This is a genomic window from Streptomyces sp. NPDC017936 (assembly GCF_044328485.1).
In the GTDB taxonomy this organism is placed as follows: Bacteria; Actinomycetota; Actinomycetes; order Streptomycetales; family Streptomycetaceae; genus Streptomyces.
Window position 1 is genome coordinate 1 of sequence record NZ_JBIRHK010000022.1, and the last position, 56681, is coordinate 56681.

53 protein-coding genes and 1 riboswitch (1 of these 54 running past the window's edge) are annotated in these 56681 nt (G+C 73.4%); of the genes, 35 read left to right on the forward strand and 18 right to left on the reverse strand.

Features of this window, described 5'->3' with window-relative positions; translation table 11 throughout:
* The first annotated feature begins 415 nt into the window (after positions 1-415).
* From ACH4F6_RS34695 to ACH4F6_RS34720, 6 genes are all read left to right on the forward strand, one after another.
* Positions 416-1171: a metallophosphoesterase gene (locus ACH4F6_RS34695; protein WP_397964462.1), complete on the forward strand. Its 756-nt coding sequence runs from the start codon at positions 416-418 to the stop codon at positions 1169-1171.
* 129 nt (positions 1172-1300) lie between these two features.
* Positions 1301-1741, forward strand: coding sequence for an SRPBCC family protein (locus ACH4F6_RS34700; protein WP_397964355.1), 441 nt, complete (start codon positions 1301-1303; stop codon positions 1739-1741).
* A 161-nt stretch (positions 1742-1902) separates the two neighbouring features.
* Positions 1903-3066: an ArsA family ATPase gene (locus tag ACH4F6_RS34705; RefSeq protein WP_397964356.1), complete on the forward strand. Its 1164-nt coding sequence runs from the start codon at positions 1903-1905 to the stop codon at positions 3064-3066.
* 57 nt (positions 3067-3123) lie between these two features.
* A complete protein-coding gene (locus tag ACH4F6_RS34710) occupies positions 3124-3651 on the forward strand; it encodes a DUF5304 domain-containing protein (protein ID WP_397964357.1) in 528 nt (175 codons plus the stop codon).
* A gap of 125 nt (positions 3652-3776) precedes the next feature.
* Positions 3777-4730, forward strand: coding sequence for an ROK family glucokinase (locus tag ACH4F6_RS34715; protein ID WP_397964358.1), 954 nt, complete (start codon positions 3777-3779; stop codon positions 4728-4730).
* Positions 4731-4860: 130 nt separating this feature from the next.
* Complete coding sequence (locus ACH4F6_RS34720) at positions 4861-5616, forward strand: endonuclease/exonuclease/phosphatase family protein (protein ID WP_397964359.1); 756 nt, start codon at positions 4861-4863, stop codon at positions 5614-5616.
* A gap of 91 nt (positions 5617-5707) precedes the next feature.
* On the opposite strand, the gene ACH4F6_RS34725 is transcribed toward ACH4F6_RS34720, so the two are convergent.
* Together ACH4F6_RS34725 and ACH4F6_RS34730 are read right to left on the reverse strand one after the other, a co-directional pair.
* The gene (locus tag ACH4F6_RS34725; protein ID WP_397964360.1) at positions 5708-6373 is read right to left on the reverse strand and encodes a hypothetical protein; all 666 of its coding nucleotides are present in this window, start codon (positions 6371-6373) and stop codon (positions 5708-5710) included.
* The gene (locus ACH4F6_RS34730) at positions 6366-7145 is read right to left on the reverse strand and encodes an alpha/beta hydrolase (RefSeq protein ID WP_397964361.1); all 780 of its coding nucleotides are present in this window, start codon (positions 7143-7145) and stop codon (positions 6366-6368) included. The genes ACH4F6_RS34725 and ACH4F6_RS34730 overlap by 8 nt, the downstream gene beginning before the upstream one ends.
* 160 nt (positions 7146-7305) lie before the next feature.
* Here ACH4F6_RS34730 and ACH4F6_RS34735 point away from each other — a divergent pair, with 160 nt between their 5' ends.
* From ACH4F6_RS34735 to ACH4F6_RS34745, 3 genes are all read left to right on the forward strand, one after another.
* A complete protein-coding gene (locus ACH4F6_RS34735) occupies positions 7306-8076 on the forward strand; it encodes a lysophospholipid acyltransferase family protein (protein ID WP_397964362.1) in 771 nt (256 codons plus the stop codon).
* A gap of 73 nt (positions 8077-8149) precedes the next feature.
* On the forward strand, positions 8150-9397 hold the full coding sequence (macS, locus tag ACH4F6_RS34740; protein ID WP_397964363.1) for a MacS family sensor histidine kinase: 1248 nt from the start codon (positions 8150-8152) through the stop codon (positions 9395-9397).
* The gene (locus ACH4F6_RS34745; RefSeq protein WP_397964364.1) at positions 9394-10089 is read left to right on the forward strand and encodes a response regulator; all 696 of its coding nucleotides are present in this window, start codon (positions 9394-9396) and stop codon (positions 10087-10089) included. Before macS ends, ACH4F6_RS34745 begins: the two co-directional genes overlap by 4 nt.
* A 142-nt stretch (positions 10090-10231) precedes the next feature.
* Here ACH4F6_RS34745 and ACH4F6_RS34750 read toward each other — a convergent pair whose 3' ends face one another.
* Both ACH4F6_RS34750 and ACH4F6_RS34755 read right to left on the reverse strand, forming a co-directional pair.
* Positions 10232-12112, reverse strand: a complete 1881-nt coding sequence (locus tag ACH4F6_RS34750) for an anthranilate synthase family protein (RefSeq protein ID WP_397964365.1) — start codon at positions 12110-12112, stop codon at positions 10232-10234.
* Between the two features lie 106 nt (positions 12113-12218).
* A complete protein-coding gene (locus tag ACH4F6_RS34755; protein ID WP_107062014.1) occupies positions 12219-12275 on the reverse strand; it encodes a trp operon leader peptide in 57 nt (18 codons plus the stop codon).
* Positions 12276-12420: 145 nt separating this feature from the next.
* On the opposite strand from ACH4F6_RS34755, the gene ACH4F6_RS34760 reads away from it, so the two are divergent.
* Positions 12421-13776, forward strand: a complete 1356-nt coding sequence (locus ACH4F6_RS34760; RefSeq protein WP_397964366.1) for a class II 3-deoxy-7-phosphoheptulonate synthase — start codon at positions 12421-12423, stop codon at positions 13774-13776.
* Positions 13777-13938: 162 nt separating this feature from the next.
* Positions 13939-14190 carry a bacterioferritin-associated ferredoxin gene (locus tag ACH4F6_RS34765; protein ID WP_397964367.1) on the forward strand — a complete coding sequence of 84 codons (252 nt, stop codon included), beginning with the start codon at positions 13939-13941 and terminating at the stop codon, positions 14188-14190.
* 43 nt (positions 14191-14233) lie between these two features.
* Here ACH4F6_RS34765 and bfr read toward each other — a convergent pair whose 3' ends face one another.
* Positions 14234-14713 carry a bacterioferritin gene (gene bfr / locus ACH4F6_RS34770; RefSeq protein WP_397964368.1) on the reverse strand — a complete coding sequence of 160 codons (480 nt, stop codon included), beginning with the start codon at positions 14711-14713 and terminating at the stop codon, positions 14234-14236.
* A gap of 175 nt (positions 14714-14888) precedes the next feature.
* On the opposite strand from bfr, the gene ACH4F6_RS34775 reads away from it, so the two are divergent.
* Complete coding sequence (locus ACH4F6_RS34775) at positions 14889-15521, forward strand: sulfite oxidase-like oxidoreductase (RefSeq protein ID WP_397964369.1); 633 nt, start codon at positions 14889-14891, stop codon at positions 15519-15521.
* Between the two features lie 40 nt (positions 15522-15561).
* Here the strand turns inward: ACH4F6_RS34775 and ACH4F6_RS34780 are convergent, their stop codons facing one another.
* From ACH4F6_RS34780 to thiO, 5 genes are all read right to left on the reverse strand, one after another.
* A complete protein-coding gene (locus ACH4F6_RS34780) occupies positions 15562-16440 on the reverse strand; it encodes a deoxyribonuclease IV (protein WP_397964370.1) in 879 nt (292 codons plus the stop codon).
* Positions 16441-16538: 98 nt separating this feature from the next.
* Entirely contained in the window at positions 16539-18476 is a 1938-nt protein-coding gene (gene pknB / locus ACH4F6_RS34785) for a Stk1 family PASTA domain-containing Ser/Thr kinase (RefSeq protein WP_397964371.1), read from the reverse strand.
* A gap of 143 nt (positions 18477-18619) precedes the next feature.
* Complete coding sequence (locus tag ACH4F6_RS34790) at positions 18620-19414, reverse strand: thiazole synthase (RefSeq protein ID WP_397964372.1); 795 nt, start codon at positions 19412-19414, stop codon at positions 18620-18622.
* Positions 19415-19417: 3 nt separating this feature from the next.
* Complete coding sequence (gene thiS, locus ACH4F6_RS34795) at positions 19418-19618, reverse strand: sulfur carrier protein ThiS (protein ID WP_397964373.1); 201 nt, start codon at positions 19616-19618, stop codon at positions 19418-19420.
* On the reverse strand, positions 19615-20778 hold the full coding sequence (gene thiO / locus ACH4F6_RS34800) for a glycine oxidase ThiO (RefSeq protein WP_397964374.1): 1164 nt from the start codon (positions 20776-20778) through the stop codon (positions 19615-19617). Before thiO ends, thiS begins: the two co-directional genes overlap by 4 nt.
* Positions 20776-20887, reverse strand: a riboswitch (TPP riboswitch). (Overlaps the previous gene by 3 nt.)
* Before the next feature lie 103 nt (positions 20888-20990).
* Here thiO and ACH4F6_RS34805 point away from each other — a divergent pair.
* From ACH4F6_RS34805 to ACH4F6_RS34830, 6 genes are all read left to right on the forward strand, one after another.
* The gene (locus tag ACH4F6_RS34805; RefSeq protein WP_397964375.1) at positions 20991-21344 is read left to right on the forward strand and encodes a hypothetical protein; all 354 of its coding nucleotides are present in this window, start codon (positions 20991-20993) and stop codon (positions 21342-21344) included.
* 32 nt (positions 21345-21376) lie between these two features.
* Positions 21377-22618 carry an NAD(P)/FAD-dependent oxidoreductase gene (locus ACH4F6_RS34810; protein ID WP_397964376.1) on the forward strand — a complete coding sequence of 414 codons (1242 nt, stop codon included), beginning with the start codon at positions 21377-21379 and terminating at the stop codon, positions 22616-22618.
* A gap of 80 nt (positions 22619-22698) precedes the next feature.
* Positions 22699-23064 (forward strand): Rv2175c family DNA-binding protein, encoded by a 366-nt coding sequence (locus ACH4F6_RS34815; RefSeq protein ID WP_397964377.1) that lies wholly within the window; start codon positions 22699-22701, stop codon positions 23062-23064.
* A gap of 85 nt (positions 23065-23149) precedes the next feature.
* Positions 23150-23797, forward strand: coding sequence for a thiamine phosphate synthase (gene thiE, locus ACH4F6_RS34820; protein ID WP_397964378.1), 648 nt, complete (start codon positions 23150-23152; stop codon positions 23795-23797).
* Positions 23798-23952: 155 nt separating this feature from the next.
* Positions 23953-24876, forward strand: coding sequence for a methylenetetrahydrofolate reductase [NAD(P)H] (gene metF / locus ACH4F6_RS34825; RefSeq protein ID WP_397964379.1), 924 nt, complete (start codon positions 23953-23955; stop codon positions 24874-24876).
* Positions 24877-24932: 56 nt separating this feature from the next.
* Complete coding sequence (locus ACH4F6_RS34830) at positions 24933-25895, forward strand: hypothetical protein (protein ID WP_397964380.1); 963 nt, start codon at positions 24933-24935, stop codon at positions 25893-25895.
* 141 nt (positions 25896-26036) lie between these two features.
* On the opposite strand, the gene ACH4F6_RS34835 is transcribed toward ACH4F6_RS34830, so the two are convergent.
* The 4 genes from ACH4F6_RS34835 to ACH4F6_RS34850 all read right to left on the reverse strand — a co-directional run bounded on the left by ACH4F6_RS34835 (position 26037) and on the right by ACH4F6_RS34850 (position 31766).
* Complete coding sequence (locus ACH4F6_RS34835; protein WP_397964381.1) at positions 26037-27551, reverse strand: phytoene desaturase family protein; 1515 nt, start codon at positions 27549-27551, stop codon at positions 26037-26039.
* 468 nt (positions 27552-28019) lie between these two features.
* On the reverse strand, positions 28020-28664 hold the full coding sequence (locus tag ACH4F6_RS34840; protein WP_397964382.1) for a TetR/AcrR family transcriptional regulator: 645 nt from the start codon (positions 28662-28664) through the stop codon (positions 28020-28022).
* Between the two features lie 44 nt (positions 28665-28708).
* Positions 28709-30793 (reverse strand): YhgE/Pip family protein, encoded by a 2085-nt coding sequence (locus ACH4F6_RS34845; protein WP_397964383.1) that lies wholly within the window; start codon positions 30791-30793, stop codon positions 28709-28711.
* On the reverse strand, positions 30765-31766 hold the full coding sequence (locus ACH4F6_RS34850) for an ATP-binding cassette domain-containing protein (protein WP_397964384.1): 1002 nt from the start codon (positions 31764-31766) through the stop codon (positions 30765-30767). The genes ACH4F6_RS34845 and ACH4F6_RS34850 overlap by 29 nt, the downstream gene beginning before the upstream one ends.
* 183 nt (positions 31767-31949) lie before the next feature.
* Between ACH4F6_RS34850 and ACH4F6_RS34855 the strand changes: the two genes are divergently transcribed.
* From ACH4F6_RS34855 to ACH4F6_RS34865, 3 genes are all read left to right on the forward strand, one after another.
* A complete protein-coding gene (locus tag ACH4F6_RS34855; protein ID WP_397964385.1) occupies positions 31950-32513 on the forward strand; it encodes an SAV_6107 family HEPN domain-containing protein in 564 nt (187 codons plus the stop codon).
* Positions 32514-32714: 201 nt separating this feature from the next.
* On the forward strand, positions 32715-33542 hold the full coding sequence (locus tag ACH4F6_RS34860; protein WP_397964386.1) for a methyltransferase: 828 nt from the start codon (positions 32715-32717) through the stop codon (positions 33540-33542).
* 277 nt (positions 33543-33819) lie between these two features.
* Positions 33820-34224 (forward strand): DUF3040 domain-containing protein, encoded by a 405-nt coding sequence (locus ACH4F6_RS34865; RefSeq protein WP_397964387.1) that lies wholly within the window; start codon positions 33820-33822, stop codon positions 34222-34224.
* A gap of 531 nt (positions 34225-34755) precedes the next feature.
* Here ACH4F6_RS34865 and ACH4F6_RS34870 read toward each other — a convergent pair.
* The 4 genes from ACH4F6_RS34870 to ACH4F6_RS34885 form a co-directional block, all read right to left on the reverse strand.
* Entirely contained in the window at positions 34756-37260 is a 2505-nt protein-coding gene (locus ACH4F6_RS34870; protein WP_397964388.1) for a transglutaminaseTgpA domain-containing protein, read from the reverse strand.
* A complete protein-coding gene (locus ACH4F6_RS34875) occupies positions 37257-38630 on the reverse strand; it encodes a DUF58 domain-containing protein (RefSeq protein WP_397964389.1) in 1374 nt (457 codons plus the stop codon). Before ACH4F6_RS34875 ends, ACH4F6_RS34870 begins: the two co-directional genes overlap by 4 nt.
* Positions 38630-39664, reverse strand: a complete 1035-nt coding sequence (locus ACH4F6_RS34880) for an AAA family ATPase (RefSeq protein ID WP_397964390.1) — start codon at positions 39662-39664, stop codon at positions 38630-38632. Before ACH4F6_RS34880 ends, ACH4F6_RS34875 begins: the two co-directional genes overlap by 1 nt.
* 180 nt (positions 39665-39844) lie before the next feature.
* Positions 39845-40390 carry a beta-class carbonic anhydrase gene (locus tag ACH4F6_RS34885; protein WP_397964391.1) on the reverse strand — a complete coding sequence of 182 codons (546 nt, stop codon included), beginning with the start codon at positions 40388-40390 and terminating at the stop codon, positions 39845-39847.
* 444 nt (positions 40391-40834) lie between these two features.
* Between ACH4F6_RS34885 and rsmH the strand changes: the two genes are divergently transcribed.
* The 14 genes from rsmH to sepF all read left to right on the forward strand — a co-directional run.
* A complete protein-coding gene (rsmH, locus tag ACH4F6_RS34890; protein ID WP_397964392.1) occupies positions 40835-41839 on the forward strand; it encodes a 16S rRNA (cytosine(1402)-N(4))-methyltransferase RsmH in 1005 nt (334 codons plus the stop codon).
* Between the two features lie 61 nt (positions 41840-41900).
* Complete coding sequence (locus ACH4F6_RS34895; protein WP_397964393.1) at positions 41901-42452, forward strand: septum formation initiator family protein; 552 nt, start codon at positions 41901-41903, stop codon at positions 42450-42452.
* Positions 42453-42457: 5 nt separating this feature from the next.
* Complete coding sequence (locus ACH4F6_RS34900) at positions 42458-44434, forward strand: peptidoglycan D,D-transpeptidase FtsI family protein (RefSeq protein WP_397964394.1); 1977 nt, start codon at positions 42458-42460, stop codon at positions 44432-44434.
* Positions 44435-44516: 82 nt separating this feature from the next.
* A complete protein-coding gene (locus ACH4F6_RS34905) occupies positions 44517-46211 on the forward strand; it encodes a UDP-N-acetylmuramoyl-L-alanyl-D-glutamate--2,6-diaminopimelate ligase (protein ID WP_397964395.1) in 1695 nt (564 codons plus the stop codon).
* Between the two features lie 4 nt (positions 46212-46215).
* Entirely contained in the window at positions 46216-47631 is a 1416-nt protein-coding gene (gene murF, locus ACH4F6_RS34910; RefSeq protein ID WP_397964396.1) for a UDP-N-acetylmuramoyl-tripeptide--D-alanyl-D-alanine ligase, read from the forward strand.
* Complete coding sequence (mraY, locus tag ACH4F6_RS34915; protein WP_397964397.1) at positions 47628-48701, forward strand: phospho-N-acetylmuramoyl-pentapeptide-transferase; 1074 nt, start codon at positions 47628-47630, stop codon at positions 48699-48701. The genes murF and mraY overlap by 4 nt, the downstream gene beginning before the upstream one ends.
* Entirely contained in the window at positions 48683-50101 is a 1419-nt protein-coding gene (murD, locus tag ACH4F6_RS34920; RefSeq protein ID WP_397964398.1) for a UDP-N-acetylmuramoyl-L-alanine--D-glutamate ligase, read from the forward strand. The genes mraY and murD overlap by 19 nt, the downstream gene beginning before the upstream one ends.
* Before the next feature lie 76 nt (positions 50102-50177).
* Entirely contained in the window at positions 50178-51542 is a 1365-nt protein-coding gene (gene ftsW, locus ACH4F6_RS34925) for a putative lipid II flippase FtsW (protein WP_397964399.1), read from the forward strand.
* Positions 51543-51548: 6 nt separating this feature from the next.
* The gene (gene murG, locus ACH4F6_RS34930) at positions 51549-52637 is read left to right on the forward strand and encodes an undecaprenyldiphospho-muramoylpentapeptide beta-N-acetylglucosaminyltransferase (protein ID WP_397964400.1); all 1089 of its coding nucleotides are present in this window, start codon (positions 51549-51551) and stop codon (positions 52635-52637) included.
* A 60-nt stretch (positions 52638-52697) separates the two neighbouring features.
* The gene (locus tag ACH4F6_RS34935; RefSeq protein ID WP_397964401.1) at positions 52698-53492 is read left to right on the forward strand and encodes a cell division protein FtsQ/DivIB; all 795 of its coding nucleotides are present in this window, start codon (positions 52698-52700) and stop codon (positions 53490-53492) included.
* Between the two features lie 287 nt (positions 53493-53779).
* Positions 53780-54988, forward strand: coding sequence for a cell division protein FtsZ (ftsZ, locus tag ACH4F6_RS34940; RefSeq protein ID WP_397964402.1), 1209 nt, complete (start codon positions 53780-53782; stop codon positions 54986-54988).
* Positions 54985-55713: a peptidoglycan editing factor PgeF gene (pgeF, locus tag ACH4F6_RS34945; RefSeq protein WP_397964403.1), complete on the forward strand. Its 729-nt coding sequence runs from the start codon at positions 54985-54987 to the stop codon at positions 55711-55713. Before ftsZ ends, pgeF begins: the two co-directional genes overlap by 4 nt.
* Positions 55714-55719: 6 nt before the next feature.
* Complete coding sequence (locus ACH4F6_RS34950; protein ID WP_397964404.1) at positions 55720-56454, forward strand: YggS family pyridoxal phosphate-dependent enzyme; 735 nt, start codon at positions 55720-55722, stop codon at positions 56452-56454.
* Between the two features lie 127 nt (positions 56455-56581).
* Positions 56582-56681, forward strand: partial view of a cell division protein SepF gene (sepF, locus tag ACH4F6_RS34955; protein ID WP_397964405.1) — the 5' portion only. It continues 542 nt past the right edge of the window; only the first 100 of its 642 coding nucleotides appear in the window; it begins with the start codon at positions 56582-56584; its stop codon lies off the right edge, out of view.

Here is a 56681-nt window from a genome sequence, read left to right on the forward strand (position 1 = left end):
CGGCGTTTCTGCGGACGATGTCGGTCAGATTGCCGTCCGCAGGGACCTCGTACAAAGCCGGAAGGCTGAACTCGCGCAAGACTGCTGCTCCTCATAGGGCGCCGGCGCCACGACGTTGTGTGATGCGACGGTGCGGTCCAAGGCTCGGGAGGGCACTCAGGTATTCGGTGGTTGAAATCCTGAGCACGACTGGACTGGCCGGACGTTACCCGCCGGTATGGCTTCTTCGACAGGGGTCCCCGCGAGATGTTCGCTGCGTCACACAGATTGCTTCTTCTCGCGCACAGTAGTTCATCCGCTTACTGACTGGCCAGTAACCGTATGGCCGGTCGGCACTGTCCACCCGGGCCGCACCCGCCTACCCTTCACCGCCATGGCACCCACACCGTCCGGTAACCGCAGGACACGCATCCACGTGGTCAGCGACGTGCACGGCAACGCGCACGGCCTGGCCCGGGCCGGTGAGGGCGCGGACGCCTTGATCTGTCTGGGTGACCTCGTCCTCTTCCTCGACTACGCCGACCACGCCCGCGGCATCTTCCCCGACCTCTTCGGCGTGGAGAACGCCGACCGGATCGTGGAACTGCGCACGGCCCGCCGCTTCGAGGAGGCGCGCGCGTTCGGGGCGCGGCTGTGGGCGGGGATCGGCGAGGACCGGGCGGTGGTCGTGGAGCAGGCGGTGCGCAAGCAGTACGCCGAGATGTTCGCCGCGTTCCCGACGCCGACGTACGCCACCTACGGCAACGTCGACATGCCGCGGCTGTGGCCGGAGTTCGCCGGGCCCGGGACGACCGTGCTGGACGGGGAGCGCGTGGAGATCGGCGGGTGGGTCTTCGGCTTCGTCGGCGGGGGCCTGCGCACACCGATGCGCACGCCGTACGAGATCGGCGACGAGGAGTACGCGGCGAAGATCGAGGCGGTGGGCGAGGTGGACGTGCTGTGCACGCACATCCCGCCGGAGGTGCCGGAACTCGTCTACGACACCGTCGCGCGCCGCTTCGAGCGGGGCAGCCGGGCGCTGCTCGACGCCATCCGCCGCACCCGGCCCCGCTACTCGCTCTTCGGCCACGTCCACCAGCCGCTGGTGCGGCGGATGCGGATCGGGGCGACCGAATGCGTGAACGTGGGGCACTTCGCGGGGACCGGCAGGCCGTGGGCGCTGGAGTGGTGAGGGCCGCGCCCCGACGCGGGTGAAGGAGGCGGGCCGGCCGCGCGGTAGCCTTCACGCTGCACACACGTGCGCACGCCCGCGCACGGGGACCCCCTTCCCTACCGGCCCGCATCTGGAGGAGCCACGGCGATGGCGGAACACACCAGCTCGAGCATCACGATCGAGGCGGCACCGGCCGACGTCATGGCGGTCATCGCCGACTTCGCCCGCTACCCGGACTGGACCGGTGAGGTGAAGCAGGCGGAGGTCCTCTCGACCGACCCGGCCGGCCGCGCCGAGCAGGTGCGGCTCGTCATGGACGCGGGCGCGATCAAGGACGACCAGGTCCTGGGGTACACCTGGACCGGCGAGAACGAGGTCTCCTGGACCCTGGTGAAGTCCCAGATGCTGCGGTCGCTGGACGGCTCCTACCGCCTGGAGCCGGCGGGGGCCGGCGCCACCGAGGTCACCTACCGGCTCACCGTCGACGTCAAGATCCCGATGCTCGGCATGATCAAGCGCAAGGCCGAGAAGGTCATCATCGACCGGGCGCTGGCGGGCCTGAAGAAGCGGGTGGAGTCGGAGCGGTAGGCGAAGCCGTCCGGCCGGGGGGCAGGCGCGCAGGCCGGGGCGGCACGGGCGGGCGCGGACGGCACCCCCGTACGCGCCGGGGCGCGACCCGTCCGCCCGCGCCGGTCCACGGCCGCCGTGCGCGCCGGGGGCGACCTCCGCGTCCGTTACCGTTCACCCTCATGCGCACCCTCCTGATCACCGGCCCCGGCGGCAGCGGCCGTACCACCATCGCCGCGGCCACCGCCCTCGGGGCCGCCGGTGCGGGCGTCAAGACGCTCCTGCTCGGCGCCGACCGCGCCGACACCCTGGGGGCCGCACTGGGGGTGCGGACGGGCGCCCGCCCGGTCCGGGTCACCCCCCGGCTCACCGTGTGGCGGCCCGACGCCACCGCCGGTTTCCAGGACGACCTGGCCGGCTTCCAGGACCGCGCCTCCACCGTCCTCGACCTGCTCGGCGCCTCCCGGCTGGACCCGGAGGAGGTCACCCCGCTCCCCGGCGCGGAGGAACTGACCCTGCTGCGCGCCCTGCGCGACGCCGCGCTCGCCGAGTCCCACGACCTCCTCGTCGTCGACCTGCCCCCCACCCCGCAGGCCCTCGCCCTCCTCGCCCTCCCCGAGGAACTCCGCCGCTACCTGCGCCGTCTCCTGCCCCCGGAGCGGCAGGCCGCCCGCGCCCTGCGTCCCGTCCTCGGGCGCCTCGCCGGCGTCCCCCTGCCCGCCGAGTGGCTGTACGAGACGTCCGCCCGCTGGGACGGGGAGCTGGCCGCCGTGGAGGCCGTCCTCGCCGACCGGCGGACCGCCGTACGGCTCGTCGCCGAGCCGGGGCCGGCCGGTGACGACGCCGTGCGCGACGCCCGCCTCGGCCTCGCCCTGCGCGGTCTGCCCGTCGAGTCCCTCGTCGCCAACCGCGTCCTGCCGCAGGACGCCGCCGACGGCGGTCTCCTCGCCCGGCTCGTGACCCAGCAGCGGAAGTTCCTGGGGGAGTGGGGCGACGCGCACACCGTCGCGCACCTCGGCCGGGACCCCCGCGGCGAGGACGACCTCACCGCCCTCGCCGTCCCGGGCGTCGGCCCGGCCGCCCCCGCCGTCGAGTGGCCCGTGGCCGACCGGCTGGCCGACGACGGCGTGCTCGTGTGGCACGTCCCCCTGCCCGGCGCCCTGCGCGACGACCTCGACCTGATCCGGCGCGGCGACGAACTCGTCGTCACCGCGGGACCGTTCCGCCGGATCGTTCCGCTGCCCTCCGCGCTGCGCCGCTGCACCGTGGACGGCGCCGCCCTGCGCGACGGCGAACTGCGCGTCCGGTTCGCGCCGGATCCCGCGCTGTGGCCGCGCACCCGGTGAGCGCCGTTCCGCCGTTCGGGTAACGTCGTAGGGACGAGCCGTAGTCAGGAGTCCGTCATGAGCGAAGAGCTCCCCCCGTCCGACGCGTGGGGGTCCCCCCGCTCGAGCGAAGCCGAGCGCGGGGGAGAGCAGGAGGCGGTCGCCGGAGAGCCGCGCGTCAGCGACGCCGACGCCTGGGCCACCGCCTGTGCCGAGGACCTGGAGGCGGAGAAGGCCCGCCGGCGCGCGCAGCACGGCCCGCCGCCGGGCTCCGCGGCCGAGGAGCTGCGCAAGCTCGTCGACAGCGTCGCCGACAAGCTGTCCGGCCTGCAGTCCCCGCTGCTCGGCGCGGTCGCCGGGCCCGCCGCCCAGCAGGTGGTGCGGCAGGTCGTCCAGCAGGCCAGGGCCGCCGTGGAACCCGTCATCGAGCGCAACCCGGACGTCTTCGACCACCTGGCCGCCGCGGGCGGCGAACTGCTCGCCGCGTACCGCTCCGCCGTCCAGCACCAGGAGCGGCGCTGGACGGCCCGCACGCACGATCCGCGCGAGGATCCCGACGAGGGCGACGAGGGCACCGGCCCCGGCCAGCGCATCGACCTGGACTGACGGCGCCCTCCCCCACCCGCCTCCGCCCGCCGCCGGGTCCGTCCGGCGGGCGGACGACGGGACCCCGACGGCAGGGCCTCGGGTACGGTTGGCCGTAGCGGGGCTCGACCGGAACTGAGGGATTCATGGGACTCACCATCGGCGTCGACATCGGCGGCACGAAGATCGCGGCCGGCGTGGTCGACGAGGAAGGCAACATCCTCTCGACCTTCAAGGTGCCGACCCCCACCACGCCCGAGGCCATCGTGGACGCCATCGCCTCGGCGGTGGAGGGCGCGCGTGCCGGGCACGACATCGTCGGTGTGGGCATCGGCGCGGCCGGATACGTCAACCGGCAGCGCTCCACCGTCTACTTCGCGCCCAACATCGACTGGCGCAACGAACCGCTGAAGGAAAAGGTCGAAGCACGCGTCCACCTCCCGGTCGTCGTCGAGAACGACGCCAACGCGGCGGCGTGGGGCGAGTACAGGTTCGGCGCCGGCAAGGGCCACCGCAACGTCATCTGCATCACGCTCGGCACCGGCCTCGGCGGCGGCATCATCATCGGCAACAAGCTGCGCCGCGGTCACTTCGGCGTGGCCGCCGAGTTCGGCCACATCCGCATGGTGCCGGACGGCCTGCTGTGCGGCTGCGGCTCGCAGGGCTGCTGGGAGCAGTACGCCTCCGGCCGCGCCCTCGTGCGCTACGCCAAGCAGCGCGCCAACGCCACCCCCGAGCGCGCCGAGGTGCTGCTTGCCCTCGGTGACGGCACCCCCGACGGCATCGAGGGCAAGCACATCTCCATGGCCGCCCGCCAGGGCGACCCGGTCGCCGTCGACTCCTACCGCGAGCTCGCCCGCTGGGCCGGTGCCGGTCTCGCCGACCTCGCCTCGCTCTTCGACCCGTCCGCGTTCATCGTCGGCGGCGGCCTGTCCGACGAGGGCGACCTGGTCCTGGACCCGATCCGCAAGTCGTACAAGCGCTGGCTGGTCGGCGGGAACTGGCGCCCCGTCGCCGACGTGATCGCCGCCCAGCTCGGCAACAAGGCGGGTCTGGTCGGCGCGGCCGACCTGGCCAGGGAGCCCGACCCGATCATGTGACGAGCGCGTGCGGTCTCCGCGCCCCTCCGGGGGCGCGGGGAGCGGCGCGCGACCACGACGTGTCCGGCAGCCGGCGCACGGCGCCCGTGTACGTGCCGCGAACGAGCCGGCACCCCCGTATCGTGACGCCATGGTGACGTTCCCGCCGCTCGACGGTTCCCGCACCGAGCCCGACGGTTCGGCGGTCGTCCGCGTCCTCAGCTACAACATCCGCTCGATGCGCGACGACACCGCCGCTCTCGCCCGGGTCGTCACCGCCGCCGCCCCCGACCTGGTCCTCGTCCAGGAGGCCCCGCGCTTCTTCCGCTGGCGCAAGAAGCTCGCCCGGCTCGCGGCCGAGTCCGGGCAGGTGATCCTCACCGGTGGAGGGACGGCCGCGGGCCCGGCCGTCCTGTGCTCCCTGCGGGCCACCGTCGAGCGCACCGAGGACGTCCTGCTGCCGCTCGTCCCCGGACACCACCGACGCGGTTTCGCCACCGCCGTCGTCCGCTTCGCGGGCGCCCGCCTCGGTGTCCTGAGCTGCCACCTCAGCCTCGACGAGGGCGAGCGGCACGAGCAGGCCGGCCTGCTGCTCGACCGGCTCGCCGGGATGGGCGTGGAGCACGCCGTCGCGGGCGGCGACCTCAACGAGCGGCCCGGCGGACGCACCTTCGCCCGGCTGAGCGCCGGCCTCCAGGACTGCCGGGCGGTGGCGCCCTGGGGCGGCGAGAACACCTTCCCGCAGGACCGGCCGGACCGCCGTATCGACGCGATCTTCGCGACGAAGGGCGTGGAGGTGCTCGGCTGCGGGGTGCCCCTCGGCCTCCCCGGCATCGCGGACGGCGACCTGAGGGCGGCCACGGACCACCTCCCGGTCCTGGCCGCCCTCAGGATCCCGAGCACCTAGAAGCCCCGCGGCGCACCGCCCCCGCACAGAACCGACCCACCGCCCGCCGGCCCCCTCGCGCCGGCCACCGCCCGCCGGCCCCGTGCGGGTGTCAGACCACCGCTCCCCGTCCCGGGTCGCCGTCGTCCTCGTCGTCCGGTCGCATCCGGGCCACCAGCGTGGCGAAGCCGCCGAGGAAGCCGCCGATGCCGACGGTCGCCAGCCACCAGGTCATGTCCCAGCGGAGCAGGACCGACAGCAGGAGCAGCAGCGGGCCGCCGACCACCCCGAGCCAGGCGAACTTGGCCGTCGTGTCGGCCTCGGGCAGGGGCGGCGGCTCGGGCGGGACGAAGTGGCCCTCGTCGTCCCCGTCCCCGTCCCCGTCCCCGTCCGTCCCGGACGGCTCGGCGACGCTGTAGTCGCGCGGGCCGACACCGGGCGCGAAGGAGACGGAACTGCCCAGCGGCTTCAACGGCTTCCTGTCGTCCCCGGACTCCTCACCACCGCCTCCGGCCCCGGGACCGGAGGCGTCCTCGTTCGGCTCGGCCTCGAGTAGCGCCAGGTCCTCGATCGACTTGAACGGTTTGGCGCCCGGCGGATCGGCCGGTTCCTCCCCGTAGCCCGCGACGATCGCCGCCCACGCGGCCTCCTCGTCGAAGGGCACGCCCGCCGCCTCCGGCTCGCGGTCACGGCCCCCGTCGAGGTTCCCGCCCTGTTCGTGCCGCTCGCGGTCCTCGCGGTCCTCGCGGTCCTCGCGGTCGGAGTCGTGCTCAGCCACCTGCTGTCGTCCCTTCCTTGCCGACACTGGGTGCGAGCCGGCCGATGAACGCGAGACTCTCCTCGAAGATCCGGTCCGCGTCGTGGTCCAACGTCGCCACGTGATAGCTCTGTTCCAACAGGATCTCGGTCACGTCCGTCGACGACACCCGGCCCAGGATCCGGGCCGGGTCGGCGGCCGGCACCACATGGTCCCGCACACTGCGCAGGAGCAGCAGCGGCTGCGTGACCTGCGGCAGCTCTCCGTCGACCAGGCGCAGGAAGGTCCGCAGGGAGTGCGCCGCGTGCAGCGGCACCCGGTCGTACCCGGTCTCCAGGACGCCCTCCTTCGCGATGTCGCCGCGGATCCCCTTCGACGTCCGCACGAGGTGGCGGGCCACGGGAAGGACGTACGCGGACAGGCCGTGCACCTCGGCGGCCGGGTTGACGACCACGACCCCCTCCACCCCGTCGCCGTGCTTCGCGGCGAGCCGCAGCGCCAGGGCGCCGCCCAGGGAGAGGCCGGCCACGAACACCCGCGCGCAGCGCTCGCGCAGCAGACGCAGCCCGCGGTCCACCTCCCCGTACCAGTCGGGCCAGCGGGTGAGCGCCATGTCCTCCCAGCGCGTGCCGTGGCCCGGCAGCAGCGGCAGCGAGACCGTCAGGCCGTGCCCGGCCAGGTACCGTGCCCAGGGGCGCAGCGACTGGGGGGAGCCGGTGAAGCCGTGGCAGAGGAGGACCCCGACCTCCCCGCCGTCATGGCGGTACGGCTCGGCTCCGGGCAGGACCGGCACCTTCCGTCTCCTGTCGTCGTCTGGTCGTGATGAGGAGGGACGTGTGGTTCACCGTACGCGACCGCACTGACACCGACCAGGGTCGTCGGAGTCTTCGGCGGCGCTCCGGGTTAAGGTCTGATCCACAGACACAGGAGGCACTCGGTTGTTGTACGGCGCGATGAAGCTTTCCATCGGGGGGCCACTGAAGATGATCTTCAGGCCCTGGGTGGAGGGCCTGGAGAACGTTCCCGCCGAGGGCCCCGCGATCCTGGCGAGCAACCACCTGTCCTTCTCGGACTCGTTCTTCCTGCCCGCGGTCCTCGACCGCAAGGTCACCTTCATCGCCAAGGCCGAGTACTTCACCACGCCCGGCGTGAAGGGCAGGATGACGGCGGCCTTCTTCAAGGGCGTGGGCCAGCTCCCGGTGGACCGCTCCGGCGCGCGCGGCGCGGGCGAGGCCGCCATCAGGAGCGGCATAGAGGTGCTGGAGCGCGGTGAGCTGTTCGGCATCTACCCGGAGGGCACCCGCTCGCCCGACGGCCGGCTCTACCGCGGCAAGCCCGGCGGCCTCGCGCGCGTGGCGCTCGCCACCGGCGCGCCGGTGCTCCCGGTCGCCATGATCGACACCGAGAAGATCCAGCCGCCCGGCCAGGTGATGCCGAAGGTGATGCGCCCCGGCATCCGCATCGGGAAGCCGCTGGACTTCAGCCGCTACCACGGCATGGAGCACGACCGCTTCGTCCTGCGCGCCGTGACCGACGAGGTCATGTACGAGATCATGAAGCTCTCCGGCCAGGAGTACGTCGACATGTACGCGACCGCAGCCAAGCGGCAGATCGCGGAGGCGGCGAAGGCGGAGAAGGAAGCGGCGAAGGCGGCGAAGGCGGCCCTCGCGCAGGCGGAGAAGGACCAGGCGGAGAAGGAGAAGGCCGAGAGGCCGGAGTCCTAGACCTCCGGACACGGCATTCCGGGCCGGGGCGGTGCAGGGGGCACGGGCCGAACGGCGGGGACGAGGGGGGCACATGGCCAGACGCGAGAAAGTCATGCGGATGTCGGTCGAGCAGCCGCTGTGGCGTGCGCTCACCGCCTACCGGGTGCTGACCATGCTGTACGCGGTCGGCCTGTTCGTCTCCGTCTACGACGACTACGACCGGCCCGGCCTCGCCATCGCCTACTACGTCGTCCTGTGCGGCTGGACGCTCGCCACCCTGCCCCGCGTGCAGAACGCGGCCGCGTGCACCGGGCGCTTCCTCGCCGTCGACCTCGCCGTCGCGCTGACCGGCATCGTCCTCACCCCCCTGGCCGTGAACGAGCAGCACATCCTGGCCGGCGGCCCCACCCTGCCGTCGATATGGACCGCCGGTTCCGTGCTGGCCTTCGCCCTCAAGGGCGGCTGGCGCTGGGCGGCCTTCGCCTCCACGCCGGTCGCCGTCGCCAACCTGATCGAACGCGGCGCCCCCACCCGCGACACCGTCCACAACGTGATCCTCGTCTGGGTCGCCTCCATCGCGATCGGCTACGTCGTCGAGGTCGCCCGCGCCTCCGAGCGCACCCTGGCCCGCGCCCTGGAGATCGAGGCCGCCACCCGGGAGCGGGAGCGCCTCGCCCGGGACATCCACGACAGCGTCCTGCAGGTGCTGGCCATGGTGCAGCGCAGGGGCGCGGTCATCGGCGGTGAGGCGGCCGAGCTGGGCCGCATGGCCGGTGAGCAGGAGGTGGCCCTGCGCACCCTGGTCTCCGGCGGGCTCGTGCCCGTCTCCCGGGTGTCGGAGGACGAGGCCGCGGGCGCCGTCGTGCGCGCGGTGGAGGTGTCCGGGGACGACGGGGACGGCGCGGACGACGACGGCCCCGTGGACCTGCGCTCGCTGCTCGCGCCCTACGCCGCCGCCCGGGTCGGCCTCGCCGAGCCCGGCGCGCCGGTGCTGCTGGCGCCGCCCGCCGCACGGGAGCTGGCCGCGGCCGTCGGGGCCGCGCTGGACAACGTGCGCCGGCACGCGGGGGAGAGCGCCCGCGCCTGGATCCTGGTCGAGGACGAGCCCGACGCGGTGATCGTGACCGTACGGGACGACGGACCGGGCATCCCGGAGGGACGGCTCGCGCAGGCCGAGGGCGAGGGACGGCTCGGGGTCGCCCTGTCGATCCGGGGCCGGCTGCGCGACCTCGGCGGCAGCGCCGAGCTGATCTCGACGCCGGGGCAGGGCACGGAGGTCGAACTGACCGTGCCGAAGAAGGACACGAAGGACCCACGGGGGAAGGCAGGCGCACGATGAGCGAAGAACAGGGCACGACGGGAACGGGCGGCCCGGTCAGGGTCATGGTGGTCGACGACCACCCCATGTGGCGCGACGCCGTCGCCCGGGACCTCGCCGAGTCCGGCTGCGAGGTGGTGGCCACCGCGGGCGACGGCGAGCAGGCCGTGCGCCGTGCCAGGGCCACCACGCCCGATGTGCTGGTCCTGGACCTGAACCTGCCCGTCAAGCCGGGCGTCCAGGTCTGCAAGGAGGTCGTCGCCGCGAACCCCGCGGTGCGCGTCCTGGTCCTCTCCGCGAGCGGCGAGCACGCCGACGTCCTGGAGGCGGTGAAGTCCGGCGCGACCGGCTACCTGCTGAAGTCGGCCTCCACGGAGGAACTGCTGGACGCGGTGCGGCGCACGGCCGTCGGCGACGCGGTGTTCACCCCGGGCCTCGCGGGCCTGGTCCTCGGCGAGTACCGCCGGCTCGCCTCCGAGCCCGCGCCCACCGCCGGCACCGACGAGCCGGGCGCGCCCCGGCTGACCGACCGGGAGACCGAGGTGCTGCGCCTGGTCGCCAAGGGGCTGAGCTACAAGCAGATCGCCGAGCGCCTCGTGATCTCCCACCGCACGGTGCAGAACCACGTCCAGAACACGCTCGGCAAGCTCCAGCTGCACAACCGCGTGGAACTCGTCCGGTACGCGATCGAGCGCGGCCTCGACGACGCGTGACACCCCGCGGTCACGGCCCCGCCGGCAGGGTGGCCGCCGAGCGGAGGGAAGCGCCTGTCGCCTCCCCCCGCTCGGCGGCCCGGTCCGCCGGACGGGCCCGGGCCGCGGCCCCGGGCGGCGCCGCGGTGGGGACCGTCCGGGACTACAGCGCCGGCCGCCGGCCGGAGAACGTCCCGGCGGTCCGCAGGCCGCCGATCAGCTCGCGCACCACGGCCGCCCCGTCCAGGGTGAGCACCGACTCCGGGTGGAACTGCACGCCCGCGAACCCGGGCCCGCGCAGGGCGTGCACCTCGCCGTTCGCGGCCCGGCTCACCTCGACCCCGTGCGCCGCCAGCTCCGTCAGGGCGCCGTCGTCGCACCGCGCCACGAAGCTGTTGTAGAAGCCGACGGTCTCCGGCCGCCCGAACAGGTCGATCACCGTCTGCGCCCCCTGGTACGGCACCTCCTTGCGGACGATGTCCAGTCCCAGCTCCGCCGCGATCAGCTCGTGCCCGAGGCAGACGCCCAGCACCCCGTGCCGGTGCTCCCGGATCACCCGCGCGGTCAGGTCCCGCAGGAACGCCATCTTGGGGTCGGCCGGATCGGACGGGTCACCGGGACCGGGGCCCAGGACCACCGGGCCCTCGTGCGCGAGCACCGCCTCCCGCAGCCCCGGCTCGTCGTACCGCCGGACCGACACCTCCAGCCCGCCCGACCGCAGCACGTGCGCCAGCATCGCCGTGAAGGTGTCCTCGCCGTCGACCACGAGGGCGTGCCCGCTCAGCTCCGGCGACCGCTCCTGCATCCGCAGCCAGAACGGCGCCAGCGCGGCCCGCCGCCCGTCCAGCGCGGCCCGCACCCGGGGATCGCCGGCCAGCCCCGGCCGTACGGACTCGTCGCGCGGCCGCCCGGGACGCACCCCCAGCGCGGCCAGCACCCCGGCCGCCTTGGCGTGGGTCTCCGCGACCTCGCCCGCCGGGTCCGAGCCGCGCACCAGCGTGGCCCCGACCGGCACCCGCAGCCGCCCGGCCGCGTCGATGTCGGCGGTACGGATCAGGATGGGGGAGTCCAGCGTCTGGGCGCCTCCCTCGTCGCGGCCGACGAGGGCCAGCGCGCCCGCGTAGTAACCGCGCCCGCCGGTCTCGTGCCGCTCGATCACCCGGCAGGCGTTCTGCACCGGCGACCCGGTGACGGTCGCCGCGAACATCGTCTCCCGCAGCACGTCGCGCACGTCCAGCGAGGACCGGCCGCGCAGCTCGTACTCGGTGTGCGCGAGGTGCGCCATCTCCTTCAGCCGGGGCCCGATCACCACCCCGCCCATGTCGCCGACGGTGCACATCATCTTGAGCTCCTCGTCGACGACCATCGACAGCTCCTCGATCTCCTTGCCGTCGGCGAGGAAGTCCAGCAGGTGCTCCGGGGTGGGCCCCCCGGCCGGATAGCGGTAGGTGCCGCTGATCGGGTTCATCACGACCGTCCCGCCGGACGCCCGCACGTGCACCTCGGGGCTGGCCCCGACCAGCGTGCGCTCACCCGTGTGGACGACGAACGTCCAGTACGCGCCCCGCTCGCCCTCGAGGAGGCGCCGGAAGAGACTCAGGGCGTCGGCCCGCCCGAACCCGGGGATCTCCCCCTCGTACGTCCGCCGGAGCACGAAGTTGGCGCCCTCGCCCCGCCCGATCTCCTCGTCGAGGACCCGCCCGACGATCCGCGCGTACTCCTCGTCGCCGACGTCGAAGCCGCCGCCCTCCACCCGGACGCCGTGCGCGGGGAGCCGGTCGAGGGCCTCGGCGAGCGGGATCCCGTACCGCTCCTCGGGCGTCAGCACCAGCAGCGGGGTGCCGTCGTCGCGGACGTCGAAGCCGCGCTCGCGGATCTGCCGGAAGGGGACGACCGCCAGGCACTCGTCGGGCAGGTCGGCCAGGCGGTCACGGGTGCCGACCGGGCCGATCAGCAGCTCGACCACGTCGTGATCGTGGCCCGGCGTGCGGCGGCGCAGCAGGGCGAAGGGGCGGTCGTCGTGCGGGAGCTGTGCCAGGTCCATGGGGGTGTCCCTCGTCTCGTCGCTGTCATGAGCGTGAGGAACGACCCCGGGAAACACCGAAGGCCGCCCCTCGGGCGGCCTTCGCGAAGTCTGTGCGTACGCGCAGTCAGTGGGCCGCCGGAGAAGCGGGCCACCACCAGTTCTGGGTCGAGTGCGCGAACATGGCAGGCACGGTACACGATGTGACGCGTGACGTCTGCGGCCCCGCGTCGTCGCCCGTGGTGTTCCCCGGCCGGGCGGAGCGGCCCTCGTCTCATTTGTTGAGCGCCGGGGGGAGACGGCCGATGCGACCGCGTAGTGTGGAGCGCGTGACCGTGAACGCTGATTCTCGAAGCGTCGCCGCTCAGGCGACCTGGCGAAACCTGCCCGCGGCGCAGCAGCCCGAGTACCCGGATGCCGAGGCTCTGCGCGATGTGATCGCCGAGCTCGAAACGTATCCCCCGCTGGTGTTCGCCGGCGAGTGCGACCAGCTGCGCGCGCGTATGGCAGCCGTTGCGCGAGGTGAGGCGTTTCTGCTCCAGGGCGGTGACTGCGCCGAGTCCTTCGACGCGGTGTCCGCCGAGCACATCCGGGCGAAGCTGAAGACGCTGCTCCAGATGGGCGCCGTGCTCACGTACGCCGCGTCCGTGCCGGTCGTGAAGGTCGGCCGGATCGCCGGCCAGTACTCCAAGCCGCGCTCCAAGCCGACCGAGACCCGCGACGGCGTGACGCTGCCGACCTACCGCGGCGACTCCGTCAACGGCTTCGACTTCACCGAGGCCGCCCGCGTCCCGGACCCGGAGCGGCTGAAGCGGATGTACCACGCCTCCGCCTCCACGCTGAACCTGGTGCGCGCGTTCACCACCGGCGGCTACGCCGACCTGCGCCAGGTCCACGCCTGGAACCAGGACTTCGTGAAGTCGTCCCCGTCCGGCCAGCGCTACGAGCAGCTCGCCCGCGAGATCGACAACGCGCTGAACTTCATGCACGCCTGCGGGGCCGACCCGGAGGAGTTCAAGACGGTCGAGTTCTACTCCTCGCACGAGGCGCTGCTGCTCGACTACGAGTCGGCGCTCACCCGTGTCGACTCGCGCACCGGGCAGCTGTACGACGTGTCGGGGCACATGGTGTGGATCGGCGAGCGCACCCGCCAGCTGGACCACGCGCACATCGAGTTCGCGTCGAAGATCCGCAACCCGATCGGCATCAAGCTCGGCCCGACGACGACGGCCGAGGACGCGCTGCAGTACATCGAGCGCCTCGACCCCGAGCGCGAGCCGGGCCGGCTGACCTTCATCGTCCGCATGGGCGCCGACAAGGTCCGCGACAAGCTGCCCGAGCTGGTCGAGAAGGTCACCGCCTCGGGCGCGACCGTGGCCTGGGTGACCGACCCGATGCACGGCAACACCTTCGAGGCCGCCTCCGGTCACAAGACCCGCCGCTTCGACGACGTGCTCGACGAGGTCAAGGGCTTCTTCGAGGTCCACAAGGCCCTCGGCACCCACCCGGGCGGCATCCACGTCGAGCTCACCGGTGACGACGTCACCGAGTGCGTGGGCGGCGGCGACGAGATCTTCGTCGACGACCTGCACCAGCGCTACGAGACGGCCTGCGACCCGCGGCTGAACCGCAGCCAGTCGCTCGACCTGGCCTTCCTCGTGGCCGAGATGTACCGGGACCAGTAAGGGCCCACCTGCCGCAGGGCGTGCACTGGGGCGCGGATCACATGCGATCCGCGCCCTTCGGCACTTTTGCGTCCTCCGACCGCCGGGTAAGGTTAGGTTTGCCTCACCGAACAGCGGGATCTCGCCACGTCGGTTCGGCGCCGTCCATGTTCCCGTCGGGAGGTGAACCGCGTGTTCGTCTGCAGCTGCTTCGGTGTGACCGAAGCGCAGGTCAAGCAACATGCGGAGAACGGCGCTTGCACGCCCCGCCAGATAGCCTCGGCCTGCAAGGCCGGCACGGACTGCGGGTCCTGCGTCCGTCGCATCCAGGCCATTCTCGGCCGGGGCTCCTGCCCGCGCCGTGAGCTGGCCGACCGGGGCGAGCCGATGCTGTCGGAGCTCGCCGACCCGGCCGGGCTGGACGAAGCCGCCTAGTCCTCCCACGACGGCCCGGGCGCCCTTCCGGGGGCCGTGGTCGTCAGCTCTCCGGCTGCTCGATCACCTGCGCGAGGTACAGCGCCTCGCCGAGCTTCTCCAGCAGCTCCAGCTGGGTGTCGAGGTAGTCGATGTGGTGCTCCTCGTCCGCGAGGATCGACTCGAAGATGTTCGCGGACGTGATGTCGCCCTTCTCGCGCATCACCTTGATGCCCCGCCTGAGGCGGTCGATGGCCTCGACCTCGACCTGGCGGTCGGCCTCGAACATCTCCCTGACGGTCTGGCCGACCCGCACGTGGAACAGCCGCTGGTAGTTCGGCAGGCCCTCCAGGAGCAGGATCCGGTCGGTGAGGACCTCCGCGTGCCTCATCTCGTCGAACGACTCGTGCCGCGTGTACTTCGCGAGCTTCGTCCAGCCGAAGTTCTCCTGCATCTTGGCGTGGAGGAAGTACTGGTTGATGGCGGTGAGCTCGCCGGTGAGCTGCTCGTTCAGGAACTCGATGACCTCGGGGTCGCCCTGCATCGCAGAGGCTCCTTCCACGTGGGGGTTCGGGGAGGCTGCCGCCGCATGATGTCACCGGCGCCGAAGATCTTCCAGTAAGTGCGTACTTAGTAAGTTGGTCCATACTTGATGAGAGTTGTCCGATTCTGGACAGGCCTGGTCATCCGCACCGCTCCGGGTCTGTCAGGATGGAGTCATGGGTCATCCGGTGGAGCGAGAAACAGGAGAAACAGCAGCGTCCGAGCTTCCGCCGGGGCAGCGACTGCAGCGGGGCTGGCCCGTCACGCACTACGGCCCGGTCCCCAAGTTCCGGCCGGAACGCTGGGAGTTCAGGGTCTTCGGCGCCACCGCCGACGGCGAGAAGTACTGCTGGAACCACGAGGAGTTCACGGCCCTCCCGTACACCACCGTCGTGGCCGATCTGCACTGCGTGACGAAGTTCAGCATGCTGGGCGCCGAGTGGGGCGGGATCCCCGCCCGGACCATCCTGGAGATCGCGCCGCCCGCGGACGACGTCACCCATGTGATGGTGTGGGCCGAGTACGGATTCAGCTCCAACCTGCGCCTGTCGGACTTCTCCTCCGAGCGCACCCTCTTCGCCACCCACAAGGACGGCGAACTCCTCACGGCGGAACACGGCTTCCCCCTCCGCCTGGTCGTCCCCCACCTGTACGCCTGGAAGGGCCCGAAGTGGGTCCGCGGGGTCGAGTACATGACCGCCGACCGGCGCGGCTTCTGGGAGGAGCGCGGCTACCACAACATCGGCGACCCGTGGAGGGAGCAGCGCTACTCCTACCAGGAGGAACCGGGGGACGGACCGGAACTCTGACCCGCTCCGGAGAGTCCTCCAGGGCGAGGACCGACGCGTCTCAGCCGTCCCGCAGCTTCTTCAGGCGTTCCACGTCCGCCGCGTGTCCTTCCTTGCCGCCGGGCGTCTCGATGACCAGCGGGACGCCGGCGGTCGCCGGGTGGGTCATCAGGGCGCGGAACGGGTCCTCGCCTATGTGACCGGCGCCGATGTTCTCGTGCCGGTCCTTGTGCGCGCCCGCCACGTCCTTGGAGTCGTTGGCGTGGATCAGCTTCAGCCGGCCCTCCCCGACCGTGTCCACCAGCAGGTCGAGGGTCCGGTGCATGCCGTCGGGGCCGGTCAGGTCGTGGCCGGCCGCGAAGACGTGGCAGGTGTCGAGGCAGACGCCGAGCTTCGGATGGGCGTCCAGCGCCTCGAAGTACGGCCCGAAGTCCCAGGTCCGCGAGCAGAGCGAGGCGCCCTGGCCGGCGGTGGACTCCAGCAGCAGGTACGGGTCGTCGTCGTGGGTCAGTTCGTCCAGCAGCGGCAGCAGGTGCTCCCGGACCTGCTTCAGGGCGACGGACCGCTCCCGACCGCCCGTCGCGCTCCCGGTGTGGACGACCACGCCCAGCGCGCCGATCTCCCGGCCGCGGCGCAGCGAGTGCCGCAGCGACTCCACCGACCTCTCGACGGTCGCCTCGGTGTGCGAACCGAAGTTGATCAGGTACGGCGCGTGCACGTACGCCGGGACCGACCGCGCCGCGCACGTCTCCCGGAACAGTTCGTCCTGCCGCGGGTTCCCGGCGGGGGTGGCCCAGCCGCGCGGGTTGGCGACGAAGACCTGGACCGTCTCGGCCCCGAGGTCGCGGGCGTACGACAGTCCCACGGAGTGCAGTCCGCCGGCCACGGGGACATGGCCGCCGACGGGGTTGCGGGAGGGGAAGGGGTGCTGGTGACTCACCCGTTCAGGGTGTCATGCCCCGAGGAGTGCCCGGCACCGGCGGGGCCGGCCACCGGGAGTGCCCGGCGCCGGCAGGGCCCGGGCGCCCGGATCCCCGGTCAGCGGATGGTGATCGTGATCGTCGACCCCTTGGGCGCCGTGTCGCCCGCCTCCACGGACTGGCTCTTCACCGTGTCGCCGAACAGCCCCAGCAGCCCCCGGTCCTCGTCGACCTCGAAACCGGCCCCCTCCAGCAGCTTCTTCGCGTCGCCGACGCTCGCGCCCACCACGTCCGGGACCTCGACCATCTCCGGGCCCTTCGACACGGTCAGCGTCACCGTGTCGCCCTCGGCGGCCCGCTGGTCGGCCCTCGGCGACTGGGCGGCGACCTGACCCTTGTCGTACTCGGAGTTGACCTCCTCGGTGGCGACCTTCACCTTCAGGCCGGCCTCCTGGAGCTCGGCCCTGGCGTCGGCCAGGTCCTCACCGGTGACGTCCGGGACGTCGACCGGACGGCCCTTGCTGACGACGAGGGCGACCGCGGTGCCCGCACGGCGCTCGGTACCCGCCTCGGGGTCGCTGCTGATCACGGCGCCCTTGGCGACGTCCTCGCTGAAGGCCTGCGTGACCAGGCCCGGCTCCAGGCCGTCCTCCTTCAGCTGCTTCTTGGCCTCGGCCAGCCGGGTGCCCTTCAGGTACGGCACCTTCACGGTCTCCGGGCCGTCGGAGACGACGAGGGTCACGGCGTCGTTCTTGCGGATGCGGGCGCCCGGCTCCGGGTCGGTGGTGATGACCGAGCCGCGCGCGACGGTGTCGCTGTACCGGTGCTCGACCGAGCCGACCTCGAGCCCGGCCGCCTCCAGCCGCTGCTCGGCCCGCGCCTCGGTCTGCGTCAGCACCGCCGGGACCTTGGTGAACTGCCCGGAGTTGATGTACCAGACGCCCGCGCCCACGCCGAGCACCAGCAGGACGGCGGTGACGAGCGCGAGCAGTCCGCGACGGGGCGCTCCCACCCGGCGCCGGGGCGGCGGCGCCGGCTCCGCCGCGAACCGGGAGGTCCGGTGGAAGGCGCCGGCGTCCCGGTCCTCCTCGTCCTCGTTCACCGGCAGCGGCCGGGGCACGGTCAGCGAGCGCGGGATCACACTCGTGCGGTCCTCGGCGTTGTCGTGCCCCGCGGAACGGGCCTGCGGCGGCAGCGCGTCCAGCTGCTCCTCGGCGAGCGCGCCGCGCGCCTCCCGGACCTGCCCCAGCAGCGCCACCGCGTCGTGCGGCCGGACGTCCGGGGTGCGGGCGGTGGCCGAGGCGACCAGCTCGTCCAGCTCGTACGCCAGACCGGGCACGACCGCCGAGGGCGGCGGCACGTCCTCGTGGAGGTGCTTGTAGAGCACGACGGCGGGGGAGTCCCCGTCGTGCGGCTTCTCGCCGGTGAGCATCTCGTAGAGCACGACCCCGCACGCGTACACGTCCACGCGCGCGTCGGTGGTGCCCTGCTCGACCTGCTCGGGCGCGAGGTACGACACGGTGCCGAGGACGGCGCCGGTGGTGCTGGTGACGGTGTCCACGGACCGCACGAGCCCGAAGTCGGCGACCTTGACCCGTCCGTCGTCCCCTATCAGCACGTTCTCGGGCTTCATGTCCCGGTGCACGAACCCCGCCCGGTGCGCGGCCCCGAGGGCGGCGAGCACCGGCTCCAGGATGTCCAGCGCGGCCCGCGGCTGCAGCGCCCCCCGCTCGCGCAGCACGTCGCGCAGGGTGCAGCCGGCGATGTACTCCATGGCCAGGTACACGTACGACCCGTCGGCCCCCTGGTCGAACACCTGGACGACGTTCGGGTGGTCCAGGCGGGCGACCGACTTCGCCTCCCGGATGAAGCGCTCGACGAAGGAGGCGTCCGTCGCGAGCGTCGGGTGCATCACCTTGAGCGCGAGGATCCGGTCGAGGCGGGTGTCCACGGCCCGGTAGACCGTGGCCATCCCGCCGACCGCGATCCGCGCGTCCACGCGATAACGCCCGTCGAGCGTCCGCCCGACCAGAGGGTCCTGAAGGGTCGTGTCCACGCACGCGAGTGTACGAGCCCGCACCGGCACCCCCACCCCTTCCGCCTCCGTCGGAGCACGACTGCAGCGGAGCTGTGACGTCGGCGACGGAGGCGGTGCGGGGGAGGGCGCGGCGGCACCCGCCGGCGGCGCCTCCCCCGCGTTCAGAACGCGGGGCGCTCCGGGTCCAGCACGGCCAGGCCCTCCGGGGGAGACGACGCCTCGGCGAAGTAGCGGCGGGGGATCCGGCCCGCCAGCCGGGCCAGCCGTCCCGCCTCGACGCCGGCCCGCATGGCCAGCGCCATCCGCTCGGGATCCGCCGCCCGCGTCACCGCCGACGCCAGCATCACCCCCGCGCACCCCAGCTCCATCGCCAGCGCCGCGTCCGACGCCGTACCCGCCCCCGCGTCCAGGATCACCGGCACGCCCGCCTGCTCGACGATCAGCTGGAAGTTGTGCGGGTTGCGGATCCCGAGCCCCGACCCGATCGGCGACCCCAGCGGCATCACCGCCGCGCACCCCACGTCCTCCAGCCTGCGCGCCAGCACCGGGTCGTCGTTCGTGTACGGCAGCACCGTGAACCCGTCGTCGACCAGCGTCTCCGCGGCGTCGAGCAGTTCGACCGGGTCCGGCAGCAGCGTCCGCTCGTCGGCGATGACCTCCAGCTTGACCAGGTCGGTCCCGAGCGCCTCGCGCGCCAGCCGGGCCGTCAGCACCGCCTCCCCGGCCGTGAAGCACCCCGCGGTGTTCGGCAGGACGCGGATGCCGAGCCGGTCCAGGACCGACAGGACCGAGCCGTGCACCGAGGGGTCCACCCGGCGCATCGCGACGGTCGTCAGCTCGGTCCCGGAGGCGACCAGCGCCCGCTCCAGCACCTCCAGGCTGGGCGCCCCGCCCGTGCCCATGATCAGACGGGACGAGAAGGCCGTACCGCCGAGGACGAAGGGATCGTCGGCCATGGCTCAGCCTCCCTGGACGGCCGTGAGGACTTCCACGCGGTCTCCCTCGCACAGGGGCGTGGCGGACCACCGCGCGCGCGGGACGACGGTCTCGTTGAGCGCCGCGGCCACCCCGGAGGGCGCCGGCGTCAGGGACCGCACGACGCTGTCGAGAGCCGTACCGGGCGCGACCTCGCGCCGTTCGCCGTTGACGGAGATGTTCATGCGGGCTGCTCCGAGAGTGCGGCGGCGCCGAAGCGCCGGGGCGTGAAGGGACGGGCCTCGTCGGGGAGTTCCCCGGTGACCAGGGCGTGCGCCAGCGCGTCACCGGTCACCGGCGTGAGCAGCACGCCGTTGCGGTAGTGCCCGGTGGCGAGCAGCAGCCCCTCCAGCCCGGTCGGCCCGAGCAGCGGGGCGTTGTCCGGGGACCCGGGGCGCAGGCCCGCGCGCGTCTCCGTCAGCGGCAGCTCGGTGATCCCGGGGACCAGTTCGTGCGCGTCCCGCAGCAGCTCGTACACGCCCCCGGCGGTCACCGTCGTGTCCCAGCCCAGCTCCTCGCTGGTCGCCCCGACGACCAGCTCGCCGTTCTCCCGCGGCACCAGGTACACCTGGCTGCCGCGCACCACGGCCCGTACCGTCCGGCTCAGGAACGGCGCGTACCGCTCCGGCACGGTCAGCCGCAGCACCTGCCCCTTCACCGGCCGCACGGGCGGCAGCACCTCGTCCGGCACGCCCGCGAGCCGCCCGCTGAGGCTGCCCGCCGCCAGGACCACCTGGTCCGCGCCCAACGACGCACCCGCGCGCGTGAGGACCCCGGCGGCCCGGCCGGCCACCACGGACAGCCGCTCGGCCCACGTCCGGTGGAAGACCACGCCCGTCCGCTCGCAGGCGGCCACCAGCGCTGCCGCCAGCCGCCGCGGATCGATCCGGTGGTCGCCGTCCACCCGCAGCCCGCCGCGCACCCCCGGCGCGAGCATCGGCTCGAGCCGCCGGCAGTCCCGGCCGGACAGCCACTCCGACTCCAGCCCCGACCGCCGCTGCAGCGCGTGCAGCTCCCGCAGATGGGCGCGGTCGTCGGCGTCCAGCGCGACCGCCAGCGTGCCGGAGCGGCGGTAGCCGAGGTCGTGGCCGGTGAGCTCGGTCAGCTCGGCCGCGAAGTCCGGGTAGCGGCGGGCCGACGCGAGGTTCAGGCCGAGCAGGGTCTGCTCGCCGTGGTGCAGCTCGGTGACGGCGGCCAGCATCCCGGCCGCGACCTGCGCGGCCCCGCCGCCCGGCGCGGGGTCCACCACGGCCGTGGCGAACCCGCGCTGCGCGGCCCGCCACGCCGTGACGAGCCCGATGATGCCGCCCCCCACGACGAGGACGTCCGAGGTTGGTGAGGACATGGGCGTCCAGCCCCTCCCTTCGCCGGCATGACCCGGATCAGGTTCGTACGGTCGGAGGCCGCCAGCCTCCCTCTCAGCCCGGTGCGTCCGGGCTCCCGCGAGTGCTCTACGGTGGCCACCCTAGCCCGACCCCGTACGACTCAGTAAGGGAGCCTCCGCCCGTGCCCCGCCCGCCCGCCTCCGACGACCGGCCCCGGACGAAGGAGGACGCCGTGCCCCGCAGATCCCTCGACGGCCTCGTCCTCGCCCCCGTCGCCGACCAGGCCCCCGGCCAGGTCGGCACCCGCACCCGCTTCACCTACCACGAGCGCGACGGTGTGATCTGGGCCGACTACGCGGGGGGCGACGTCGTACGCGGGCACCTGGTGGGCAGACGGGAGGGGGACCGGCTCGACTTCCGGTACGTCCAGCTCAAGCACGACGGGACCACGTCGAGCGGGCACTGCGTCTCGACGGTCGTGGAACTGCCCGACGGCCGGGTGCGCCTCGACGAGACGTGGGAGTGGGAGTCGCAGCAGGGTAACGGGACGAGCGTCGTGGAGCAGGTCACGGAGCACGACCGCTGACTGACGGACCGTCAGTTGTCTAAGGTGATCAGGTGAGCGAGCAGACGCGGGAAGAAGACAGGTCGCCCGAGCGGCGCGTGGTCGTCGTCGGCGCGGGCATGGCCGGGGTGCAGACCGCGGTCGCGCTGCGCGAGCAGGGCTTCACCGGCCGGGTGACCCTCATCGGCGCCGAACCCCACCAGCCCTACGACCGGCCGCCGCTGTCCAAGGCCGTCCTGCTCGGCAAGGCGGAGGACTCCGCCTTCGACGTCGACTTCGAGGGCCTCGGCATCGAACTGCGCCTGGGTACCGAGGCCCTCGGCGTCCGCCCCGCCGGCCACGAACTGGACACCGGGGCCGGGCCCGTCCCGTACGACGTCCTCGTCCTCGCCACCGGCGCCGAGCCCGTCCGGCTGCCCGGCGCCGAGGGTGTGCCCGGCGTCCACCTGCTGCGCACCCTGGACGACGCCGAACGGCTGCGGCCCGTGCTCGCCCGGCGGCACGACATCGTGGTCGTCGGCGCCGGGTGGATCGGCGCGGAGTTCGCCACGGCCGCCCGGGAGGCGGGCTGCGCGGTCACCGTCGTGGAGGCCGCCGACCGGCCGCTGGCCGGCGCCCTGCCCGCCGAGGTCGCCGACCCGATGACCGCCTGGTACGCCGACAGCGGCACCACGCTGCGCACCCACGCGCGCGTGCGGCGCGTCGAGCCCGGCGCGGTCGTCCTCGACGACGGCTCGCGGCTGTCCGCCGACGCCGTCGTGGTCGGCATCGGCGCTCGGCCCGCCACCGGCTGGCTGACCGGCTCCGGCGTCGGGCTCGGCGGGCACGGCGAGGTCGTGGCCGACGCCCACCTGCGCACCTCCGTCCCGGACGTGTACGCGGTCGGCGACTGCGCGTCCTTCCCCTCGGGGAGGTACGGCGAGCGGCTCCTCGTCCACCACTGGGACAACGCGCTCCAGGGCCCGCGCACGGTCGCCGCGAACATCCTCGCCGAGGCCACCGGGGAGCCCCTGTCGGTCTACGACCCGGTCCCGTACTTCTGGTCCGAGCAGTTCGGCCGCTTCGTCCAGTACGCCGGCCACCACACCGGTGCCGACACCGCCCTGTGGCGCGGCGACCCGGCCGGGCCCGCCTGGACGGTCTGCTGGCTGCGGGAGGACCGTCTGGTGGCCCTGCTGGCGGTGGGCCGCCCCCGCGACCTCGCCCAGGGGCGCCGGCTGATCGAGGCCGGCACGCCGATGGACCCGCGGCTGCTCGCGGACCCGGCCCGGCCGCTGAAGGCGGCGACGGCCTGACCGGGCGAACGGCTTGCCGACCGGCCCCGCCGGAGCCACCCGGCTTCCGACTGTCGGTGGCAGATGGCAGGCTTGTTCCCGTGACCGAGATTGACGCAAAGATCGATGCTCTCGTCCCCGCCTGGCTCACCGTGCCCGACATCGCCGAGCAGCTCGGCGTGGACGTGACACGTGTCCGGCAGCTGGTCAAGGAGGGCCAGCTGATCGCCGTGCGCCGTGGCGAGAACCGCGCGCTGCACGTCCCCGCCGCCTTCATCGACGGGGACAAGGTCGTCAAGGGCCTGGTCGGCACCCTGACGCTGCTGCGGGACGACGGCTTCACGGTCGAAGAGATGATCGAGTGGCTCTTCACCCCCGACCCGAGCCTGCCGGGCACCCCGGCCCAGGCCCTGAGCGAGAATCGCGGCACGGAGGTGAAGCGCCGCGCCCAGGCGCTCGCCGTCTGATCCGCAGCCGTCGAACGACCACCCGCCGTACGGCCGCGGCGCGCGTCGCCGCGGCCGTACGGCACCGCCCCGGGGGGACCCACGCATGCCCGACACCGCCCGCGCCCGCCTCGCCGACGCCCGCCTCTACCTCTGCACGGACGCCCGCAAGCGCCAGGGCGACCTCCCCGACTTCCTGGACGCGGTCCTCGCGGCAGGCGTCGACATCGTCCAGCTGCGCGACAAGGGCATGGAGGCGGCCGAGGAACTGGAGCACCTGAGGGTGTTCGCCGACGCCTGCGCCCGCCACGGCAGGCTGCTGGCGGTCAACGACCGCGCGGACGTGGCCCACGCCGCCGGCTCCGACGTCCTCCACCTCGGCCAGGGGGACCTGCCGGTCCCCGCGGCCCGGGCCCTGCTCGGTGACGACGTCCTGATCGGCCGCTCCACCCACACCGAGGCGGAAGCGGCGGCCGCGGCCGTCCAGGAGGGCGTGGACTACTTCTGCACCGGCCCCTGCTGGCCCACCCCCACCAAGCCCGGCCGTCCGGCCCCCGGCCTCGGCCTGGTCCGTCACACGGCCGCGCTCGGCACCGGCCGCCCCTGGTTCGCCATCGGCGGCATCGATCTCGGCAACCTCGACGAGGTGCTGGCGGCGGGCGCCCGCCGGGTCGTGGTCGTCCGGGCGATCACGGAGGCGGACGACCCCGGGACCGCCGCGGCCGAGTTCGCGAAGCGGCTGCGCCAGGCGTGAGCCCGGCCGGGGCCGGGCCGGGCGCGGGCCCCGCCCCGACCGGAGTCCGGCCGGCTGGTGCCGGGGTTGTCCAAGGGGTGGACAACAAGCCGACAATTCGGGCAAATATCCGAGATCCGGTTGGGGGACCGCCGCCCCCTGGCTAACCTGCGGGTATGGCCCTCGGAACCGCATCCACCAGGACCGATCGCGCACGCACCGTGCGCGACATGCTGTCCACCGGCAAGACGACGTACTCGTTCGAGTTCTACGCGCCGAAGACCCCCCAGGGTGAGCGGAGCCTGTGGAACGCCCTCCGCAGGGTCGAGGCGGTGAGTCCGGACTTCGTCTCCGTGACCTACGGCGCCGGCGGTTCCACCCGGGCCACCACGGTCAAGGAGACGCAGCAGATCGTCGCCGACACCACCCTCACCCCGGTCGCCCACCTCACGGCCGTCGACCACTCCATCGCCGAACTGCGCAACATCATCGGCCAGTACGCCGACGCGGGGATCCGCAACATGCTCGCCGTGCGCGGCGACCCGCCCGGCGACCCCATGGGCGAGTGGGTGCCGCACGCCCAGGGCCTCACCTACGCCGCCGAACTCGTCCGGCTCATCAAGGAGTCGGGCGACTTCTGCGTCGGCGTCGCCGCGTTCCCCGAGATGCACCCGCGCTCCGACGACTGGGACACGGACGTGCGGCACTTCGTCGACAAGTGCCGGGCCGGCGCCGACTACGCCATCACGCAGATGTTCTTCCAGCCCGACTCGTACCTGCGCCTGCGCGACCGGGTGGAGGCGGCCGGCTGCGCGACCCCGGTCATCCCCGAGGTCCTGCCGGTGACGAGCGTGAAAATGCTGGAGCGGCTGCCCAAGTTGAGCAACGCCCGCTTCCCGGCGGCCCTGAAAGAGCGGATCCTCACAGCGAAAGACGATCCGGCCGCTGTACGCTCCATTGGCATCGACTTCGCCACGGAGTTCTGCGCACGGCTGCTCGCCGAGGGAGTGCCCGGACTGCACTTCATCACGCTCAACAACTCCACGGCGACGCTGGAAATCTACGAGAACCTGGGCCTGCACCACCCGCCGCGGGCCTAGACCGGTCGCATCCACGTACGACACACTGCGGAGCGGCCACTGGGAGAGGGGCGTACATGGGCTGGACGGTCCTCTACATCGCGTTCGGCATCGTCGCGCTGTGGCTGCTCGGCGAGGTGCTGCTGCAGTACAAGGCGCGGCTGCGCTGGCGTCTGCTGGCGTTCGCCGGCTTCGTCGGCGTCGTGCTGGGCGTGCTGATGCCGTCCGTCGTCGTCATCGGTCTGGGCGCGGCCGCCTTCGCGGTCGGCCAGACCTTCGTCACGCTGTCGTTCCGCCGCGGCTTCGCGGCGGGTTGGGCCGTCAGCCGCCCCGGCGCCGACGCCCTCAAGCGCGGCCGCGGCAAGGCCGGGCGCCAGGACCCGACCCTCGAGGTCTCCGACCTGGAGGCCGGCGACGGCGGCCACCCGGACGCCCCGGAGGCGTTCACCGGGGACAGCGTGTCGTACGGCCGGGACGGGGACGCCTACGACGACGACCGCGACGACGTCTTCACGCCCACGGCCCGCGCCGCCGCCCCCGCGGACGCCGAGACCACCGCCGTCTACGAGCCGCAGCCCATGCCCGACGACACCGGCTCCTACGGCGTGTACGGCGACTCCGCGTACGCGGCCGCCGGCCAGCCCCAGGACCAGTACGCCACCGCCGCCCAGGGCGCCGACCAGGGCTACGGCTACGACGGTTACTCCGGCTACGGCCAGCAGCAGTACGGCTACGACACCTCGGGCCAGCAGCAGTACGCCGCCTACTCCGACCCGTACATCGGCACCCAGACCTACGACGGCGGCTCCTACGACGGCGGCTACGGCCAGCAGCAGTACGGCCAGCAGGGCTACGGACAGGAGCAGTACGGCGCCGGCGGCTACGGCGAGACGCCGAACGGCGGGGTCTGGGTCCCGCAGCAGCGCACCACCGACGACCCCTTCGGCGGCGAACTCCCGCCCGAGCAGCCGTACCCCTACCACGGTGACGGCCGGCAGCAGGAGCAGGGGAACGGCTTCGACGAGCAGTACCGGTTCTGACCCGCGGTGACGCGCCGGGCCGAGCCGCCCGGGGACGGGGCGGCCGCTCCGCGCGACCGCGACCGGTCCCGGCCGCGGTGACCGCTCCGGGCGGGCGGCCGGCTCCGGGGTCCGCCGGCGCCCGGTGAGCGCCGCCGGGGCTCACCGGGAGCCGCGGAACTCCGGTCCCTCCACGATCAGCCCCGACACCAGCGCGCCCGACATGCCCGCGTGCGGCAGACCGCCGCCCGGATGCGCCCAGCCGCCCACGGTGAACAGGCCCCGCAGACCGGTGGAGTTCGCCGGATGCAGCAGCCGGCCGCCGCCCGCGGCCAGCGCCGGCGGCGGGACGGACCCGCCCTCCGCCCCGGTCTCCGCCGCGACGGCGGCGGGCGTGCGCACCTCGTGCCACAGGACGTGCTCCCGCAGACCGGGCAGGGCCCGCTCGGCGGTGGTGATCAGGACGTCCGCGAAGTCACCGGGCACGTCCGCACCCGCGGGAACCACGCAGCTCAGGACGACCGCCTCGTGGTCGGCGTCCGGCACCGGCGCCGGGTCGTCGGGCCGCAGGACGGTGACCGTCGGGCGCTCCGGCAGTCCCGGCGCGGTGCCGAAGAGGCTCTCGAGCTCGCCGTCGCGGTCCTCGGTGTGCACCACCGTGCGGTGCGCGGTTCCTCCGGGGCGTCCGCCGCGCAGCGCGAGCAGCACGGTCAGCCGGCTGGGCAGGCCCCGCCGGGGCGCCGGCTCGCCGTCCCCGCGCGCGGGAACGCCCGCCGGGGCGCCGTACAGGGTGCCGGGGGCGACCACGAAGTCCGCCTCCACCACCGTCCCGCCCCCGGCGCCGACAGCTCCGGAGGGGCCCCCGGCCAGTTCCACACCCGCCGCCCGGCCGTCCTTCTCCAGCACCCGGACGACCTCGGCGCCGAAGAAGAACTCGACGCGGCGGGCCAGGCACCGCTCGTACACCGCGCGGGCCAGTTCCCGCATCCCCCCGCGCACGTACCACGCGCCGAAGGCGTGCTCCATGTACGGCAGGACGGCCGCGCTCGCCGGGGTGGCCCGGGGATCGAGGCCGTACGCGAGCGCGTGGCCCTCCAGCAGCGCGGCGAGCCGGGCGTCGCGCAGCTCCCAGGCGCCGATCTCGGCGAGCGTGCCGGCCCGGCGGGTGCGCAGCAGGCGCTTGTGCGGGACCGACGGGTAGGGCTCACGCTCGGCCAGCACCCGCCAGTTCGGCCACAGGGGCTCCTCCAGCAGCGGTCTGCGGGTGCGGTCCCAGGCCTCGCGGGCCCGGACCAGGAAGTCGCCCCAGCGCTGCCCGGCGCCCGCGCCCAGCGTCTCCTCCAGGGCGGAGACCACTCCCGCGCGCGAGGCGTTCGGCAGCAGGACCTCGCTGCCGTCCGCGAACACGTGCCGGGCGCAGGGGTCGACCTGGACCAGCTCGACGCACGCCTCCAGCGGCTCCTTGCCGGTCTTGACGAACAGGTCCCGCCAGACCGCCGGCAGGGGGAGCAGACCGGGCCCGGTGTCGAAGGAGAAGCCGTCCCGCTCGAAGCGGCGCACCGCACCGCCGTACGTCTCCGTCCGCTCGTACACCGCCACCCGGTGGCCGGCGACGGCCAGCCGGGCGGCGGCCGCCAGGGCGCCCATCCCGGCGCCGATCACCGCAATCCGTGCCATGCCCGCGACTTTATCGGCCGCCACCGGCGGTGACACCGCCGGGCCGGGGGCCCGCCTCACCGGGGGAGTACGCGGACGGACGCGCTCGTCACCGGGCGGCCGCGCCGGGGCGCGGGGACGAGCACACAGCCCTGAGTACGTGTACCTAGGCACGGAGATGAGTACGCGCGCGGATGGGGGCCGCGCGGTGCGGACGGGAGAGTGGAGGCACGGAACGGGGCACGGCACCGGCACCGCCGACACGGGGCGGCGGAACGGCGCCGGCCCTCGACCGCTCCTTCCGCCGGCCCGGTCGGCGGGAGCGAGGCACGGGGGAGACCCGGGGGAACGGCCGAACGGGGAGGGAACGGGGGAACAGCGGGGGGGGAGCACGAAGGGGCGCCGGTTCGCGGTGGCTCGCGGGACACGCGGCCACGGCGGGCCGGCGTTTCCCCGTCGCGGGCGCCGGCCCCGGGAGCCTCCCGGCCGCTACGCCCCTTCCCGCCCGTGGCGCTGACCGCTCACCCGGCCCTGCAGCAGCCGGGACAGCGCCGCGTGGACGTCGTCCAGGGAGCGCTCCGGCTGGAAGGCCTGCCAGTCGAGGGCGGCCACCAGCACCATGCCGACCAGCGCGGCCGCCGTCAGCGGCACGTCGATCTCGTCGCTGAACTCGCCGCCGTCGATGCCCTCGCGCAGCACGTCCTCCACGACGGCCACCGCCTCCTGCCGCACCACCATGAGGGTGGACTGCCAGGCCCGGTTGGTGCGCCACAGCTCGGCCACGTACAGCTGGGTGAACGCCGGGTAGCGGTCGATGAAGACGAGGCCCGCGCGGATCATCGCGTCCAGGGCGTCGACCCGGCTGCCGCCCCCGCGCGCCGTCTGTTCGGCCGCCTCCCGCAGGGAGGCGGTGAGCAGGCCCACGCCGTGCCGCAACAGTTCCTCGAAGAGGACCGACTTGCTCGCGAAGTTGTAGTAGACCGTGCCCTTCGCGACGCCTGCCCGCTCGGCGATCTCGTCCACCGTGGTGGCGGAGAAGCCCTGTTCGGCGATGAGGGTGACGGCCGCCTCGTAGAGCTTCTGGCGAGTGGCCTCGCGGCGGGTGCGACCGCCCGACGTGGTGCTGCTTTCCATGGTCCCGATTGTCACAGCAACCCGGCCCTCCGTACGCCCGGTCCTCACAGGCTCAGCTCCGGGTGCAGCCGGTCCAGCGTCCACACCTGGCGGCGGCGCGCGGACAGGGCGGTCAGCGCGAGGGCGCCGGCGGTGAAGGCGACCAGCACCACGCACGCGTGCCACACCGGTTCCAGGCCGCCGCCCGTGATGAGCCGGCGGAGCGCCTCGACGACGTGACTCATCGGCAGGAACGGGTGGAGGGCGTTGAAGAAGCCGGGGCTCGTCTGCACCGGGTAGGTGCCGCCCGCGGACGTCAGCTGGAGCATCAGCAGGGCGAGGACGAGGATCCGGCCCGCCGCGCCGAAGCGGGCGTTGAGCCACTGCACCAGGGCCGCGAAGCAGGCCGTCACCAGGAACAGGAAGCCGACCGTCCCGGCCGCCCGTGCCATCTCCAGCCCGACCAGCCAGTGCAGCACCGCCATCAGCGCCGTCGTCTGGAGCACCCCGATCACCACCACCGGGAGCCAGCCCGCCAGCGCGATCCGCCACGCGGAGGCGCCCGCGGCGAGCGCGCGCCGGTTCATCGGCGGGATCAGCATGTACGCCACCATCGCGCCCACCCACAGGGACAGCGGGATGAAGTACGGGGCGAACCCGGTGCCGTAGTTGGGCGCCTTGTGCAGGTCGTGGGAGGCGAGCTGCACCGGGTCGGCCATGACGGCGGTGCGCGCGTCGCGGTCCTGCTCGTCGTAGTCGGGGATCTGCTCGGCGCCGTCGTGCAGCCCGCCGGCGAGCTTCGCGGAGCCGTCGACCAGCTTGTACATCCCGCCGTTGAGGTCCTCGGCGCCCGTCTTGAGCTTGCCGACGCCCTTGTCGAGGTCCTCGGCCCCGGTCTTGGCCGTGCCGAGGCCGGTGTGCAGCTTCTCGGCGCCCGCGGCCACCTTGGCGGCTCCCGTGTTCAGCTCGTTGATCCGGGACACGGCGTCGTCGACGTCCTCGGAGAGGTGCGGCGCGCGGTCGGCGAGCGCCTGGGCCTGCTCCTGGAGCGTGCCGAGGTGGGTGTCGAGCTTCTTCAGGTCCTCGGCGTGGTCGGTGATCAGGGTGTCGAGGTCCCCGGCGACGGCCGCCACGCCGGCCGCGGCGTCCTTGGCCTTCTTCAGGTCGGAGCAGGCGGCGTCGGGCAGCGCCGGGGTCTCGCAGCGGGTGCGGTGGACGTCGTTCAGCTCGGCGGAGTCCGAGCGGGCGTTCCCGGCGGCGACCGGGGCCTGTTCCACGAGCGTGTCGAGGCCGTCGCGGAGGTCGCCCGCCGTGTCGGCGACGAACCGGGCGGTGTCCCCGATGGTCTTCTCGTTGTCCTCCAGGAAGGGCCCCACCTTGCCGGCGACCGCGTTGACCTTGTCGGCGAGCGTCCGGGTGCCGTCCGCGACCTTCTGCGAACCGTCCTCCAGGTCGTCGGCGCCCTTGTCGAGCTTCTTCAGCCCCTTGGACAGCTTGCCGCTGCCCGTCTTGGCGTCCTTCAGGCCGTCGGCGAGGTCCTCGGAGCCCTGCTCCGCCTTGCCGATGCCGCCCTTGAGGTCGTCGGCCCCGTCGGCGGCCTCCACCGTCTTGCCGTGGATGTCGGAGAACGAGATGAAGATCTTGTCCAGGAAGGAGCGGGACGCCTTCGTCGACGCGGCCGTGCGCACCTCGCTGAAGACCGTCCGGGAGATCTGCCCGACGATGTAGTTGTTCGCGTCGTTCGTCCGCACCTGGAGGGCGCTCGTCTCCGGGGAGTCCCCCGCGCTGGAGGCGATCCGCCTGCTGAAGTCGGCCGGCATGGTGAGCGACAGGTAGTACGTCCCGTCCTCCACGCCCGCGCGTGCCTGTGCGGCACTCACCTCGTGCCAGTCGAACACCTCGCTCTCGCGCAGGCCTTCGACGATGTCGTCGCCGGCGTCGATCCTCCCGCCGTCGGCGGTCGCGCCCTCGTCGTCGTTCACCAGCGCCACGGGGATCCGGTCGAGCCGCCCGTACGGGTCCCAGAAGGACCACAGGTACAGCGCGCCGTAGAGCAGGGGCAGCAGCAGGAGCGCCACCAGGGCGGCCCGGGGGAGCTTCCCCCGGCCGAACCGGCGCAGCTCAAGCGCGGCGAGTTTCGGCGAGCGCATCGGCCGTGTCCTCCTTGTCGGCGTTCTCGTCCTGCGCGTCGGTCGCGCGGGTGGTGCCGGTCCCGCCGGTCGTGCCGGTCCCGTCCGCGGCTTCGGTCGTGTCGGTTCCGTCCGCGGCTTCGGTCGTGTCGGCCGTGTCGGTCCCGTCCGTGGTCTCCGTCGTGTCGGCCGTGTCGGTCGCGTCCGTGGTCTCCGTCGTGTCGGCCGTGTCGGTCCCGTCCGTGGCCCCGGGCGCGGCGGTGGTGTCCGCCGTGTCCGCGGGGGTTGTCCCCGTCGTCTCGTGGCACTCGTCGTGGGTGGTGATCCTCACGGCTCCCCCGGGGGCGTCCGCGCACACGGCGACGACGGTCGTGCCCGCTTGCGCGAGCGACGCCAACAGGGCGTGCACCTCGGCGCGTTCGGCCGCGGAGAGCTTCAGGTCGGCGTCGTCGACACCGAGCAGCCGCGGCCGGCCGACGAGGGCCAGCGCCACGGACAGCCGCAGCGCCTCCAGCCGCTCCAGGTCGCGTACGGCGGTCCGCGGGCCCTTCGGCAGGGAGGCGAGGTCCAGTCCCGCCGCGGACAGCGCGGCGTCCACCCGCAGCTTCGTCCGGCCGGCCTTCTCCGCGCGCGGACGCAGCAGTTCCCGTACGGAGCCGGTGAACCGCCTCTCCAGCAGGGCCCGTTCGCGCAGGTGCTCGCCGACGGTGAGGGCCGGGTCCAGGTCGGTCACGCCGGTGACGTGGGCCAGGGCGCTGAACCGGCGGACCGCCGCCGACTGCTGGGGCAGCCGCGCCGCGCCCACGGTCGCCGTGCCCGCCGTGGCCTTCATCCGCCCGGTGAGCGCGAGCAGCAGGCTGGTCCGGCCGGAGCCCGACGGACCCTCGATCACGATCAGCGAACCGGGCTCCGCGTCGACGTCGACGTTCCGGAAGGCCCATCCGCGAGGGCCCTTGAGCCCGAACCCCTCGGCGCTGACGCCGACTCCGTCCACGGTTCCCCCTGTGCCTCGCGTCCCGACATTTTTGAACTGACTGGTCAGTGCAAAAACTAACCCGAACTTTCGCTCGAAGCAAAAGCCCAGGTCAGAACGGATTGTCAGTGGCATACCTCACGATGGGCACATACGGCATCCCGTGTCAGGGCATGCCGTCACACAGACGACAGGAGGTTCGTCATGGCCAGCCACCACGCAGCAGCCGCCCGTCGGCGCCGCGGCACCGGCCCTGCCCCCTCACTGACCGGCCCGGCGAGCGACGTGCACCCCGTACTGCGCCGGGCCACGGCCCCGCCCGCCGCCCTCGACCTGCTCGCCCAGGCCCGCGCCGGACTGGACGAGGCGACCGTCCTCGACACCCCCAACGAGCGCTACGCCACGGCTCACCTCGCGGCCCTGCGCACCGCCGCCGCCGTGCTCGCCGCCCGCGGCCGGCCGGAGAGCACGCCCCGGCGCCGGGCCCGCATCCGGAGCGCCTGGGAAGTGCTCCCCGAGATCGCGCCCGAACTCACCGAGTGGAGCGCGCTGTTCGCCTCCGGAGCCCGGCGCCGCGCCCGGGCCGAGGCCGGAATCCAGGGCGCGGCCACCCGCCGGGACGCCGACGACCTGATACGCGACGTGGCGATGTTCCTCCGCCTCGTGGAACGCATGCTGGTCCTCCAGCCGATCCTGCCCCCGCCCCGCCAGGAGGGCGACGGACCCGAGACGCCGGGAGCGGAGCCGAACATGCCGGACGCGGGGTGACCGGCCGCGCGCGGCGGAAAGATCGCGCGGCGGCGTCCTCCGGGGCCCGGCCGGCCGCCCACCCGCGATGACCGGGCGGGGCGCCGGAGGCAATAGGGTGGAGAGCGCCTGAAGCCTTCCCTCCTCCCGCAGCCGGGCCGGGAAGGCGCCCCGTTCGCTCCGCCGTGCAAGAGGCGGTGCCGCGCCGAGGAGTCAACTGCCGTGTCGGACCCGATGCGCCCTCCCGTCTCCCACCACCGCCCCCACACGGCGCCGCTGGGCGGCGACCTCTCCCGGTCCCGCGCCTCCCTCCGTACCGCCGTGGTCTGGGAGGTCCTCCAGGACGCCCTCGACCAGCGGGTCAAGGCCACGGGCCGTGAGTCCCTGGACGTCCTCGACACCGGTGGCGGCAGCGGCAAGTTCGCGGTGCCCGTCGCCCGCCTCGGGCACCGGGTCACCGTCGTCGACCCCAGCCCGAACGCGCTGTTCGCCCTGGAGCGCCGCGCCGCCGAGGCCGGCGTCGCCGACCGCGTCCAGGGCGTGCAGGGGGACGCCCACGGCCTCTTCGACGTCGTCGAGCGCGGCGGCTACGACGCCGTCCTGTGCCACGGCGTCCTGGAGTACGTCGACGACCCGGCCGAGGGCGTCCGCAACGTGGTGGCCGCGCTGCGCCCCGAGGGCGTCCTCAGCCTGCTCGCCGCCGGTCTCGGCGGAGCCGTGCTCGCCCGCGCCCTCGCCGGCCACTTCACGGAGGCCCGCCAGGCCCTCGCCGACCCGGACGGCCGCTGGGGCGAGGGGGACCCCGTCCCCCACCGCTTCACCGCGGAGCAGCTCACCGCGCTGGTCGAGGCCGCCGGTCTCCGGGTGGGCGCGGTGCACGGCGTACGGGTCTTCGCCGACCTCGTCCCCGGCGTGCTCGTCGACACCGAGCCGGGCGCCCTGGAAGCCCTGCTGAAGCTCGAGGAGGCGGCGGCGGAACTGCCCGCCTTCCACTCCGTGGCCACCCAGCTCCACGTGCTCGGCGAGACCCGGGGGGCCGACGGGGCCTGAGCGGCCTCCCGGCGCGCGCCGCTGATCAGCGGCGCGGCTGCACATGGAGTACGCCACAGGCCCCCCGTTCGGGCGCAGTGCGCCGTATGATCGAGGGAGACCGCCCGGCATGACGGGTCGGCCGCTGGGGAATGGAGATTTCAGCGGGCCGGGACGTCCATGGCGGGCTCCGGTTGGCCAATTGGCGCAGAGGGGCGGGTTTCACGGGGGCGATTCCCTGCCTATCCTGAAGGGACCCCCCGGGTCGCCCCGGCGACTGCACGATGAGGAGGACTCCGTGCCGCTCTCGGAGCACGAGCAGCGCATGCTCGAGCAGATGGAGCGAGCGCTGTACGCCGAAGATCCCAAGTTCGCGTCGGCGCTTGAGGGAAGCGGGCTGCGTACGTACACCCGGCGGCGGGTCTACCAGGCAGTCGCGGGCTTCCTCGTGGGTATCGCGCTCCTCATGGCCGGTATGGTCGCCAAGCAGGTCTGGCTCAGCGTGGTGGGCTTCCTCGTCATGCTGGGGTGCGCGGTTCTCGCCGTGACCGGCTGGCGCAAGGCCCCCAAGCCGGGCGAACAGCCGACGGGCACCTCGGCCCCGCACGCTCGCGGCCAGGGACGGCCGAAGCGCTCCATGATGGACCGGATCGAGCAGCGCTGGCAGCGCCGCCGTGACGAACAGGGCGGCCACGGCCACTGACCCGGCCACCGGCTCCCGGCATCGCCGGACACCGACGTTCGTGAGGGGGTGACCACCCGACCCGGGTGGTCACCCCCTCACGCATGCGCCCCACCGTCGGCAGTACCCCCCGCCCGCCTGCCCGCGCCGACGGACCGGGGCACCGACGACGACCGCCGGTCCACCGGCAGGCACCGTCATCGGCCGCCCGCCGCCGGTGGCACGGACCTGCCGGCCGGCGCGGCCCTGTCACCGGCGCAGGCCTGTCGTCGACGCGAGCCCGTAGCGGGCGCGGGCCTCTCACCGGCTCGGCCCCCCCGCGGCGCAGCCCTGTCGTCAGCTCGGCCTCGTCGCCACCGGCGCCTGCCACGGCCGGACCACGGTGTTCGGCCCCGGCCCCCGGCCCCGGCCCCCGGAAGCAGCTTCCGGGCCCCGGGCCGAACGCCGTCTCCGTCCTCGCGCCGGCCCTCCCGGCTCTCCGGCCCGTTCCGCGGGCCTGCAGGCCCGCAGGCCCGGGAGCGGGCGGAGCCGGCCGCGCCCGCTCCCGCCGCCTCAGCCGCCCTCGTGCCCGGACGGCGACGGGCGGCGCGTCAGCGTGGCCAGCCGGGCCGCCCAGGCCGCCTTCACGGCCGCCCAGCGGTCGGCGAGATCCCACACCGCACGGACGGCCGAACGCGGCGCGACGACCGCCCGCAGCCGGGTGCGCCGGCCGACCCGTGCCCGCAGGGCCGCCCGCACCTCGCGCACATCGTCGGCCAGGCCCGCCGCGGCCCGCGGCCGCGGGGCGTACAGGACCTGCTCCACGGCCCCCGCGACCCGCCGCACCGCGCGGGCCGCCGCCTCGTCCAGCTCCCCGAGCCGGGCGATCCGCTCGGCCGCCCGCCGGGGCGTGAGCGCCTCGTCGGGCGGGATGCCGTAGTCCCAGGCGGTGTCGGTGAGCTCACGCCAGACCGCCAGCACGTGCCCGACGGCCGCCTCCGTCGTCTCGTGCGCCGGCACGTCCGGCAGCACCGCCGCACCGGCCCCGGCGTCCGGCCGTCCGCCGTCGTCCGCGCGCGGCCCCGGGCTCCGGTCGGCCGCCGCGGACCCGGCGTGCTGGGCCGAGGCCAGCCGCACCGAGCGCCGTCTCAGCCGCCACAGCATCGGCAGCAGCGGCACGACCAGCGCCGCCGCGCCCAGCAGCGTCCAACCGGCGATCCCGTACCACGGGGTGCCCCCGCCGCCCTGCTCCGCCTCGTCCAGCGGCAGCGCGCTGGTGCAGCCGTCGAGCTTCTTGTCGTCCACCGAGCAGCTCGTGCTCGCCGACGGCGCGTCCGACGGCGCGGCGTCCGCCGAGCGCGAGGCCTGCGGCAGCTCGGGGAGCGTGTTGCCCGAGGCGTCCGGAACGGTGTAGGCGGGCGTCGTGCCACGGGTGGGGGTCGGCTCGAAGCGGGTCCAGCCCACGCCCTCGAAGTACAGCTCCGGCCAGGCGTGCGCGTCCTTCAGCCCGACCGCCACCGAACCGTCCGCCTGCGGCGAACCGGGGGCGAAGCCCACCGAGACCCGGGCCGGTATGTCCAGCGTGCGGGCCATCGCCGCCATCGCGAAGGAGAAGTGGACGCAGAAGCCCTGCTTGTCCCGCAGGAAGCGGGCGATCGCGTCCGTGCCGCTGCCGACCTCGACCTCGGTGTCGTACTCGAAGCCGCCGGTCACGGCGAAGTAGTCCTGGAGCGCGACCGCCCGCCCGTAGTCGTCGGCCGCGTCCTTGGTCACCTCGCGGGCCGTGCGCGACACCACCGGGGGCAGCGAGCCCGGCACCTCGGTGTACTCGTCCCGGAACGACCCGGACGCCCGGGGCGCCGAGGCCAGCTGCTGTGCCGTCGGCCGCACCTCGAGACTGTCGACCTCGTACGTCTTGCCGCGCGTCGTCTGGCCGTGGTCGCCGACGAGCGTCATGCCGACCGGCTCGTACCGCCACTTCCCGCCGACCCGGACGTCGCTCGGCGGGTAGGGCATCGGCAGCCAGTCCTGGGCGTACCAGTCGGCGGCCGAGACCCGGGTCGTGATCTCCGAGCGCCGGACGTCCGGGCGCAGGCCGACGGGGGCGGGCATCCGGTCCGGCACGGCGACGATGTTCCGCTTCGACGGCTTCCAGGTGGTGCCGTCGAAGTCGTCGAGGGAGACGATCCGCAGGTACAGGTCGGAGATGTCCGTGGTGCTGGTGCGCAGGGTCAGGACCGTGCGGTCCTCGTCCACGTTCAGGCTGTCGCGCAGCGACACCAGCGGGTTGACCGCGGATATCGTGCCCCCGCCGCCGGTGCCCTGGCCCACGCCGGTGCCCGTCCCGTCCAGCAGGCCGCCGTCGATCGCGGGCAGCGGCAGCAGCGGCACCGCCAGGGCCACGCCCAGGGCGACCGCGCCGATGCGCCGCCCGGTGCGCACCGGTGCCACCGGTCCGGCCGGCCCGCCCGGCGAGCGCGGGGCGCCGCCGAAGACACGGCCCCACTGCGAGAGCCGCTCCCGGCCCTCGGCGAGCAGCAGCATCAGGTAACCGGCGGCGGCGACCAGGAACCACAGCCAGTCGGCGGCCCCGTCGGACAGGCCCGCGGCGACCGAGTACAGCGCGAGCAGGGGCAGGCCGGCCGGGGCCGCGTTGCGGAAGGTCACCGCGAGGGTGTCCACGGTCAGGCCGATCAGCAGCACACCGCCGACCATCATCAGCCGGATGCCGTCGGACAGCGGGGCCGGGATCGCGTACCGCCCCACGTCGTCCGCGCCGGCCCGCAGCAGGTCGGCGAAGTGCTGGAAGGCGTCCGGACCCGGCACCAGCCCCGCGAGGGCCTGCTCCCGGGCGAAGACCAAGGTCAGCAGCACCAGCGTGACGAGGGTCTGGGCCAGCACGGTCAGCGGCCGGGCCAGCGGGATCCGCCGGGCCGCCGCGCCCACCCCGGACTGGACCGCCAGCAGGAACGCCGCCTGGAGGATCCACGTCGCCGGGTCGACCAGGGGCAGCAGGGCGCTGGAGGCCATCAGCGTGGCCGCGGCCGAGCACAGCGTCAGTCGCGCCCGTCCGCTCATGATCCCGCCTTCCTTCCGCTCGTCCCGGCCGCCGTCACCACGCCGGAGCGCTCCCGGTCGGCCCGGCGCCACAGCTCGGTCAGCGGAGCGCCCCGCGGCACGCTCACGGCCGTCCAGCCCGCCTCGCGCAGCATCCGCAGCCGCTCCTCCGTCCTGTTCATCGGATCGGGCACGCCGTTCGGTTCACGCCCCCAGCCGGCGTCGTCCAGCAGGAAGGCCACCGCGCCCCCGCTGCGCTGGCGCATCTTCGCCGCCACCGCGGCCTGCTCCTCGTCCAGATCGCCGAGGAAGGCCACCAGCAGCCCCTCGTTGCCCCCGCGCAGCACGTCGTAGGCCCGGGACAGGCCGGTGCCGTCGGAGTGGTCGATCACCGCGAGGGTGTCCATCATCAGGCCCGCCGCGTCCGCGGACTCCTGGTTCGCGCCGGCGAACCCGTCGGCGCCCTCGCCGGGCACGGAGTTGCCCGTGTCGGTGAGCAGCCGGACGGAGAAACCCCGCTCCAGCATGTGCACCAGCACGGAAGCGGTCGCCGAGACCGCCCACTCGAAGGCCGAATCGGGGCCCGCGCCCTCGTAGGCCAGGCCCCGGGTGTCCAGGAGCACCGTGCAGCGCGAGCGCCGGGGCTGCTCCTCGCGGCGGACCATCAGCTCGCCGTGGCGTGCCGTGGAGCGCCAGTGCACGCGGCGCAGGTCGTCGCCGTAGCGGTACTCGCGCGGGATGACGTCGTCCTCGCCGGCCAGGGCCAGCGCGCGCTGCCGTCCGTCGCCGTAGCCCTTGGCCTCACCGCTCAGCCGGACCGGCGGCAGCGGCTCCACGCGCGGGACGACCGTCAGCGTGTCGTACGCCGAGAAGGAACGGGTCAGCTCGCACATGCCGAACGGGTCGTTCAGCCGCAGCTGGAGCGGACCCAGCGGGTAGCGGCCGCGCAGGTCGGAGCGGACCCGGTAGGACACCTCACGGCGCCCGCCCGCCTCCACCCGGTCCAGGACGAAGCGGGGGCGCGGACCGAGCACGTACGGCACCCGGTCCTGGAGCATCAGCAGGCCCGTGGGCAGCCGGGAGACGTTGTCCATCCGCAGGTGGACGCGGGCCTCGCTGCCGGCGGGCACGCGCGCCGGGGAGAGCCGGCGGCTGCCGGCGACCCGGTAGCGGGTGCGGTAGACGACGGCGGCGCAGACCAGGGGCAGCACGGCCAGCAGCAGCCCGACCCGCAACAGGTCGGGCTGGCCGAGGACGTAGGCGCAGACGGCCGCCGCCACGCCGGCGGCCAGGAAGGAGCGGCCCCGGGTGGTCAGACCGGCCAGGGCGGTGCGGACGGCGCCCTTCTCGCCGCGACCGGCCGCCGCCTGCCCGGTCCCCCCGGCGGCCATCACAGCCTCCGCGGCGGCTGCTGGCCGTACGCCTGCGCCCCGCCGCCCACGCCGAAGGCGCGCTGCTGGGGGGCCGCCGGCACCGGCGTGCGCTGGAGGATCTCCTCGACGACCTGCTCCGACGTACGGCGGTTGAGCTGGGCCTGGGCGGTGGGCAGCAGGCGGTGGGCGAGGACGGCCACGGCGAGGTTCTGCACGTCGTCCGGGAGCGCGTAGTCCCGTCCGCCGAGGGCGGCGGACGCCTTCGCCGCGCGCAGCAGGTGCAGCGTCGCGCGCGGCGAGGCACCGAGTCTGAGGTCGGGATGGGTCCGCGTGGCGGCGACCAGGTCGACCGCGTAGCGGCGAACGACTTCCGCGACGTGGACCCCGCGGACGGCGTCGATCAGCTTCACGATCTCGTGCGCGTGCGCCACCGGCTGGAGGTCGTCCAGCGGACTCACCCCGCCGTGCACGTCGAGCATCTGCAGCTCGGCCTCGGGGCTCGGGTAGCCGATGGAGACGCGGGCCATGAAACGGTCGCGCTGGGCCTCGGGCAACGGGTAGGTGCCCTCCATCTCGACCGGGTTCTGCGTGGCCACCACCATGAAGGGGCTGGGCAGCTCGTAGGACTGCCCGTCGATGGTGACCTGGCGCTCCTCCATCGACTCCAGCAGCGCGGACTGCGTCTTGGGCGAGGCGCGGTTGATCTCGTCGCCGATCACGATCTGCGCGAAGATCGCGCCCGGCTTGAACTCGAAGTCACGGCGCTGCTGGTCCCAGATCGGCACGCCGGTGATGTCCGACGGCAGCAGGTCGGGCGTGAACTGGATGCGCCGCACCGAACAGTCGATGGACCGGGCCAGCGCCTTCGCCAGCATCGTCTTGCCGACGCCGGGGACGTCCTCGATGAGGAGGTGTCCCTCGGCGAGCAGCACGGTCAGCGAAAGCCGTACGACCTCGGGCTTGCCTTCGATCACTCCTTCCACCGAACTGCGGACGCGCTCCACAGTGGCGGTCAGATCAGTGAGGCTCGCTCGATCGTCATAGGTCGTCACCCGGCCCTCCTCGGCCCGTTCATCCGGGCCGCGCTCTGCTGTGCGGACGGCCCACCCCGAAACACGGGCATCACGCGGGGGAAGTCCCGCGTGACACCACTCCCGCATTCTTGCCGCCGTTACCGATTCGTGTCACTCGCCTGTGGACAACTGACAGCGATATGTCAGGTCTTAGGACGGTCACTCCGGATCGATCTCGCGCAGCAGACCCGTCTTCACGTCGAAGACGAAGCCGCGCACGTCGTCGTTGTGCAGCAGGAACGGCGAGGTCCGCACCCGCTGCATCGACTGCCGCACGTCCTGGTCGACGTCCCGGAACGCCTCCACGGCCCAGGCGGGGCGCTGACCCACCTCCATCTCCAGTTCGTTACGGAAATCCTCGGTGATCGACTCAAGGCCGCAGTTGGTGTGGTGGATGAGCACGATGCTGCGCGTGCCCAGCTTGCGCTGGCTGATGGTGAGGGAGCGGATGACGTCGTCGGTGACGACACCGCCCGCGTTGCGGATGGTGTGACAGTCGCCGAGTTCCAATCCGAGGGCCGCGTGCAGGTCGAGCCGGGCGTCCATGCAGGCCACGACCGCCACGTGCAGCACCGGACGGGCGTCCATGCCGGGGTCGGTGAACCGGGCGGCGTACCGCTCGTTCGCGTCGATCAGGCGGTCGGTCACGGTGTCGCCGTGCAGGGCGCTCCCGGAGCCGGCGGGGACGGATGCAGAAGTCGTCATAAGCATGACGTTACTGGTCACCGCCTTCGTGGTCCTGTTGTGAGGGGGGAAAAAGTGCGTCATCACGCCATGGCTGTGAGGTAAGCCACAGGAGGGAGCGCACGGCGGCCGGGCGGGTGAATTCCGTCGGTTCGCCGCTTCGCGCCCCGGCCGGCCCGCGACGCGCAGGCCGGTTGATTGACCGCGAGACAGGGTGGACTAAAGTGGCGCGAAGCGGGAGGCGACGATCTTCCTGCTGGTGAATTGCTCGTGAGACCCCGGCTCGGCGGCCGGAGATCTCCCCGCGTGCGCGGCGCGTACGTACGGCTCGGCCTCCTCCCGCTCCCGGTCGGCTGACGCTTCCGGCGCCGGCCGACCTCCCCTTCCCCGGGGGTCCCCGGTTCGCCGGGGGAGGGCGGGGACCCGGCGGTGCGTACCCGCCCGCCGGATCTGAGAGGGCCCAGAGTGCAGGGGCGCGAAGCGCATTCGAACACGGGTGGTGACGAGCGGCGGGAGGGACAGAGCCGGCACGTCCCGGTGATGCTCCGGCGGTGCCTGGATCTGTTGGCCCCCGCCCTCCAGCGGCCCGGAGCGGTCGTCGTCGACTGCACCCTGGGCCTCGGCGGGCACAGCGAGGCCCTGCTCACCCGCTTCCCCGAGGCCCGCCTCGTCGCCCTCGACCGCGACACGGAGGCCCTGCGCCTGTCCGGTGAGCGCCTGGCGCCCTACCGGGACCGCGCCACCCTCGTCCACGCCGTGTACGACGAACTGCCCGAGGTGCTCGGGCGCCTCGGCGTCCCGCGCGTGCAGGGCGTGCTCTTCGACCTGGGCGTGTCCTCCATGCAACTCGACGAGGCCGGGCGGGGGTTCGCCTACGCCCAGGACGCCCCGCTCGACATGCGCATGGACCAGACGACCGGCATCAGCGCCGCCGAGGTCCTCAACACCTACCCGGCGGGCGAACTCGTGCGCATCCTGCGGGCGTACGGCGAGGAGAAGCAGGCCAAGCGGATCGTCTCCGCGATCGTGCGCGAGCGCGAGAAGGAGCCGTTCACCCACAGCGCCCGGCTGGTCGAGCTGATCCGCAACGCCCTTCCGCAGGCCGCCAAGCGGACCGGCGGCAACCCGGCCAAGCGCACCTTCCAGGCGCTGCGCATCGAGGTCAACGGTGAGCTCGCCGTCCTGGAGCGGGCGATCCCGGCCGCGGTCAAGGCCCTCGACGTCGGCGGACGGATCGCCGTGCTGTCGTACCACTCGCTGGAGGACCGGCTGGTGAAGCAGGTGTTCGCGGCCGGCGCCGCCACCACCGCCCCGCCCGGGCTGCCGGTGGTGCCCGAGCGCTACCAGCCGCGGCTCAAGCTGCTCACGCGCGGTGCCGAACTTCCCACCGAGGAAGAGGTCGCCGAGAACCGGCGGGCCGCCCCGGCGCGGCTGCGCGGGGCCGAGCGCATCAGGGAGGACGTCGAGTGACGGGCGCGCCGGGAGACACCCCCGTCCAGCGGGGCCACGACGGCGACTCAGGGGAGGACGAGTGAGCAGGAAACCCGAACTGAAGGGGAGGGCCGCCCGGCTCGCGCGGCTGTTCCCGGCGGGCCCGCGCCGGGCCGCCCGCACCCCGTTCGTCCTGCTCGTCGTCCTGCTCCTCGGCGGCGGCCTCATCGGGCTGCTCGTGCTGAACTCCGCACTGAGCGAAGGCGCGTTCAAGATGGACGACCTCCAGAAGGACACCAAGAACCTCACCGACGAGGAACAGGCGCTCCAGCGGGACATCGACTCCTACTCCGCCCCGGACGCCCTCCAGCGGCGCGCCCGCGAACTCGGCATGGTCCCCGGCGGCGACCCGGCCTTCCTCGCCCCCGACGGCACCGTGAAGGGCGTTCCCTCGGCGGCCGCCGAGCGGTCCGCGGCGGACGTCCCCATGGCCGTACGGCCGCCCGAGGCCCTCGCGACCGGCCTGCCCCCGGCCACGCCCGCCCCCGGCGCACCGTCCCCCGCGGCGTCCGCTCCCGGGGCCCTCGCGACCGCCCCGTACCCGGCCGCCCCCGCCCCGGCCGCAGCCCTCCCCACGACTCCCGGCAGGTGACGGAAGTGTCCGACAGGCAACCGCCGCGCCGGCGCGTGCCCGGCCCGTCCCGGTCCGCCCGCCCCGCGTCGCCGGCGCAGCGACGGCCCGGGCCCGGCGCCCGGCCGGCCCGTGGCCCGGCCGCGGCCCGCCCCGCGAACCGCCCGGCGGCCCCCCGCGTCATCCGGCTCGGCAGTCCCCGGCCCCGACTGCGCCTGGTCGGCCTCGCGCTGGCGCTCGTCCTGATCGCCTTCGTCGTCCGGCTGCTGCAGGTCCAGGCCGTGGACGCGAGCACGTACGCCGCCAAGGCCGAACAGAACCGGTACGTCGGCCAGGTGCTCGCCGCCGAGCGCGGCGAGATCACCGACCGTTCCGGGGTCGCCCTGGCGACCAGCGAGGACGCCTACGACATCACGGCCGACCCGACGATGTTCGCGCCGAAGCAGCTGAAGGTCGCCGACGGCCCCGAGCGGGCGGCCGCCCTCCTCGCGCCGATCCTCGGCCAGGAGCAGGCCGACCTCGTCGGGAAGCTGCGGCCCAAGGACCCCACGACGCGCTACACCAAGCTGGCCGGCCGCCAGACCCCGCAGGTCTGGAAGCAGATCAAGGACCTGAAGTCCGCGCTCGTCACCAAGTCCGAGACGGACGCCTCCACGGTCAACGTCCTCGCCGGCGTCTTCTCCGTCCCCAGCAGCAAGCGCGTGTACCCCAACGGCGACATCGCCGCCGGGATACTGGGCTGGGTCAACGCCGAGGGCAAGGGCGGCGGCGGCATCGAGCAGATGCTGAACGCGACCCTGTCCGGCAAGGACGGCAAGATCCGCTACGCCCAGTCCGGCGGCCGCCAGGTGCCCACCGTGGGCTCCACCGAGACGCCCGCCGTGCCCGGCTCCGACGTCGAGCTGACGATCGACCGCGACATCCAGTGGGCCGCGCAGGACGCGATCACCGAACAGGTGGAGAAGTCCCGGGCCGACCGCGGCTACGTCGTCGTCCAGGACACCCGCACCGGCGAGATCCTCGCCATGGCCAACTCGCCCGGCTTCGACCCCAACGACCTGTCCGACGCGGACCCCGCGGCCCTCGGCAACGCGGCCCTGCAGGATGCCTACGAGCCCGGCTCCACCGCCAAGGTCATGTCGATGGCCGCCGTGCTGGAGGAGAAGGCCGCCACCCCGCTGACGCACGTCACCGTGCCCAACCGGCTGCACCGCGGGGACCGGCTCTTCCAGGACGACATCGACCACCCGACCTGGTACCTCACGCTCAACGGCGTGCTCGCCAAGTCCAGCAACATCGGCACCATCCTGGCCACCGGCCAGCTCGGCGAGACGCAGCCCCAGGCGAACCAGGTCCTCTACTCCTACCTGCGCAAGTTCGGCATCGGCAGCTACACCGGGCTCGGCTTCCCCGGCGAGACCAAGGGCATCCTCGCCCCGCCCGGCCAGTGGTCCACCTCGCAGCAGTACACGATCCCTTTCGGCCAGGGCGTGTCCATCAACGCGGTCCAGGCGGCCTCCGTCTACTCGACCATCGCCAACGGCGGTGTCCGCGTCGAGCCGACGCTGGTGCGCGGCACCAAGGGGCCCGACGGACGCTTCACCCCGGCCGAGGCCCCCGGGAAGTCGCGGGTGATCAGCCAGAAGACGGCCAAGACCCTCGCCCAGATGCTGGAGTCGGTCGTGGACGACGAGGAGGGCACGGGCACCCGGGCGCGCATCCCCGGCTACCGCGTGGCGGGCAAGACCGGTACCGCGAACCGAGTGGATCCGGCCACCGGCAAGTATCGTGGCTACACCTCGTCCTTCGCCGGGTTCGCACCCGCCGACAACCCCCGCGTCACCGTCTACTGCGCGATCCAGAACGCCACCGAGGGCAGCTATTTCGGCGGCCAGATCTGCGGCCCGGTCTTCAAGCAGGTCATGGAGTTCGCCCTGAAGACCCTGCAGGTCCCCCCGACCGGGGCGAAGGCCGCGAGCCTCCCGGTCTCCTTCGCTCCCTGACCCCCCGGCCGTCCCCCCTCCGTCCCGCCGGCCGGCACCGGCCCGCCGGTGTCCGGCGCCGAACCAGCCAGGAAACCAGCCCGTGACCATGATCACTCCCGATCCCGGTGACCACGCCCCGCCCGAGGCCCCGTCCGCGCCCTCGCTTCGCCCGCAGGCGGGTGTGCCCGGTACGCTCACCGCCGTGCCACACGCTGATCAGTCCCAAACCACCCAGAAGGGCGCTCCCGTGACTCGTCCGGGACCGCCGCGACCGGTTCAGGTCTCCGCGACACCCCTCGCGGAGCTCGCCGATCAGCTGGGTGCCGTCACGCCAGAGGGCGCCGCCGAGGTCACGGGGATCACCCACGACTCGCGCGCCGTCCGCCCCGGCGACCTGTACGCCGCCCTGCCGGGCGCCCGCGCGCACGGCGCCGACTTCGTCGCCCAGGCCGCGGACCTGGGCGCGGTCGCCGTGCTGACCGACCCGGCCGGCGCCGAGCGCGCCGCCGCGGCCGGCCTGCCGGTCCTGGTCGTCGACGACCCGCGCGGACGGATGGGCGAGCTGGCGGCCACGGTCTACGGCCGTCCCGGCGAGGACCTGCTCAAGATCGGCATCACCGGCACCTCGGGCAAGACCACCACCGCCTACCTCGTCGAAGGCGGCCTGAAGGCCTCCCGCGACACGGCCGGGGGCGGTGGCGCGCGCCGGGTGGGACTCATCGGCACCGTCGAGATGCGCATCGGCGACGAGCGCGTCAGGTCGGAGCGGACCACCCCCGAGGCCACCGACCTCCAGGCCCTGTTCGCCGTCATGCGCGAGCGCGGCGTCGAGGCGGTCGCGATGGAGGTCTCCAGCCACGCCCTGGTCCTCGGCCGGGTCGACGGCTGCGTCTTCGACGTCGCCGTCTTCAACAACCTCAGCCCGGAGCACATGGAGTTCCACTCCGGCATGGAGGACTACTTCCGGGCCAAGGCGCAGCTCTTCACGCGCGGCCGCAGCAGGCTCGGCGTGGTCAACCTGGACGACGCGTACGGCCGCCGGCTGGCCCGCGAGGCCGAGGTCCCGGTCGTCACGTTCTCCGCCGAGGGCGACCCCGACGCCGACTGGCGTGCCGTGGACGTCCGGGTCGGTCCGGTGGACTCGACGTTCACCGCGGTCGGACCGCGCGGGGAGCGGATCACCGCGAGGTCGCCGATCGCCGGCCCCTTCAACGTGGCCAACACCCTCGCCGCCCTCGTCGCCCTCGCCGCCGCCGGCCTCGACCCGCAGACCGCCGCCGACGGCATCGCCGCGGTCCCGGGCGTACCGGGCCGGCTGGAGCGGGTGGACGCCGGGCAGCCCTACCTCGCCGTCGTCGACTACGCGCACAAGACGGACGCCGTCGAGTCGGTCCTCCAGGCACTGCGCGAGGTCACCGAGGGCCGGCTGCACGTCGTGCTCGGCTGCGGCGGGGACCGGGACGTCACCAAGCGCGCGCCGATGGGCGCCGCCGCCGCCCGGCTCGCCGACACGGCCGTACTGACCTCCGACAACCCCCGCTCCGAGGACCCCCTCGCGATCCTCGCGACGATGCTCCAGGGCGCCGCGTCCGTGCCGGCCCACGAGCGCGGCGAGGTCCAGCTCTTCGAGGACCGGGCCGCCGCGATCGCCGCCGCCGTCGGCCGCGCGCGGCCCGGGGACACCGTGCTGGTCGCGGGCAAGGGCCATGAGCAGGGCCAGGACATCGCCGGTGTGGTCCGTCCGTTCGACGACCGCCAGGTGCTTCGCGAAGCTATCCAGAAGACCCAGGGATGAACTTGTGATCGCCCTCTCCCTCGCCGAGATCGCAGCAGTCGTCGGCGGGCAGACGTACGACATACCGGATCCGACCGCGCAGGTCACCGGGCCCGTCGTCCGGGACTCCCGTGAAGTGGAGCCCGGCAGCCTCTTCGTCGCCTTCGCCGGTGAGCGCGTCGACGGCCACGACTTCGCCCACGCGGTCGTGGAAGCGGGCGCGGCGGCCGTGCTGGCGTCGCGCCCCGTCGGCGTGCCCGCGATCGTCGTGGACGACGTCCAGACGGCGCTCGGCGCCCTGGCCCGCCACGTCGTCCACCGGCTCGGCGCGACCCTCGTCGCGCTCACCGGCTCGGCCGGCAAGACCAGCACCAAGGACCTCATCGCCCAGGTGCTGGGGCGCAAGGCGCCGACCGTCTTCACGCCCGGCTCCCTCAACAACGAGATCGGGCTGCCGCTGACCGCCCTGTCCGCCACCGAGGAGACGAAGTTCCTCGTGCTGGAGATGGGCGCCCGCGGCATCGGCCACATCCGGTACCTCACCGGCCTGACCCCGCCGAGGATCGGTCTCGTCCTCAACGTCGGCAGCGCGCACATCGGCGAGTTCGGCGGCCGCGAGCAGATCGCCCAGGCGAAGGGCGAGCTCGTCGAGAGCCTCCCCCCGGCCGAGGAGGGCGGCGTCGCGGTCCTCAACGCCGACGACCCCCTGGTACGGGCCATGGCCTCCCGAACGACGGCGAAGGTGCTTCTTTTCGGAGAGTCCGGCGAAGCGGACGTACGCGCCGAGAACGTGCGACTCACGGACAGCGGACAGCCCGCCTTCAGGCTTCACACACCCTCCGGTGCAAGCGATGTGACCATGCGCCTGTACGGTGAGCACCACGTGTCGAACGCGCTCGCCGCGGCCGCCGTCGCCCATGAGCTGGGCATGTCCGCGGAAGAGATCGCCACCGCGCTCTCCGAGGCGGGCTCCCTCTCCCGCTGGCGGATGGAGGTCACCGAGCGCCCGGACGGCGTGACGATCGTCAACGACGCCTACAACGCGAACCCCGAGTCGATGAAGGCCGCGCTGCGCGCGCTGGCGGCCATGGGCAGGGGGCGGCGGACCTGGGCGGTGCTCGGCAAGATGGCCGAGCTCGGGGACGAGGCTCTCGCCGAGCACGACGCGGTCGGGCGGCTCGCCGTCCGGCTCAATGTCGGCAAGCTCGTCGCGGTCGGCGGCAGGGAAGCCGCCTGGCTGCAACTGGGCGCATATAACGAGGGTTCGTGGGGTGAGGAGTCGGTGCACGTGTCCGACGCACAGGCGGCGGTCGACCTGTTGCGCAGCGAGTTGCGCCCGGGAGACGTCGTCCTCGTGAAGGCGTCCCGTTCGGTCGGTCTCGAGAGCGTCGCGCAGGCGCTGCTCGCGACCGGTGCCGAGGGTGAGGTTTCCGCCCGATGATGAAGCAGATCCTGTTCGCGGGCGTCATTGGCCTCTTCCTGACGCTGATCGGCACGCCGCTGCTGATCAAGCTGCTCGCGCGCAAGGGCTACGGCCAGTACATCCGTGACGACGGCCCGCGCGAGCACGCCAGCAAGCGCGGTACGCCGACCATGGGCGGCATCGCCTTCATCCTGGCGACGATCGCCGCGTACTTCCTGTCGAAGCTCATCACGGGCAAGCCGCCGACCTACTCCGGTCTGCTCGTGCTCGGCCTGATGTTCGGCATGGGCCTGGTCGGCTTCCTGGACGACTACATCAAGATCGTCAAGCGGCGCTCGCTGGGCCTGCGGGCCAAGGCGAAGATGGCCGGCCAGCTGCTCGGCGGCATCGCCTTCGCCGTGCTCTCGCTCCAGTTCGCGGACGCCCGCGGCAACACCCCGGCGTCCACGAAGCTGTCCTTCATCACGGACTTCGGCTGGACCATCGGCCCGGTGCTCTTCGTGGTCTGGGCGCTGTTCATGATCCTCGCGATGTCGAACGGCGTGAACCTCACCGACGGTCTCGACGGCCTCGCCACCGGCGCGTCCGTCCTGGTCTTCGGCGCGTACACCTTCATCGGCGTGTGGCAGTACCAGGAGTCCTGCGCCAACGGCGAGACGCTGACCAACCCGGGCGCCTGCTACGAGGTGCGCGACCCGCTCGACCTCGCGGTCGTCTCCGCGGCGCTGATGGGCGCCTGCCTCGGCTTCCTGTGGTGGAACACCTCGCCGGCCAAGATCTTCATGGGCGACACCGGTTCGCTCGCGCTCGGCGGTGTGCTCGCGGGTCTGGCGATCTGCTCCCGCACCGAGCTCCTGCTGGCCATCCTGGGCGGCCTGTTCGTCCTCATCACCATGTCGGTGGTCATCCAGGTCGGCTCGTTCCGCCTGACCGGCAAGCGCGTCTTCCGCATGGCGCCGCTCCAGCACCACTTCGAACTCAAGGGCTGGTCCGAAGTCCTCGTCGTGGTTCGCTTCTGGATCATCCAGGGCATCTGCGTCATCGTCGGACTGGGTCTCTTCTACGCGGGATGGGCAGCGGACAAGTGACCGACTGGCAGGGGAAGAACGTCACCGTCGCCGGACTCGGCGTCTCCGGCATCCCGGCGGCCAAGGTGCTGCACGGGCTCGGCGCGGAGGTCACCGTCGTCAACGACGGCGACGACGAACGGGCACGGGCCCAGGCGGCCGAACTGGAGGCGCTCGGCATCACCGTGCGCCTCGGCGACGGGGCGACCCTGCCCGAGGGCACCGAGCTGATCGTCACCGCCCCCGGCTGGAAGCCGGACAAGCCGCTGTTCGCCGCGGCGCACGAGGCCGGGGTGCCGGTCTGGGGCGACGTCGAACTCGCCTGGCGCCTGCGGGGCCCCGACGCGGCCCCCTGGCTGTGCGTCACCGGCACCAACGGCAAGACGACCACCACGCAGATGCTGGCGTCCATCCTGAAGGCGGCCGGCCTGCGCACGGCGGCCGTCGGCAACATCGGCGTCTCGCTGCTGGACGCGGTCCTCGGCGAGGAGCGGTACGACGTCCTCGCCGTGGAGCTCTCCAGCTACCAGCTGCACTGGGCGCCCTCCCTGCGCGCCCACTCGGCCACCGTGCTCAACCTCGCCCCCGACCACCTCGACTGGCACGGCTCCATGGAGGCGTACGCCCACGACAAGGGCCGTGTCTACGAGGGCAACCGGGTCGCCTGCGTCTACAACGTGGCCGACAAGGCCACCGAGGACCTGGTGCGCGAGGCCGACGTCGAGGAGGGCTGCCGGGCCGTCGGCTTCACCCTCGGCACGCCCGGACCCTCCCAACTCGGCGTGGTGGAAGGCATCCTGGTCGACCGCGCCTTCGTCGAGAACCGGCAGAAGAACGCCCAGGAGCTCGCCGAGGTCTCCGACGTGCGCCCGCCGGCGCCGCACAACATCGCCAACGCCCTTGCGGCGGCGGCCCTCGCGCGCGCCTTCGGCGTGCCCGCCAGGGCCGTTCGGGACGGTCTGCGGGCCTTCACCCCGGACGCCCACCGCATCGCCCACGTCGCCGACGTGGACGGCGTCGCGTACGTCGACGACTCCAAGGCCACCAACACCCACGCGGCACAGGCCTCGTTGGCGGCCTACGAGCCGATCGTGTGGATCGCGGGCGGACTCGCGAAGGGCGCGACCTTCGACGAGCTGGTCGCCGAGTCCGCCGGGCGGCTTCGCGGGGTCGTCCTCATCGGTGCCGATCGGGCGCTGATCCGGGACGCCCTCGCGCGACACGCCCCGGAAGTACCCGTCGTCGACCTCGACCGGACCGACACTGGGGCGATGCTCCAGGCCGTCCAGGAGGCCCGGCGGCTCGCGCGGCCCGGCGACACGGTGCTGCTGGCCCCGGCCTGCGCCTCCATGGACATGTTCGCCAACTACAACCAGCGCGGTGACGCGTTCGCGGAGGCCGTTCGCGAACTCGGCGCCTGACCCGGCCGCCTGCCGGGCGGACCTTGGGAGGGACGCGTGGGACCGTCGAGGTCGACCTTCAGCACCGGAGCCGGCGATGCCCGGTAGCCGTACCGGCCGGCCGCCCGTGCAGCGGCCGGCCCGGCGGCGTCCCGCCACCTCCCGGCCGGTCCGCGACAACCCCGTCCGCCGGCTCCACACGCGGGCGCGCAAGGCCTGGGACCGGCCGCTGACGGCCTACTACCTGATCTTCGGCGGCAGTCTGCTGATCACCGTGCTGGGCCTGGTGATGGTCTACTCGGCCTCGCAGATCACCGCGCTGCAGATGTCGCTGCCGGGGTCGTTCTTCTTCCGCAAGCAGTTCCTGGCCGCGGTCATCGGCGGGGCGCTGCTGCTGGCCGCCTCCCGGATGCCGGTGAAGCTGCACCGGGCGCTGGCCTACCCGATCATCGCCGGCGCCGTCTTCCTGATGGCCCTGGTGCAGGTGCCGGGGATAGGGATGTCGGTCAACGGCAACCAGAACTGGATCTCGCTCGGCGGCTCCTTCCAGATCCAGCCCAGCGAGTTCGGCAAGCTGGCGCTCGTGCTGTGGGGCGCCGACCTGCTCGCCCGCAAGCAGGACAAGAGGCTGCTGACCCAGTGGAAGCACATGCTGGTGCCGCTCGTCCCGGTCGCCTTCATGCTGCTCGGACTGATCATGCTCGGCGGCGACATGGGGACGGCGATCATCCTGACGGCGATCCTGTTCGGCCTGCTGTGGCTGGCGGGCGCGCCCACCCGCCTCTTCGTCGGCGTGCTCTCGGTCGCGGCCGCGATCGGCGTGATCCTCATCAAGACCAGCCCGAACCGGATGGCCCGCCTCCAGTGCATCGGCGCCACCGACCCCGGGCCGGGCGACGCCTGCTGGCAGGCCGTGCACGGAATCTACGCCCTCGCGTCCGGCGGGATCTTCGGCTCCGGACTGGGGGCGAGTGTGGAGAAATGGGGACAACTCCCCGAAGCCCACACCGACTTCATCTTCGCCGTCACCGGTGAGGAACTGGGTCTGGCGGGGACGCTGTCCGTCCTCGCCCTGTTCGCGGCTCTAGGCTATGCGGGTATCCGCGTGGCCGGACGCACGGAGGACCCGTTCGTGAGGTATGCCGCGGGAGGCGTGACCACCTGGATCACGGCCCAGGCCGTGATCAACATCGGTGCGGTGCTCGGCCTGCTGCCGATCGCCGGCGTCCCCCTCCCGCTGTTCTCCTACGGAGGGTCCGCCCTGCTGCCGACCATGTTCGCCATCGGGCTGCTGATCGCCTTCGCGCGCGACGAGCCCGCTGCGCGGGCGGCGCTTGCGATGCGGCACTCCCGCTTTGGTAGAAAGCGGGGGGCCGGGGGTTCCGCTTCCGTCAGGGAGCCCCGGAGATGGAACACGATGCGACGGCGTGCCTCGGCGGCGCGTCCGTCCGGAGAGCGGTGAATTTCGGTGCATGTCGTACTCGCTGGTGGGGGGACCGCCGGCCACATCGAGCCCGCGCTCGCCCTCGCGGACGCCCTGCGCAGGCAGGACCCCACCGTGGGGATCACGGCCCTGGGCACCGAGCGCGGCCTGGAGACCACGCTCGTGCCCCAGCGGGGCTACGAGCTCGCGCTGATCCCCGCGGTGCCGCTGCCGCGCAAGCCCACGCCCGAGCTGATCACCGTGCCGGGCCGGCTGCGCGGCACGATCAAGGCGACCGAGCAGATCCTGGAGCGCACCAAGGCGGACGCCGTCGTCGGCTTCGGCGGCTACGTGGCCCTGCCCGGCTACCTCGCCGCCAAGCGCCTGGGCGTGCCGATCGTCATCCACGAGGCCAACGCCCGTCCCGGCCTGGCCAACAAGATCGGCTCCCGGTACGCCGCCCAGGTCGCCGTCTCCACCCCGGACAGCAAGCTCCGCAACGCGCGCTACATCGGCATCCCGCTGCGCCGCTCCATCGCCACCCTGGACCGCGCCGCCGTGCGCCCCGAGGCGCGCGCGATGTTCGGCCTCGACCCGAACCTGCCGACGCTGCTCGTCTCCGGCGGCTCGCAGGGCGCCCGCCGCCTCAACGAGGTCGTCCAGCAGGTCGCCCCGTGGCTCCAGCAGGCCGGCATCCAGATCCTGCACGCGGTCGGCCCGAAGAACGAACTGCCGCACGTCCAGCAGATGCCGGGAATGCCCCCGTACATCCCGGTAAGTTACGTGGACCGGATGGATCTCGCGTACGCCGCGGCCGACATGATGCTCTGCCGTGCGGGCGCGATGACCGTCGCCGAACTCTCCGCCGTCGGACTCCCGGCCGCCTACGTCCCGCTGCCCATCGGCAACGGAGAGCAGCGGCTGAACGCCCAGCCGGTGGTCAAGGCCGGCGGCGGTCTCCTGGTCGACGACGCGGAACTGACCCCCGAGTGGGTCCGGGAGAACGTCCTGCCCGTGCTCGCCGACCCGCACCGGCTGTACGAGATGTCCCGAGCCGCCGGGGAGTTCGGCCGCCGGGACGCGGACGAGCTGCTCGTCCGCATGGTGTACGAGGCGATCGCCGCGCATCGCTAGGCACGACGGCACGAGGGGCCCCGCGCGCGGCTGGGGCCCGGTGAACGAAGGGCAGGGAGCGTGGCCGGACCCACCACCGCCGAACGCGGTGCACGCCAGCAGGAGTCGTCCGGCCCGCCCCTCGTCCGGAAGCTGGGCACCCCTCGCCTTCGTAGGATCATCATCCTTGCGCTGGCCCTCGTCCTCCTCGGGGCGGGCGGCGTCTGGGTGTTGTACGGCTCGCAGTGGCTGCGCGTGGAGCGCGTCTCCGTCTCCGGCACGCGCGTCCTGTCGTCGCAGCAGGTGCGCGAGGCGGCCGACGTCCCGGTCGGCGCGCCGCTCGTCTCCGTCGACACCGACGCGATCGAGACCCGTCTGCGCGCGGAACTGCCCCGGATCGACTCGGTCGACGTGGTCCGCTCCTGGCCGCACGGAATCGGCCTGAAGGTGACCGAACGCAAGCCGGTCCTCCTGGTGCGCAAGGGGCGCGACTTCGTGGAAGTGGACGACGAAGGAGTCCGGTTCGCCACGATTTCCACGGCTCTGAGGGGTGTCCCCCTCCTCGCCCTGGAGACGACTCCCTCGAGTTCCGCCTCCGCGAGCCTGCGCCGCTTCGGCGCGGACCGGCTGGTGCGCGAGGCGGTGCGGGCCGTCGGCGCGCTCCCGGCCGCCGTCGCGCGGGACACCCGGGGCGTCAAGGTCCGTTCCTACGACGACATCACGCTGGAGTTGAGCGGCGGCCGCACGGTCGCGTGGGGGAGCGCCGAGAAGGGATCCGCGAAGGCCCGTACCCTCGTCGCCGTCATGAAAGCCTCCCCGGACGCCCGGCACTTCGATGTCAGTGTTCCCACGGCGCCCGCGTCATCAGGGAGTTGACGCGCATCCGCGCAGGCCAGCACCCTGGTTGGGCAGTGACACGGCTGATCACATAGGGTGAAAAGAAAAACGGGAGGTTCGGCGTGTTCGTTGAACGGGCGCCACTTGTCGACTTAGTGTCCTGTTCAGAAGACTCCAAGGAACAGACACACTGGTAACCCTAAACTTCAGCGTTAGGGTTCGGGTCGGCGAAACGGACCGTCCCATTCGGCATCAGTCGCCGGAACGCGGAGCGCAGAGCGTCCCGTGAGCCGGCGACACGTAACTCGAGGCGAGAGGCCTTCGACGTGGCAGCACCGCAGAACTACCTCGCAGTCATCAAAGTCATCGGTGTCGGCGGCGGTGGTGTCAATGCCATCAACCGGATGATCGAGGTCGGTCTCAAGGGCGTCGAGTTCATCGCCATCAACACCGACGCGCAGGCGCTGTTGATGAGCGACGCCGACGTCAAGCTCGACGTCGGCCGCGAACTCACCCGCGGACTCGGCGCCGGAGCCAACCCGGCCGTCGGCCGCAAGGCCGCCGAGGACCACCGCGAGGAGATCGAGGAGGTCCTCAAGGGGGCCGACATGGTCTTCGTGACGGCCGGTGAAGGCGGCGGCACCGGCACCGGCGGCGCGCCCGTCGTGGCCAACATCGCACGCTCCCTGGGCGCCCTCACCATCGGCGTGGTCACGCGCCCGTTCACCTTCGAGGGACGGCGCCGGGCCAACCAGGCCGAGGACGGCATCGCCGAGCTCCGCGAAGAGGTCGACACCCTCATCGTCATCCCCAACGACCGGCTGCTGTCCATCTCGGACCGCCAGGTCTCGGTCCTGGACGCCTTCAAGTCGGCCGACCAGGTGCTGCTCTCCGGTGTCCAGGGCATCACCGACCTGATCACCACCCCCGGTCTGATCAACCTCGACTTCGCCGACGTGAAGTCGGTCATGTCCGAGGCGGGCTCGGCCCTCATGGGCATCGGCTCGGCCCGCGGCGACGACCGCGCGGTGGCCGCCGCCGAGATGGCGATCTCCTCGCCGCTCCTGGAGGCCTCCATCGACGGCGCCCGGGGCGTGCTGCTGTCCATCTCCGGCGGCAGCGACCTCGGCCTGTTCGAGATCAACGAGGCCGCGCAGCTGGTCAGCGAGGCCGCCCACCCCGAGGCCAACATCATCTTCGGCGCGGTCATCGACGACGCCCTCGGCGACGAGGTCCGGGTCACGGTCATCGCGGCCGGCTTCGACGGCGGTCAGCCGCCGACCCGCCGGGACAACGTCCTCGGATCGGCCTCGTCCTCGCCGGCCCGCCGCGAGGAGCCGCCGGCCCCGGCACGGCAGCCCGAGAGCCGCCCGACCTTCGGCTCGCTCGGCAGCGTGACGCCGAAGGAGGAGCCGGAGCCGGCGCCCGAGCCGGTGGCCGACGTCCCCCCGGTCGCCCCGCCGCCGGTCCCGCCGTCCCGGGCCTACTCGGACAGCGCGGCCGAGGAACTGGACGTGCCGGACTTCCTGAAGTGATAGGACAGCGCGGACACGTGAGCGGCGCGCACTTCGCCTTCACCGACAGGTGGGGCGGGGTGAGCGCCGCTCCGTATGAGGAGCTCAACCTCGGCGGAGCGGTCGGCGACGACCCCGAGGCCGTGCGGACCAACCGCGAACTGGCGGCCAAGTCGCTCGGACTGGACCCCGCGCAGGTCGTCTGGATGAACCAGGTGCACGGCAGGGGCGTGGCCGAGGTCGACGCGCCGTGGGGCGGGCGTGCCGTCCCCGAGGTCGACGCGGTCGTCACGGCCCGGCGGGGTCTCGCCCTCGCGGTCCTGACCGCCGACTGCACCCCCGTCCTGCTCGCCGACCCGGTCGCCGGGGTCGCCGCCGCGGCCCACGCGGGCCGGCCCGGCATGGTGGCCGGGGTCGTCCCCGCCGCCGTGGAGGCGATGGTGGGGCTCGGCGCCGAGCCGTCCCGGATCGTGGCCCGCACCGGACCCGCCGTCTGCGGCCGGTGCTACGAGGTGCCGGAGGCCATGCGCGCCGAGGTGGCCGCCGTGGAGCCGGCGGCGCACGCCGAGACGAGCTGGGGCACGCCGGCGGTCGACGTGACCGCCGGGGTGCACGCGCAGCTCGAGCGGCTCGGGGTGCACGACCGGGAGCGGTCGCCGGTGTGCACGCGGGAGTCGCAGGACCACTTCTCGTACCGCCGCGACCGCGCCACGGGGCGACTCGCGGGATATGTCTGGCTGGACTGATGGGGCATGACGGAGCGTAAGGACGAACTCGCCGGGAACCTGGCGAAGGTGGAGGAGCGCATCGCCGCCGCGTGCGCGGCCGCCGGGCGTGAGCGCGAGGAGGTGACCCTGATCGTGGTCACCAAGACGTACCCGGCGAGCGATGTGCGGGCCCTGGCGGAACTCGGGGTGCGCCACGTCGCCGAGAACCGTGACCAGGACGCGGCGCCGAAGGCCGCGGCTTGTGCGGATCTGCCCCTTTCCTGGCACTTCGTGGGCCAGTTGCAGACCAACAAGGTGCGTTCCGTGGTCGGTTACGCGGATGTCGTGCAGTCCGTCGACCGCTCCCGGCTGGTGACGGCCCTGTCGAAGGAGGCCGTGCGGGCCGGGCGCGAGGTCGGCTGCCTGATCCAGGTCGCGCTCGACGCGGGGGAGCCTCCGGCGGGAGGGGGCGCGCGGGGGGAGCGGGGCGGCGTGGCGCCCGGCGGGATCGGGGAGTTGGCCGAACTCGTCGCCGCGTCCCCGGGGCTGCGGCTTGACGGACTGATGACCGTCGCACCTCTGACCGGGGAGTACGCGGGGCGTCAACGGGCGGCGTTCGAGCGGTTGATGGTTTTGTCGACCGACCTGCGCAGAGCCCATCCGACTGCCACCATGGTGTCGGCAGGGATGAGTGCGGACCTCGAGGACGCCGTGGCGGCCGGGGCGACACATGTACGCGTCGGCACCGCGGTACTCGGAGTCCGCCCCAGGCTCGGGTAACGTCGCCAGGAAGTCGGACCACAGCAGAAAATATGGTCATTACCGCCGGAAGGCGGGCGAAGGGCCACGTGGATCGCGGGACTTGGCAGTCGTCAGCCGATCCACCACAGAGCGGAGGACTCAGAGCATGGCCGGCGCGATGCGCAAGATGGCGGTCTACCTCGGCCTCGTGGAGGACGATGGGTACGACGGCCGGGGCTTCGACCCCGATGACGACTTCGAACCCG

What these genes read in the sequence shown, in the direction of transcription:
- thiE (WP_397964378.1), top strand. Translation starts at nt 23,150, where the DNA reads ATGCCCGACACCGCCCGCGCCCGCCTCGCCGACGCCCGCCTCTACCTC.
- ACH4F6_RS34835 (WP_397964381.1), bottom strand. Translation starts at nt 27,551, where the DNA reads ATGGCACGGATTGCGGTGATCGGCGCCGGGATGGGCGCCCTGGCGGCC.
- ACH4F6_RS34845 (WP_397964383.1), bottom strand. Translation starts at nt 30,793, where the DNA reads ATGCGCTCGCCGAAACTCGCCGCGCTTGAGCTGCGCCGGTTCGGCCGG.
- ACH4F6_RS34885 (WP_397964391.1), bottom strand. Translation starts at nt 40,390, where the DNA reads ATGACGACTTCTGCATCCGTCCCCGCCGGCTCCGGGAGCGCCCTGCAC.
- ftsW (WP_397964399.1), top strand. Translation starts at nt 50,178, where the DNA reads ATGCCCGGTAGCCGTACCGGCCGGCCGCCCGTGCAGCGGCCGGCCCGG.
- ACH4F6_RS34710 (WP_397964357.1), top strand. Translation starts at nt 3,124, where the DNA reads ATGAGCGAAGAGCTCCCCCCGTCCGACGCGTGGGGGTCCCCCCGCTCG.
- ACH4F6_RS34855 (WP_397964385.1), top strand. Translation starts at nt 31,950, where the DNA reads ATGGCCAGCCACCACGCAGCAGCCGCCCGTCGGCGCCGCGGCACCGGC.
- ACH4F6_RS34830 (WP_397964380.1), top strand. Translation starts at nt 24,933, where the DNA reads ATGGGCTGGACGGTCCTCTACATCGCGTTCGGCATCGTCGCGCTGTGG.
- ACH4F6_RS34875 (WP_397964389.1), bottom strand. Translation starts at nt 38,630, where the DNA reads ATGGCCGCCGGGGGGACCGGGCAGGCGGCGGCCGGTCGCGGCGAGAAG.
- ACH4F6_RS34840 (WP_397964382.1), bottom strand. Translation starts at nt 28,664, where the DNA reads ATGGAAAGCAGCACCACGTCGGGCGGTCGCACCCGCCGCGAGGCCACT.
- macS (WP_397964363.1), top strand. Translation starts at nt 8,150, where the DNA reads ATGGCCAGACGCGAGAAAGTCATGCGGATGTCGGTCGAGCAGCCGCTG.
- ACH4F6_RS34870 (WP_397964388.1), bottom strand. Translation starts at nt 37,260, where the DNA reads ATGAGCGGACGGGCGCGACTGACGCTGTGCTCGGCCGCGGCCACGCTG.
- thiS (WP_397964373.1), bottom strand. Translation starts at nt 19,618, where the DNA reads ATGAACATCTCCGTCAACGGCGAACGGCGCGAGGTCGCGCCCGGTACG.
- ACH4F6_RS34720 (WP_397964359.1), top strand. Translation starts at nt 4,861, where the DNA reads ATGGTGACGTTCCCGCCGCTCGACGGTTCCCGCACCGAGCCCGACGGT.
- thiO (WP_397964374.1), bottom strand. Translation starts at nt 20,778, where the DNA reads ATGTCCTCACCAACCTCGGACGTCCTCGTCGTGGGGGGCGGCATCATC.
- ACH4F6_RS34775 (WP_397964369.1), top strand. Translation starts at nt 14,889, where the DNA reads ATGGGTCATCCGGTGGAGCGAGAAACAGGAGAAACAGCAGCGTCCGAG.
- ACH4F6_RS34705 (WP_397964356.1), top strand. Translation starts at nt 1,903, where the DNA reads ATGCGCACCCTCCTGATCACCGGCCCCGGCGGCAGCGGCCGTACCACC.
- ACH4F6_RS34700 (WP_397964355.1), top strand. Translation starts at nt 1,301, where the DNA reads ATGGCGGAACACACCAGCTCGAGCATCACGATCGAGGCGGCACCGGCC.
- ACH4F6_RS34735 (WP_397964362.1), top strand. Translation starts at nt 7,306, where the DNA reads ATGAAGCTTTCCATCGGGGGGCCACTGAAGATGATCTTCAGGCCCTGG.
- ACH4F6_RS34745 (WP_397964364.1), top strand. Translation starts at nt 9,394, where the DNA reads ATGAGCGAAGAACAGGGCACGACGGGAACGGGCGGCCCGGTCAGGGTC.
- ACH4F6_RS34950 (WP_397964404.1), top strand. Translation starts at nt 55,720, where the DNA reads ATGACGGAGCGTAAGGACGAACTCGCCGGGAACCTGGCGAAGGTGGAG.
- bfr (WP_397964368.1), bottom strand. Translation starts at nt 14,713, where the DNA reads ATGCAGGGCGACCCCGAGGTCATCGAGTTCCTGAACGAGCAGCTCACC.
- ACH4F6_RS34715 (WP_397964358.1), top strand. Translation starts at nt 3,777, where the DNA reads ATGGGACTCACCATCGGCGTCGACATCGGCGGCACGAAGATCGCGGCC.
- ACH4F6_RS34750 (WP_397964365.1), bottom strand. Translation starts at nt 12,112, where the DNA reads ATGGACCTGGCACAGCTCCCGCACGACGACCGCCCCTTCGCCCTGCTG.
- mraY (WP_397964397.1), top strand. Translation starts at nt 47,628, where the DNA reads ATGATGAAGCAGATCCTGTTCGCGGGCGTCATTGGCCTCTTCCTGACG.
- ACH4F6_RS34790 (WP_397964372.1), bottom strand. Translation starts at nt 19,414, where the DNA reads ATGGCCGACGATCCCTTCGTCCTCGGCGGTACGGCCTTCTCGTCCCGT.
- metF (WP_397964379.1), top strand. Translation starts at nt 23,953, where the DNA reads ATGGCCCTCGGAACCGCATCCACCAGGACCGATCGCGCACGCACCGTG.
- murD (WP_397964398.1), top strand. Translation starts at nt 48,683, where the DNA reads ATGGGCAGCGGACAAGTGACCGACTGGCAGGGGAAGAACGTCACCGTC.